Here is a 57,671-nt window from a genome sequence, read left to right on the forward strand (position 1 = left end):
AGTATCCGCTTGCGCGACCGGATCGAAATCCGGCGCGAAGGCGCACCGGTCTTTCTGGATGCGACGCAGTATTCCGGCGACCTGCACACGCATTTGGCCAAGCCGCATATTGCGGACGGCGCAGGTGCAATGGCGCTGGTCGTCTTTGTATCACAAACAGCCGAGGCCCATCTGGATCCAATTCGCCTGATACTGCCCGACACCGCCGGGGCCACTCTGATCCATGGCGACATGCTGGTAATCCGGCTGTTGGCCGAAAACAGCTTTGCCCTGCGCAAAACGCTGTTGCCGGTCCTGCGGCGGCTAAACAACGAAACGCTTCCCCGATGCTGGACGATTTAAGATGAACCTGACCCCAAGAGAAAAAGACAAATTGCTGGTCGCCGTCGCCGCCGAAGTCGCCCGCAAGCGGCTGGCCCGTGGCGTACAGTTGAACCACCCCGAAGCCATCGCGCTGATCACCGATGCGGTGGTCGAAGGTGCGCGCGACGGCCGCTCGGTCGCCGACATGATGCAGGCTGGGGCCGAGGTTATCACCCGCGATCAATGCATGCAGGGCGTGCCCGAAATGATCCACGAGGTTCAGGTCGAAGCCACCTTTCCCGACGGCACCAAGCTTGTCACCGTTCACAACCCCATTCGATAATCTGCAAAGGATAGTTCCATGACCCGTATACTGTTCCCTGCCCTGATCGTTGCTGGCCCCGCCGCCGCCCATACAGAACCCCATTTCCACGCCCACACCTCTGACTATGCGGCCCTGGGCTTGGGTCTGGCCGTACTTGCTGTGATCGCGACCGTTCTGATTTCAAAGCTGCCGAAATGATCCCCGGCGAACTTTTCGCGGCCGAGGGTGAGATCACCCTGAACGCGGGTGCCAATGCAATTACGTTGATGGTTGCCAATACGGGCGACCGCCCCGTGCAGGTCGGCTCGCATTACCATTTCGCCGAAACCAACCCGGCATTGGCGTTCGACCGGATCGCCGCCAGGGGTTTGCGCCTTAACATTGCACCAGGCACCGCCGTGCGCTTTGAACCGGGCCAAAAGCGTGAAGTTTCGCTTATCCCGATCGGTGGCGCGCGCAGTGTCTATGGGTTCAATCAAAAGGTCATGGGGGCGCTCTGATGGCGACGACTATTGCCCGAGCAGAATACGCCGCCATGTTTGGCCCGACCACGGGCGACAAGCTGCGGCTGGCCGATACCGATCTGATTATCGAGGTTGAACGTGACCTGACCACCTATGGCGAAGAGGTCAAATTCGGTGGCGGCAAGGTGATCCGCGACGGGATGGGGCAATCCCAGGTCACCCGCGCCGAGGGTGCTGTAGACACCGTCATCACCAATGCGTTGATCCTCGACCACTCGGGCATCTACAAGGCGGATGTCGGCCTGAAGGATGGGCGTATCGCCAGGATCGGCAAGGCCGGCAACCCTGACACGCAGCCCGGCGTCGACATCATCATCGGCCCGGGCACAGAAGCCATCGCGGGCGAAGGCCGCATCCTGACTGCGGGCGGGTTCGACAGCCATATCCATTTCATCTGCCCGCAACAGATCGAAGACGCATTGCATTCCGGTCTGACCACCATGCTGGGCGGCGGCACTGGCCCGGCCCATGGCACGCTGGCCACCACCTGCACGCCGGGCCCCTGGCATATTGGGCGGATGCTGCAGGCGGCCGACGCGTTCCCGATGAATCTGGCTTTTGCGGGCAAGGGCAATGCGTCACTACCCGCCGCGCTTGAGGAACAGGTCAAAGCCGGGGCCTGCGCCCTGAAACTGCATGAGGATTGGGGGACAACCCCTGCTGCAATCGATTGCTGTCTTGGTGTGGCTGATGCGTGGGATGTGCAGGTTATGATCCACACGGACACGTTGAACGAATCCGGGTTTGTAGAGGACACCGTCGGGGCCATGAAAGGCCGCACGATCCACGCCTTCCACACCGAGGGCGCAGGCGGCGGGCACGCGCCGGATATCATCAAAATCTGCGGCGAAAACCATGTTCTTCCCTCGTCAACCAACCCGACGCGTCCCTTCACCTTAAACACGGTTGAAGAACATCTCGACATGCTGATGGTCTGCCATCATCTGGACAAATCCATCCCCGAAGACGTGGCCTTTGCCGAAAGCCGCATCCGGCGTGAAACTATTGCTGCTGAAGACATCCTCCACGATATGGGCGCGTTCAGCATCATCGCGTCCGACAGTCAGGCCATGGGTCGCGTGGGCGAAGTTCTGATCCGCACTTGGCAAACCGCCGACAAGATGAAGAAACAGCGCGGGCGTCTGCCCGAAGAGACCGGTGAGAACGACAATCTACGCGTCCGCCGCTATGTCGCAAAATACACAATCAACCCGGCCATCGCTCATGGCCTCAGCCATCAAATCGGCAGTATCGAGGAAGGCAAACGCGCTGATCTGGTGCTGTGGAACCCGGTATTTTTTGGTGTGAAACCCGAGATGGTTCTGCTGGGCGGCTCCATCGCCTGTGCCCAGATGGGTGATCCCAATGCCTCGATCCCCACACCGCAGCCGGTGTATAGCCGCCCGATGTTCGGGGCCTATGGCCGCTCGGTCGAACATTCGGCGGTTACCTTTGTCTCGGGCGCAGCCCAGTCCGAAAGGATTGGTGACACTCTGGGTTTGGCCAAGCAGACGGTCGCGGTTCAGAACACGCGAAACATCGGCAAACAGGATCTGTTTCTGAACAACGCCACGCCGCAGATTGAGGTCGACCCCGAAACCTATGAAGTCCGCGCCGATGGCGAGTTGTTGATCTGCCAACCCGCCGAAGTTCTGCCAATGGCACAGCGGTACTTTTTGTTTTGACCAGAAATTACGCCACGTTGCAGCATACGCAAGCCAGCCATGACAAAACGCACACTACTCAGCAGGGTGAAGATGACACATTATGAAACCCAAGGGAGGACCAACGTTTCGTACGTTTACGAGGGTCCAAATGGCACATACCACAACAGGCGCACGCGCAGGCTTTTCGATTTCCGGACTGTTCCGCGCAATTGGCGCATCGCTTTACACAGCACTGATCCGCATGGCCGAGGCACGGTCCCGCACCCAGAGATTTCAGCACCTTCAATCGCTCAGCGACGAAGAATTGCATCAGCGCGGCCTGACGCGCGAGCGCATCGCATATCACGTCTTTGCGGATTCCATCTGGCGCTGACCACTTTTTTGGTTGAGGGGGCGTGCGCATGAACGCCCTGCTCTGCACCGCGCGGCGGTACTCTGACCACACACACAGCGACGCAGACGACCAACTGACGCTGACCTACGAAGACCGGTTCTTGCGTCGCAAGGTTCTGACCTGCGAAAGCGGCGCGCAGATTCTGGTCGATCTGTCTCAGACCACGTCGCTGGATCACGGCGGTGCGCTGATCCTTGAAGACGGGCGCGAGGTTGAGATCCTGGCCGCGCCCGAACCTCTGCTTGAGGTCACCGCCCCAGATTTGACCCGCATCGCTTGGCATATCGGCAATCGCCACACCCCCTGCCAGATCGAGAGGGAACGCCTGTTGATTCAGGTGGATCACGTCATCCGCGACATGCTGATGAAAATTGGTGCCACCCTGCGCGAAGTGCGCGAGCCGTTTACGCCCGAAGGTGGCGCTTATGGCCACGGCAGGACCCACGGCCATGCCCACTGACATCCTAACCCTGACGCAATGGCTGTCACCCGCTTATCCGGTAGGCGGGTTCGCCTATTCGCACGGGTTAGAATGGGCGGTTGAATGCGGCAGCGTCGCAAACGCGCCCGACACGGGCGACTGGATCACCGAGGTGATCGACCATGGCACGGGCCGCAATGATTGCGTGTTTCTGGCCGCAGCTTTCAGGGCCGACACCCCCATAGATCTGGCACAGGTCGACCACGCAGCCCGCGCCTTTTGCCCATCGTCCGAAAGGTTGCTGGAAACGCGACTGCTTGGAGAGGCTTTTTGCAGCGTGACGGCCAGTGTCTGGGCGCTGAAGATCGAGACGCTAACCTATCCGGTGGCCGTTGGCCACGCGGCCCGACAACAGGCTTTGCCGCTGCATCTGACCGCCCAGATGTTCCTGCAGTCCTTCATGTCCAATCTGGTCGCTTGCGCGACCCGGCTGGTACCATTGGGCCAGACCGATGCGCAGCGGTTGATCCGCGATCTGACGCCACTGTGTCAACGCGTTGCCGCGGACGCGATCAAGGCCAGTCTGGAGGATCTGGGATCAACCGCGTTCCTGTCCGATATCGGGTCGATGAAACATGAAACTCAGTATTCAAGGATGTTCCGAACATGACCAGCATGAATGGCCCTCTGCGCGTTGGCATCGGTGGCCCGGTGGGCGCTGGTAAAACCACCCTGACCGCCGCCTTGTCCGAGTCGTTGCGTGACACGGTTTCACTGGGAGTGATCACCAACGACATCTACACACGTGAAGACGCCGAGGCGCTGATGCGCATGCAAATCCTGCCGCAGGACCGGATTATTGGCGTGGAAACCGGTGGATGCCCGCATACGGCCATCCGCGAGGACGCCTCGATCAACCTTGCCGCTGTGGCTGAAATGCAGGCCCGTCATCCGGATATCGAAGTCGTGTTTATCGAAAGTGGCGGCGACAACCTGTCGGCAACCTTCAGCCCCGAACTGGCCGACGTTACGCTGTATGTAATTGATGTCGCCGCCGGTGAAGAGATCCCCCGCAAAGGCGGTCCTGCAATCACCAAGTCCGATGTGCTGATTATCAATAAGACCGATCTGGCCCCGCATGTGGGCGCCTCACTGGAGGTGATGGATCGCGACGCCAGTAGAATGCGCAATGGTCGCCCGTTTGTGTTCTCATCCCTGCGTGAGCGTGAAGGTGTCGCCGAGATCGTGACTCTGCTGGCGCAAATCGGTGGGTTGGACGTTTCGGGCATAGCCAGGGCGGGGGCCGCGTAGCCCCCGCCCCTGCTGTCATTCCGCAGGGGCCTGTTTGGCTGGGAAAGTAGCCTTTCGCCCCGGCTTAGCCCCGGTAATCACCCGCAGCATTGGGGCAAGGTCATGATGCCGGAACACAAACCCGAGCTGTAACAGACGCGCTGGCAGAACCCGCTGACCGCCCAGCATCGTCTCGCGCCCCATATCATCCAGCGCACCAGCCAGAAGCCATTCGGGAAACCGCAAGATCGCCGGTCGGTTCAAAGCGCCAGCCAGGGCCCGCGTGAAATCGGTGTTGCGCACCGGGTTGGGTGCTGTCGCGTTCACAGGTCCCTTTAGATCGGGTTGAGCCAAACCAAACGCAATCACGCGGATCAGATCATCCAGTTCAATCCAAGACATCCACTGCCGTCCATCGCCCATAACCCCACCGCCGCCGAATTCAAACGCGGTCAGCAGCTTGGCAAGCATTCCGCCGTCCACACCGAAAACAAGCCCAATGCGCAACAGGACGACACGCACTCCTTGCTGTTCAATCTTGCGGGCCGACTGCTCCCACGCGTCGCAAATATCATGGGTAAACGCAGGTGCGGGCGCATCGGCTTCGGTCAGAGGGTCGTCACCGCGCAGACCGTACCAGCCGATAGCTGAGCCGTTGATCAGGCAGTCTGGCTTGTGCGTCAGCCTTTTGACCAACCCCTCTAGCGCGCGCGTCGTCTGAACGCGGGATTGTACGATATTGGCGCGCCGCTTTGTGGTCCAAAGCCCCCCTGCCACGGGCTCACCCGCCAGATTGATAAGGGCATCAAACCGGTCTTCGCTGTGCACCTGATCAAGACTGCTGAGAACGCGGACAGGCTTGCACAGTGTATCGCCTTTCCGGGGATCACGCGTCACGACACTGACAGAGTGGCCCGCCGACGCCAGCGCCCACACCAACCGCTGACCGATGAACCCGGTTCCGCCCGTGATCAGGATGCTCTGCCGTGGCTTCAGTGCATCAACCAGTGCCGCCGGATTGCCCCGGGTCAGGCGATCGCTGCGGGCGGCGGCCAGCAGGTCACGAAGGCTGAACAGACCAACGCCGATGGCCGAAAGTGTCGCCATGACGCTCCACCAGCCATAGCTGACTGGGACCATCGCTGCGGGCTGAAACGACCACGTCCAAAGGTATGGTCCCGCCATGGCAAGGATCGCCCCATAATTCACCGCCAGCAAGGTGTGGTTGATCCGTTCACTGCCGGGCAGTTTGCGGGTCAGGTCCTCTTCGACGAAATCCCACAGGGTGATGACCAATTCGATCAGAAGAACCGCACCAAGCGCCATGGCAAACACGCCATGCGGCTCAAACCAGGCGATGCACAGAAAGATCGCCCCATAAAGCGCGTTGCGTACGCCGTGCAGGCGCAGTTCGGTCTTTTGGGATGGGCGCCAGGCAAGCCGCTCGGTCCCCTCGTGATGAAACAGCGTGTCGAATGCGCCCATGAAAACTTGCAGGGCAATCAGGCTCCAAAGGAATGAACTGTCCATAAGACTTCCTATCTGTCTTGGAAAATGGCGTCCTGACGGATCAACTCTCCGAACAGGCGACTGTGCAGGGTAAGCGAGAACAAAAACCGCGCGCGCCCCAGATCTTTATGCGCAATGGTCAGCGCACCGGGGCGCAGCCAGGGCGGAAGTCGCAGCTTCCAACGCCCAAGCTGCAAAAAATAGTGATCGCTGTGAAAATAGAGGCCCGAGACATCCGCGCTGACGCGCAGAGCCATGCCGATGCCGGATCCAACATATTCCTCAATCCCTGTGGGGCCCGCAAACCGTTTTGAGCTGTGAATGACCTGCGGAAACCCGCAGGCCCGCCCATATTGCCGCACCCAGAACTGACCACGCCCGACGCAGTCTTCGGTCACGGCCACCACTGCGGGCTGGTTCAGGCAGGTTCCGTCATAAGGCAACGGTCCGCCAACCAAACGCGCCAGTTGCGCCAGGGCCCACCCAACCCGGCTGAAGCGCATTTCCACTACCTTGCCCTGGTAAACCACGCTTGCCCCGTCGGACAGCCGGTGCCCAAACCTTTGTCGAACGGCCATGGGCAAGGCAGCCCAGGATTTTGGCCCCAAGAGCGACGAAAACCTGCTGTCTGCAAGGGCTGTGTGGTGGTCCGTCGTTGGAAGCTGTCTCATGCGGCACTCTTACTGTTATAACGGTTATTTCTGTATGAAGAGAATTAATGGGGCAAAAAAAGCTCTACTTGCTGCCAATTTTGAGCAATGACAGCACCTTGTCCCCCATTTTCATCAACATTGAGAGTTTCGATTTTGGCACGTTGAGCATCTGATCAGACCAGCGATCAGCCGTTGTCAGAAACTCGTGCATGTTTTTCATCCGGGTCAGGACTACCGGGCTGAGGTCGGATTCGGTGCTCGCCTGTCGCACACAGATGTCGATGGCCCGGATCGCCGGGTCAATCTCGCGCTCTTTGCGCCCTTTTGCGATCAGCAAGGCCATTTCCCACACGTCTGTTTCAGCGACGAAATGCTCCCGACGATCCCCCGGCACAGGAACGCGCTGAATCAACCGCCAGCCCGCCAGTTCCTTTAGGGAATTCGAGACATTCGACCGTGCGATCCTAAGCTCTTCGGATATCTGTTCGGCATTCATCGGTGCGGCGCTGAGGTACAACAACGCATGGATCTGCGCGACCGAGCGATTTACACCCCACTGGCTGCCCATATCCCCCCAATACAAGATAAACTGAGATTTAGAGGACGAATCCGACATATCTGATATTTCTGTCATGACAGAAATATCAGATAATCATTCATCAAAGTCAAGTCACTTAACTGCCAAAGCCTTTCGGCACCAAGCCCTCACCCCGATGCAAAGCTTCTGCTATCCAAAAAAAATTGGCCACTGCTGCGGTCTGCCGCATGGCTGGCAAACATGTCAGAAAGTGTCCTGCGACAAGGTTTTTATCCTTCACAGGCACAAAGCGAATTCCGGGCTCGTCCGCGCATTCCTGTTCAAAGGCCACGCCTATACCAACATCGGAATTGACCAGCGTTCGGATTGACCCCCACGACCCAAGACCCAGGATCGTTGTCAGCCTCACCCGCTGCAGCTGGGTCGCAGAATTGAATATATGCCGGGTTGCAGAGGTCGGCTCTTGTTGATTCAGCTTGAGGCTTTCCAAAACCTGCCAAGTGGTGGCGCTTGCATCGGCCAACGGGTGATTGTCCGGCACGACCAGTCCGATCCGGGTTTCAAAGATTTCGTGGCCAGCTAGATCAGGCGGCAATTCCCGGGCTGTGAATAACCCGACATCGAACGCTCCGTTTTAGAGCAGCGGCAACAGGTCTTGGGTGGCCAAGGTGCGCGCGGTCACATCAACGGCGGGAAAGGCGCGGACAAATTCCGAGATCAGAGGGATCACGATCCATTTCAATTTGCTGTCTTGTCCTGCCTGGTTCGACGAAAATCCTTAACCTGAATGCGGCGGCAGAGGGTTAACTTATCGACGGGCTAAACTATAGTCAGGGAATTGGGAAAGGGCATCGCCTTGCGTAACCGGTTTCGAATTCTAAGCTTGGCCACCGTGGTTCTTGCATTCTGCGGCACTCCACTTGCTGCTGGGATTGTGGTGGAATGGGCAGAGCTTCCCGATCCCTCAGTTCAAGTCTTCGAGGATCCCTATCGCGACCTCAGCCCTGAACAATTCGACGACGTTGTCTTTGCCCTGCGCCTGCGAAGCCGCCTGCAAGGCACAGGTGGCACGGCACAAGAACGGCAGAAATGGCAGGTGCTTCTGGTCGAAACCGAAGACGCGCTGGCCACTGACGACATTGATGTCGACTGGCTGCTGTCACAGCGAGAAGCCGTCACTGAACGGCGAAAATTAGCGGGCGCGTCGGGCAATCCACTGTTTGACGGCCGCGTTGTCACCCTTGTGGGTTTCGCGATCCCGGCGCCACCCGACCCAGATGGGCATGCCGTTGCCTATCTGGTGCCAAAGCTGGGGATGTGCAGTCACATGGCATCTCCACCGCCAAACCAAATGATCCGGGTGCGGTTGAACGACGACTGGACCCCGTCCTATTTGCACGAACAGGTTCAGCTAACCGGAACGCTGACAATTGCCCCGTCGAGCCGCCAAATGGTTGTTGTTGATGGCCTTATGCCAATGCGTGCGACCTTTTTGCTTGATGCAGACAGCATCAAAACCCAGGATACGGTGCAAGGGCAAACGTACAATAACAAAAGCCTGGTCGACAGATTGCGTGCCGCAGCCCACCGGAAGACCGGCGGGCTGACGGCGTCTAATTAACCGGGCAGAGGCAATTATCTGCGCCCCTTCTTCATGTTCATCCAAAATGGCGGCACATCACCGGCCATGATACAGCCATAGGGATCGATGTAATCCTCGATCTCGGCCAGATCGTAGGACTTGATCTGCGCCACAACGCTGTCAGCGCTTTTATAGCTGGACGGCAGCTCGGATGCGTCAACACCACCAGCGTGGAACCGGATATCCAGCCCCTCTGTCTCGGCCTGCAGCATCTGGTCTGGCGTCACCGATCCCATGCGGCGCTTGTGTTCCGAGCGTGAATTGTTCCGCCCCGCCCCGTGCGGGCTGAAGCCCAGACCATGATCGGCATCCTTGCCGCGCACCACCAGAACCGGTTCGGACATGTTCAGCGGGATCAGCGTCAGACCCGTGGCATCCGCTGCGTAATCACTCCAGGCAGGGGTCGCCCCCTTGCCGTGGTAGTACAGATCATCCCGTTTGAAGACGAAGTTATGCTCGTTCCAGAACCGCGCGCCCACGTCACCCACGCGCGCGGCTTCGACCGTCGCCTGATGGATCGCATTGTGGTTGGCCTTGGTCCATTTGCGGATCAGTTGCAGAGCATCCAAATAGTCGCGGCCTTCCTCGGTATCGGTCGGAATCCACGCATTCTGTTTGGCGGTCTCAGGCGACAGCTCTTTGCGGAACTTTTCCGCCACATACATCCCGTGTTTATACAGAACAGCCCCCGGACCGCGCGATCCATGATGGGTCACAATCGCCGTGCGCCCGGACTTGCGCGAGCGGCCCACAAACAGGAAGTGATTGCCGTCACCCTGCGTGCCCATATGTTCCTGTGCCATGCGAATGGACTTGGGGGTGTTCAGAAACGGGTTCTCGCGGAACGCATCCAGCAGTTTCAGCGACGTGGTAAACCGCTTGCCCTGCGGGCGCCCGCCCGGACCGAAATGCGTCACCGACTGCGCCGCGTCCAGCACCGCCTTGGGGTCGGCATCGCCCAGATCGGTGATCATCACCGAGCAACAGATATCGGCCGAGTGCATACCGGGGTGAATCGCGTTGCGCGCGGCAGCGATACCGCCAACCGGGATCGTACCGACGGGTCCTGCCGGGCAGGCATCCGGCATGATGGCCCCGACCTCAAGAGTCGGAGTTTGCATCAGCGCAGTCATCGTCTCGCGCACTTTTGCGACGTTGTCTTCTTCATCGGGGCGCACGGCGTCGATGTTTTCGTGAAACGTGATCTCACCGGGTGCGTGCGGTGCCATCGTGACCGGGGCCAGAGGGGTTTCGCCCTCAAGCTCCTGCCGGATGCGCACCAAACCAAACCCTTCGGCCCGCATCTCATTCGCGCGCGCCAACAGGGCCGGGAAGTGTTGCCCCGGGCGATGCCCCCAATCCTTCAGGTGGCCGCCGGTTACCGGGTCATATGTGTTATCTTCCGTAATCATCTTTTAATCATTCAAATTCAGGCCCCAGCGACAAGGGGAGAAGAAACAGGTGGGAGGCCCGCCCCGCATCTGAATGGGCAGATGCGTTTGCCATCCGGGCGCCGGCATGGAGGGGAGTTGAACCCGCTCGACCTGTCCCTGTGGTGCCAATGTAGTTCCTTCAGCATTCGCCGGGGTGTTCCTTACTGTTCCGGTCAGAAGGACAACGAGTTGCGAGACAGTTTCCGCCACCAGAGCAAGACCCTGGGCTGGACTTGAACCAACACGGAGGTTTTACACCTCCAACCCCGAAGGGTCGCGTCTACATGTAGTCCCGCAGGCATTCCTTCTGCTGTTGTTCATAGGCCTCGACGACAAGAATTGGTGAAACGCCTGCTCTACCTGACTGAGCTACCATCCCTCCCCCAAGGGGCTGGGACGAGCGGGATTCGAACCCGCGACACGGAGATTAACATTCTGTAGTTCCACCGGCATTCGCCGAGACAGTTCCTTTTCATTCGGGTCAGGCAGACAAGTGGGGGTGAGACCTACGGCCCTTATAGGGTGCGTATCGGTTCAAGCGATGTAGTCCCAACGGCATTCTGCCTGATGTTGTGTTGTGGACCGGGCGAAACATCGCCCGGAACCTGTTCATACGTCGATCTTGTCGATCTCACCGACCCAGTGATCCGGGCCGGTCTGACCGGCGGCAAAGCGCGCGATCTGGTCAAAGACCGCATCCGAGAAGCCACCGACATTCAGCACGTCTGCACGTGTCTGGGCCTGCGTGGTTCCGTAAGGCGCGATGTCGATGCAGACCAGTTTGGCCTTGGGGTTGCGACGTTTGATCACCTCCCATTCCTTCAACATCGCGGTGCCCTGCCCGCCGCCCCCGGCATCGACCCAGGATTGGTTATCGGACACGAACACCACCAGATCAGGCGCGCGACCTCGTTGGTTCAGCCAGGCCAGAGGGGCGGAACAGTTGGTTCCGCCGCCAGCCAACGCGGCCAAACGCTCAGCGTTGGTCAGGATCGTGTCGCGCAGCTGCAGACGCACATTGCGCACGTCAAAATCAAACGGCAGCACCTGACATCCGCGATTCACGCGCTGGAAAGACGCCGCCACCAGCGCCGCCACATCCACATGGCGCACGACCGAGGTTGCCCCTGGGCGATACCCGGTCACGGACCCGGCCATCGAGCCGGAAACATCCGGGCACACAACCACTTGCCCTGCGACCTTCGGGACGTTCTGCACCGCGATTTCCATTGCATCATGCAGCGCGTCCACAATCGGGTGCGGGATATCAGACGCTACGTTCTGCGCCGCGACCATCAACTGGTACGGGAACGCACGTGCGCGGGCGATCGCCTGCGGGTCGCGCAGCAAGGCGGCCACGTGATCCACGTTCCGGGTCACGTTGAAAACACCGTGACGGTGAAACGTGTTCAGGTTCTGCCGCACCATCTGCCAGGAACCCTTGCGTGCAATCCGCGCCCAATGCTCGGCCGACAGCTCCAGTTGCGTCAGCATCTGGAACGGCACATCCGGCACCGGACCCCTGCCGGTTTCGCGAAACGCAATCCAGTCCCGCAGGGCCTGTGGCAGCCGTGCCAGATTGCACGGCCGCCCGACGATCCAGGCAAACAGCGCCTCCCGCTCGGCCGTGGCCGGTTTCGGATGCACCATCTTGATCACGTCCGCCAAAGACGGGTCATTGCCGATATTGGCGTTCAACAGCGCCCGGTCGGACGCGGTGTTCAACCAGCTCTGGACCATCGCTTTTGGCGCCGAACCCAGAGATTTACGCCCCGTCTGACCCGACCGGATGACCTGCACGAAGGTGCGCAGCATCTTGCCGTTATCAACCACACGGCCAAAGGCCGCGCGAAACAGAACCGGGTCGCGCCGGGCCAGAATGGCCAGCAACACAGCAGGCATATCCTTCATGTATCCCGACTGGCGGGCATAGATCGCCGCCTGGGCCAGAAACGTCGGCTCGACCGCCTCGGCGACATCCAGAACGTATTCCAGCTCATCCTGCGGCGATTGATAGATCATGCCCCCGAAGGTGCCGGTAACAGCAACCTGGGCCAGAGCATGGGCATCGGAATACACGTTGGCCGGCGCCCCGTGGGCGTTCTGTGCGGTTGCTTTTGGCAGCAACCGGCCTTTAATCGATGCAAACACGGATTTGTTCGCCATGTCCTTTTCCTCATTTGTTGTGAGGATGTTTTTGCATGGCGGATCCAATATGCGGAGGGAAATCGTATCCTCACTTAATGTACTGTTTTTAATTGGTAAAAATCACCATTGAAAGTCAGAGTGATTGAACCTACGATATTTTTGTATCGCTAATTATACAAATGTATACGTCATGAAGAATGTGGTCATCGGATTCCTCGGAACGCAGCTGGATATGGGCAAGAAACGACGCTGGAAGCCGACGCCCAGCCTGTTTCTGCACGACCATTTCGACGTCGATCGCCTTGAACTGCTGCACGACCATAAGTTCAATCGCCTCGCCCATCAGCTCAAACGCGAGATCGAAGAGCTTTCGCCTGGAACCGAAGTACTGTTGCAGCGCATGGATCTAACCGATCCGTGGGACTTTCAGGAGGTCTACGGCAAGCTGTTCGACTTTGCCCGCGGCTATGGCTTTGACGAAGACCGCGAACAATATCATGTCCACCTGACCACCGGGACCCATGTGGCACAGATCTGCTGGTTCTTGTTGACCGAAAGCCGCCATGTCCCGGCGCGTTTGATTCAAACCGGCCCACCCGGGCCAGAGGAAAAGACACCGAAATTTGACATCATTGATCTGGACCTCAGCCGGTATAACGCGCTGCAACAGCGCTTTGATCAGCTGTCGCGCGAATACAGTGATCAGTTGAAAGGCGGGATCGAAACCCGCAATCCGCAATACAACGCCCTGATCGACCGGATTGAAATGATCGCTGGCAACTCTGACGATCCGATCCTTCTGCTGGGCGAAACAGGCACTGGCAAGACAGAGCTGGCGGAACGGATATACAACCTCAAACTGGACCGGCGTCGCATCAAAGGACGGCTGGTACACGTCAATTGCGCTACATTGAATGGACCGGACGCAATGGCCACCCTGTTCGGCCAACGGCGCAGCTATTTGGGTCAGGCAGGAACGGAACGCGGCGGGCTGCTGCGCGAGGCTGATGGTGGCGTGCTGTTCCTTGATGAGGTCGACGAATTGGGTTGGAACGAGCAATCCATCCTGCTGCATGCGATCGAGACCGGGCGGTTCTATCCGTTAGGCTCGGATCACGAGGTCTCAAGCCGGTTCCACATCATTGCAGGTGCCAACCGCGACCTGCGGGTTTTAGCCGCCGAAGGCCAGTTTCGTCAGGACCTGCTGGCCCGCCTGAACATGTGGCACTTTCACCTGCCAGCCCTGCGGGAACGTCGCGAGGATATCGAAGCCAACCTGATGTTCGAGCTGACGCGCTCTGAACGCAAACTGGGCACACAGGTCGGGTTCAATGCGGACGCGCGCGAGGCTTATCTGCGGTTTGCAACCAACCCGGCAACGTTTTGGCCCGGAAATTTTCGGGATTTTAGCGGATCGGTCAAACGGCTCTGTACCCTGGCCCCGCGAGGACGGATCACCTGTGCCATGGTAGAAGACGAGGTTCAAAGCCTGCAAACGGACTGGCGGACATCCACGTCTGATACGGACTTCACCCTGGTCAAAGACGTGCTGGGTAGCGCTGCCAGTGATGTTGACCCGTTCGATATGGTGCAATTGGCCAAGGTCATCCACACTTGCCAACACGCACCCAGTATCAGCGCGGCGGGGCGCATGCTGTTTGCCGTTTCAAGACAAAAACGGAAGACACAGAATGATGCGGACAGGTTGCGGAAATACCTGCAGAAATTTGGACTGGACTGGGACGCGGTGTCAGCCGGGCATCGGTAAGTGCGCAACGCGTTTTCAGAGGTTTGCGATCTGCGCGCAGGGCTTCAGCCGTACGGTCCGCAATAACCCGGCAGTTAAGGTCGGCCCATCGAACGGTAAGATCATGGCCCTGTAGGTACGCCTGTGAAGAATAAAGTTTGGTGATGGTGCCGCCGCCGATATCAGCGCGCAGACCGTCGCCCAAGACAGATTTGCCCATGGAACAGATTCCAATTGGTTAGTGCAAATATTCGACAGAGCTGCCGGAACACATGATCAGGGCTGGCCGGGAATTGCACCGTTAGTTCAGCAGCTCTTCTTCAAACGGGAAATCCGCGATGATCTCGCAGCCCTTGTCAGTGACACGCACCATTTGCTCGAGCTTCACACCGTGGGATCGCCCGACCTCACCGATATAGCTTTCGATGGACAGGGTCATGTTCTCTTCAAACACGCCGTCATAACCGGTGCGCTCCCAGAAGGCGAGCGGCGGGACTTGCGGGTATTCGTTACACATCCCTGTCCCGTGCACCAAAACACGGCAGTCAAGATCCTGAAACCTTTCCGGCATCTTCCAGGCCTTTTCGGCAAATTCACGCAGTGAGACGCCCGCCTTGATCAGTCCCATATTGGTGTGAACCTGATCATAAGATGTCTGGTACAGGGTCTTTTGCTCGGGCGTTGGTTGTGCGGGTTGGCACAGCCAGGTGCGCGAGATGTCGGTGTTATAGCCGAACGGGCCGATCATGTCGGTGTCGATGGCCAGAAACTCTCCGGGTTGCAGGACTTTGTTGCTGGCCTCGGTATACCAAGGGTTGGTGTTGCTGCCGGCGACAACCAGTTTTGTTTCGATATAGTCGCCCCCCAGGGTCGAGTTCATCGAGGCCAGAACCGCCCAAAGGTCATTCTCGGTCGCGCCGGGGACGGTCATGTCGCGCATCGCGCGCAGCGCCGTCATGCACACCAGCGCTGAATGCTGCTGAGCCTTCAGCTCTTCGGGGGTTTTGATGCAACGGGCCCGTTCGATGATGTCCTGACCGAAGACAGTAGTGATCTGCCGCTCGGTCAGTGCCGAGCGTCCACCTGGTTCAAGTTTGTCGATGGCGATGCGCGTGTTGCCGCAACGCTCGGCAATGACGTCAGCCAGTTCATCGGCCCAGGCATCGATCAAACCCGGGCGTTTATCACCTGACGTGTGGTGATACCACAAGGTCCCGGGGCGTGATTCCGCGATCGTATCCAGACCTTTCGACAGATGGCCGCAATTGACAAAGTCAAACATGATGGCCTTGCCCTCGGTCGGAACAAGACAATACCGGGCGGCGTTATGCATCGTCCAGATTTGCATGTTCCGGCAATCGGTCGCATAGCGGATGTTGATCGGATCATAGAGCAGGATGCCACCCAGGTCATTCTCTGCCAGTTGGCTCTGCAACCGGTTCAGCCGCTCAATGCGCATCTTGGCTTCATCCACCTGCGGCAACTCAATCAAGCCACGGCGTGCATCGTTGATGTAACTTGTCAGATCCATGAGGTTTCCTTTGTTGGCCCATTGCGATCAACGGGATGAGCGGTTCAGGCCTTGCAAAATAAGGAAACCCCCAGGCTGAAAACACGGTGAAAATTGTCTGGAAAACTCATAACTACAAGTAATGATACCGCGCTTGCCATTGGCGTCCTTTTCGGGAGGCAAATCGCAGTGAGCGAACGCTTTTTCGATCTGAAAACTCCGCCGCTTCACCGTCAAAGCTGGGTCAGGCAAGCCCGTCACCACCCCCAAGACCAAGGGGTTCGGGTTTTTTTGCCACACAAGGGGTTGAGGATAAGCCAAAGGTTGAATGCCCCGGTTGACCCGACCTATCAACTCGATATTTCTGACCTCGATTTACTGCTCTAGGACGTTGATTTTACATGGACGACTTTTCAAGTTCACTGGGCTCACACCTGGTGGCTGATTTGTTTGATGCAAACGCTTTGTTTGATCCGATACCCGCAAAAGATGTGCTGAGACGCGCGGCACTGGCTGCCGGCGCCCATGTTCTTGAGGTCAAAACACACGATTTTGGCGCGCGTGACGGGTTCACCGGCGTGGCGCTTTTGGCCGAATCCCATATCTCGATTCACACGTGGCCAGAACATGGCTATGCCGCGGTAGATATCTTCATGTGTGGCGACGCCAATCCACGCCTCAGTCTGAACGTTCTGAAAGCCTATTTCAAACCTGCGCGGGCCGAAGTGCAGATGATTTCGCGCGGGTTTATCGGCAAAACGCAGCGCGGGCTTGCCGCGGCAGGTTTCTGAAGGGCGGATGAAGGAACTCTCCAGATGCCCTGTCACCATATCACTCATCCTACTTGGGGCAGCGGGTTACGCGATCTGGGGGCCGGTTCGGTATTCAGGCAATCTGATATCCTTTCCCGACCACCTGATCGGGGCCTTTCGACATGGCGATCTAAGTCATCTGGCGCTCAATTTCTTACTGATCCTGATCGGCGGCACTTTGACGGAACCGCGTGTCGGGTCGTGGCAGACAGCCGCAATTGCGATGACGTGTCTTTTGTTTGGGACCGGCGCAGAGCTGGCCGTTGCTGGGCCGGGCTTTGTCGGGCTGTCCGCCGCCGCCTATGGTCTGGTCGCGCATGGTGTGCTGATCACGGCTCCGCCGGAACGGCGCATCGTCACGATTGCCCTGATCGCTTTGGCACTGAGCGCCGAATACCTCTTTCTTCGGCCTCAGATTGCCGTGTTCACCCATATTACAGCCGCTGTTATCGGCGCAGGATTTGCCATGTTTAATTCTCTGTTTGGCTCCAAGGGTCCCGTGCTCAAACCCATGGAATTACACCACGTCTCGCCTGTGATTGCGATCATTGCGCAGACCGATGAAGACGACGCGCATGAGGCCGAAGGCACATTTCTGGATGATGGCGTCGAAAACATGTTTGTCCTGCAGGACCGAGGCAGAGTTTTGGGTGTGATTGGCTTTGACCTGGATGAACAGGCGCCGGATCTTGCCTGGCTGTCCTGGACCTATCTGGATCAGGCGCAGACCGGCAAGGGTTTGGGCAGCCAAATGCTCAACGATCTGTTGGGTAAACTGGCGCAACAGGGTGTCCGGAAGATCTTTGTCGAAACCAGTGACTACGAAGAGTTCGGCAAAAAGATATACGCTTCGGCCCATCGACTGTACGAAGAATTTGGCGCGGCGGTCGAACTGACCGTTCCTGCCTATCACAGCCCGACCGAGGCCAAGATCATCTATGGGCTGGAAAACCCCGAAGCGCCAGAAATGGCCACGCCCGAGCCCACTGCATCAACTGGCCTTGCCATCACCGAAATCCACAAGGCCGCTGAAACCGATGACGTGGCTGGGCTGCGTTGGACCGAAACCACTGAGGGTCTCAGCGGTTTGGACCAGCAACTGGCTCTGGCGCAGCAGCAACACTACCGCATGGCGGTTCTGGCCATACCCTCGGATTTATCGGACGCCAATGCCGCAGCCCTGAAAGATCACGGCCTGCATCTGTGCGGTACGCTCAAGGACTTTTACGGCGCAGGTCTTCACCAATGTTGGTGGACCCGCGACCTGACAGAAGCATGACATCAAGCCAAAGAAATAGGAGTAAAAGATGTTTGGAAAACTAAAGGGGATCGTCATTATCGGCGTGTTGGGATTTGTGGCCTACTCGGTCTTTCTGTCCCCTAAATCAGAGCAGACGGCCGATCTGGGTCAGGTTTTGGATCGGACAGAGTTCACGATTGCCAAATATCAGGAATACCTGGATGCAAACAGCATCACCGAAGCCTCGAACGAGCAAGTAGACGAGTTTGCCGGATATCTGGCGCAAGTGATGAATTCCGATCCAAAATTCTATGACAAGCCGCTGGGGATCGAAATCGAAAGCGACGCCAAGTTCCTGGGCTTTGCAGATGCCAACGCCAACAACGTCCGGGATACGGATGAGGGCGAAGTTTTCACGATCGAGATTGATGAGGCCAACAACCGCCTGATCGCAACCGACACAACCGGCGAATCTGCGGGCCTGCGTTTTTCCGGTGCTGGTTTTCTGGCGGGTGCCTTGTTGGGCAATTTGCTTAGCCGTCAGCGCTCAGCCGGTATCAAGGCTTCCAGCTTTAACAACCGCTCGGTCACGCCGCGCACCAGCTATGCGGCCCCGCGCAGCTCACGTTCCGGCGGTCTGCGTGCAGGCAAGTAACCAGCAACCCTGTCAAATCCAATCAAAACCCGGTGCGCTGGCCGTGCCGGGTTTTCCTGTCATTCGGACCTTAGAATGAGCGACACAACTACACTTCGTTACACCGACTTGCCGCGCCGACAGGCGATGGTCCTGCTGGGCGCTATCCTTGTGGTCGCCCTGTGCGGCATCGTTTACGAGCTAATCATCGGCACAGTATCCAGCTATTTGTTGGGAAATTCTGTCTATCAGTTTTCACTGACCATCGGCTTTTTCATGTTCGCCATGGGCGTCGGATCTTATGTTTCGCGCTTTTTCCACGGGAACCTGATCCAGATCTTTGTCTGGGTTGAGCTGATCCTAGCACTGGTCGGCGGCCTGTGCAGTGTGTCGCTGTTCATGCTGTTTCCCTTTGCCCCCTGGTTCTACACCGTCGGCATGTTCTCTTTTATCTCGGCCATCGGATTTCTGGTCGGGTTGGAGATTCCCCTGTTGATGCGGGTGTTGTCCGAGCGCAGCACCACTCGGGAATCCATCGCTGATGTGTTGTCTCTGGACTACATCGGCGCGCTTGTCGGCTCGGTCATGTTTCCGATCCTGTTGCTGCCATCGCTGGGTTTGATTTCATCGTCCTTTGCCATAGGGCTGACCAACGCCGCCGTCGCCTTCCTGAGCGTCCTGTACCTGCGTGACTACCTGGATGCACCCAAGCGGATGCTGGCCTGTTCCATTGCCACGATCGTGTTGCTGTTTGCCCTGACCTTGCTGGCAGGTCGCATTACCGCTTTTGCACAGGATCACCTGTATTTCGACCGGATCGTCTGGCGCAAACAATCGCAGTATCAGTCGCTGGTCGTCACCAATACCTGGCAGAAAAACGAGGTGCGCCTGTTTATCGACGGCCACCTTCAATTCGCCGAGGCGGATGAATACCGCTATCACGAAGCACTGGTTCACCCAGCCCTGTCCTGGGGCGATGCCGCACCGAAATCTGTGCTGGTTCTGGGCGGGGGTGATGGGTTGGCGGTGCGCGAAATCCTCAGACACCCAAGCGTTACGCAGATCGATCTGGTGGACCTCGACCCCGAGATGACAAAGCTGGGGCGTGATTTTGCCCCTGTGGTTCGCCTCAACGGCAACAGTATGGCGGCGTCGGCGCTGACGGTGCACAACACCGATGCGTTCAACTTTGTCAAATCGGCAGATCAATCTTATGACCGGATTATCGTCGATTTTCCTGATCCGCATAACGAGGCGCTGTCCAAACTGTACGCGATTGAATTCTACGCCATGCTTCAGGCCATTCTAGCTGAGGATGGAGTGATCGTGACGCAAAGCAGCTCACCCTTTTTTACGCCGCACACCTATTGGACGATATCGGACACGATGTCCGAGATTTTTCCGCAAGTGGTGAATTATCAGATGTCGATCCCGTCCTTCGGCGTCTGGGGATTCAACCTGGCCAGCAATCAACCAGACGCTCGGTTGGGTGACTTTCCGGCCAATCTGAGGTTTCTGACACCAGATGTGTTCACCGCAGGGCGGGTTTTTCCAGCCGATCTTTTGCCCAGCCGAGAGTTGGCGACGAACTCGATCTTTGATCCCAACATCTACCATCAATATTCGCGCGACATCTCTGGGTATTGAGGGGTTGGCACCTAGAGGCGCCGAAAACCGAAGGGTTGGATTATTTGGGTTTAGGAACCAACTCGGCGTATCAGTTCCGCGCGATCCACTTTGGACCGATGGCGTTGGTCCATCGGAATGGTGTTTACGTGGTTTACGTCTGAGACGCCGAACCCATGCGCATGTTTGCGCCACGTCGACAAGTGACCGACGTCCCCCTGAACACAAAGCACAGCGCGTCCACCAATGCTCACCAGAGCGCTGCACGTCACGCCGGGCCATTGCCGAGCAGCGACTTCGATGGCAAACGGGAATATGCGCCCCATTGGAGTTTTCACGTCACTGCCTAATCGGCCCCACAGCCACAGGCGCCCCTGCTCATCCAGCCTGCCCGCATCACCTGTGCGGTGCCAGATGATCGCGCCCTCGTGGATCTTGTTTTCTTTCGAGTGCGCCGGATCAAGGTATCCCTCATTCACATGGGCACCCGCGACCTGAATCTCGTCATCGCGAACACGCAGTTTGATCCGTTCGACCGGATACCCGACAAGAAGCCCCTGGCCTTCAGTCATCAGCTGCTGGTCGCTGTCAGAGATGTCCCTTGCATCAAGATGTGCGATCGGCTCGGCCTCGGTTGATCCATAGACGCAGGTTACGTTCAGATTAGCAGTATCGCGCAGCCGTTGGGTCAGGTCTGGAAACACAGGGCCACCGCCAGTGAACACCGTGTGCAACGCCCCGACCTCTGTGCACTGCGCGAGTTTTTCGCACAAAGACGGAGGAAGCAGAGCCCGCGTGACCTGTTGATCACATATCCAGACTGACAATTGCTTTGGGTCCAGGCGATCCAGCTTGCTCATTTTCCAGTTGGGCAAAACAGTCGTGCGCCCGGCCGCAAGGTTGATCAATGTGAACACAGGAAACGCCACCAGATCCCGCTCGACTGTGTCGCTGTCCAGAAGCGGTGCGATGGCATCATGCTGAGCCATCAGAAACGCATGGCTGCGCGGGATTGCCTTAGGTTGGCCCGTCGTCCCGGACGTAAAGGAAATGAGGGCCACGTCACTGTCTTGAACAGCCGCTGCTGGCAGATCGCCCCGCCCGTCACCCGGCACCAAAAGACGTAGCCCCCAAAGCTCTGGCACCATGACCCTGAGCAAGGCGAAGTAACCCGATGCGCAAAAGGCTTTGGGCCGCGTCGACCGGGCAGCATGACGCAACCCGGCTAGACCCATGGCAGGTTCTGGCAAGACCACAGTTGCGCCTAACGACCACAGGGCAGCAAGGCTGGCATAAAGATCAGCATTGACCGGCATCGCAAGCAGGACACGGTCCCCATGACCAATTCCCTTGTGGTGCCATTTCCGGGCCAGCTGGTGGGCACGGGTTTGCAGCTGCTGAAAGGTGATCGTGCGATCGGTGCCTTCGATGATGGCCATCCTGTCAGGGTGTCGGTCGACCGCCGCTGCAAAGTGATCCAGCAGGTTAGCCATCCAACCGCAGCCCCATCAAGCTGTAGCGCCGGAAGACAGTGGCCCCTTCAGCGACGCTGCGATCGGCGGATTGGTTGTCATCGTGGATCAGCGCGTGGATAGCCGTGTCACATCCAAGTTTCAGGGCCGATTTGTGGAAACGACTGGCCAAATGCCGCCCCGCACCACGTTCCAGGCTTGCATAGGTCTTTAAGATAGCAGCCTTTGGGTTGGGGCCTTCAGCATAGTTCGGAATACCAAACAGAAAACCCGCCAACGAGCCATCGGGACGGCGGGCAAAAAAGATCAACTCGGGTTTCAGCATCGGAACCACGGGCATGTACATGGCAAGAAAATCAGGTTCGGAAATGGGTTTGTAAAAGGCATTCTGGGAAAAGGCTTCAACAGACAGTTCATATACTTGCCGGAACAACTCTTCCGGGTTGGTTCCATCCCAAGGTACGACCTCAAACGCATCGGTTGCAGTTGGCGACGATGTGGCCGCATGGGCCAGCGGCACGCGCGCCGAGAAATACTTGCTGATCGTGGCAAACCCCGCCGACCGGAACACGTCGGGGTCATGTGATTTATTTGTCGGCTCCATCAAAAATGGTGCAGAGCCGTCACTTTCGGACACAAACCGATAGCTGTGCCAGGTATCACCGGACATCGGCCCAACGACCCGGTTGATCCCGGCCTTTTGGATCAACGCAATCCCTGCGCGCAGGGCCTGCAACCCGGAATCAGGCGTCTTGCACGAGAAATCGCCGATAGCCGCGGTCGGGGCGCCATCCCAATCAGGCCCCTGCAGATAGACAGACAGCTTGGCGCCATCAGTATGAATGGTTTCTTTCATCATGATGACACCCCGACAGAAATTCCTTCACCCAAAGGCCCGACGATAGACCAGATGTAATACAAGAGCGGTGGCAACAGCGCCAATACCGTCAATCTGGACACACGGTTCTTTTGAGGAAAAAGTGGCGACACAAAGGGCATAACCGCCATAACGGCTAGGGAAAAAAGCGATAGCCAGGTCAGTGGTTCCGCCCAGTTCGACTGGTCCGAATTCTGTGAAACAGACCAGATCCGGGTCAGGAACAGGAACGCGGCAACAAAGGGTATCGCTATTGGAATAGTCCGCAGAGCCACAGCGCTGAGGCCCATCACCAAGCCCATTGCGGTCAGCCCGAAAAAGGAAATCGCATCCCATCCCGTTGCGGTTCCCAATGCAAGCCATCCAAATCCTACAAGTCCCAGGGCGGCGACGATATCCAGATCGGGATATTTACTGTCGCATGGGCTTACGGTTCGGGCCCAGCCGTGCGCGACAAGAACCAAAATGGGCAGAACAGTATTCTGGAGCTCTGCAGCCGCCAGAATCAAGAAAACCGCGACGACATAGACACGGGTCGCATGTTTGGTCAGGCCCAGCTTTGCACCGACCATGCCGAAACTGACGAGGGCTGCAAAGAACATTGCAGCCAACAGGGCCAGCTCAGCCAAAGAACTGTGATTGTGACCGTTCAGAAAAACCAGCAAGCCCAGCGGCAAGAACAAGTTGTCGAAGCCCCGCCAGCTTTGCGCCTCGACTAGGGTGCCAAAAGCCGCAACCATCACGCACAGCATCAGGATGTTTGAGGGCGGCAATTTCGACAGGAACAAAAAACAGATGATGGCGACCAGCAGCGTAACAACAAAAAACACCACCGACCCTTCGATGCTTTTTTCGCCGTCTTCGACCACGTAACGCTTTGTTCCATAGGTGGTTCCAGCCAGGGCGGCGGCGGCATCGGCCAATGTCAGAACGGCAATCGGCAGCACGTAGAACAAGGTGTTTTCACGGGCTAGCAAAAAGCAAAATCCAACGGACAGCGCCAAAAGGAAATCCCCGTACGAGGTGCGCTCGACACTGTGCAAAGCTGCGCCCAGACCGCTTGAGAACCGTGGCAGGCGCAAGACCAACATGACAATCATCGTCGCCCCGATCAGCAGGTAAACCGGCCAGCGATCCGGGAACAGCCACGGCAAAACCAGTGCAAAAAGTCCGGTCCCGACATGCATCAGTTTCCGTTGCACTTCTGGGTTCAAATCAACCTTTTTCGCCACCCGCCGAACGATCATCATCAACCCTAGCAGGGTCAAAACCGAGGCGATGGCCAGTAGGACTTGAAACAGAATGCTCACTCCAGCACCTCTTCCACAACAAAGTCCGAGTAGAAAAAGGCCATGTCGCGCGCTTTCAGGCGGTCCTCAGTGGTGTGCCGCGTCTCAACAGCCGCGCGGAACTGTGGGGGCACGCGACGGGGTGCCATCATGTTCCAATACACAAGCCGGGCCTTGGGTGCGGCGGCTGACAGAATTGATCCATAGACCTGGGCAAATACGTCCGGCGACATGTATTCAAAAATATCCGACAGATTGAATCCATTGGCTTTTTCACCGGTCGAGACAAAGGCCTCCAACGATCCTGGGCGGATATCCAGGCGGTCCAGACGGGCGCGGATCGTATCATAATGCTCGGGTCGCCAGGCCATGGGCAGCGCGTCGCCATGCGTGCCCTTCAGTATCCAATGCAAATAGGGATTTTGCGAAGGGTCGGTATCAACACCCGCGTGGCGAATGCGGCGGGCTACATGCTGGGCAGGGCTGCCCTCGACGTGATCAAAAAACGCTTTGTCGCGGCCCATACGCCCCATGACAAAGCGGGAAAAGAACACATTCAGCAACAGCCGCCATCTGAAAGTATCAAAACGCGCGTCAAAGAATACCTTGCGCGCGTCGGGGGTTCGGGGGGAAAAGACGTCATCAATCGTGCGCCGGGGATGCACAAACGGCAAAAGCCGGGTGCGAAAGATACGGAAATACCGCTCGAACTTTCCGACCCCACCGATCCCGTAACGATCCACGTCAGGCGCAAGCGCGGTCCAGAAGGCGTGTGTTTCAGGGTCGGTGTCCTGTAATGCCCGCGCCAGCAACGCAGACCGCCTTGTGCTGGCACGCGATCCGGTCAGTTCAAGGAATTCGGAATGTGTCAGCGACCGGAAGGCACCGATCCTTAGCTTTAGGCAGGCGATTTGCGCCGGCGACAGATCAACAACCACAACTTTGGCCGGATCGAGTGTCAGCATAGCCAGTGCATTATCCCCGGCAGAGCAGATGGAAACCAGGGTGCCCCCTGCGCAATTGCCCAGCGCGTCGGTCAAAACGTCCGCATCTTCCCACAACTGCGCGTATCGGATGTGATCGAAATCGGCTTTGCCTTCGATTTCACTATGCCCCATCGCATCGTTCCACTTTGCCACTTGCCCCGTCGACGGACAGTGTTTCACCATCTTTAATCCATTGCGTGGCCCCTTTCAGGCCCACGACACATGGAATACCCAACTCGCGCGCCACGATCGCGGAATGCGAAAGTAGGGACCCCCGTTCCACAACAATGGCTGCAGCATTCGAAAACACCGCGATCCAACCGGGATCGGTGTGACGCGCCACAAGGATGTCGCCGGGTTGCAGTGCCTCGGTTCGCGGGTCGCGGATCACGCGGGCTTGTGCGGTCACATGCCCAGCCGAACAGCCGGTACCGGTTTTTGCGCGCTCCGGATCATTGTCGGCCTCAGCGTTTTGTGCCCAGATCGGGGCGATGGCAGGCCCTCGGATTTCGATGCGTTCCGGTGGATCGAGGCTCTGGGATGCGGCTACGTCTTCGCTTTGGCGCTGCGCCACAATGGCTTTCAGGTTCGGCGACAGGCTGAACCCTTCGACTGCGCCCAAGACCTCATGCGTGGTCAGGTGAAACACGTCGCGGGGTTCAGACAGCAGCCCCCGGGCTGAAAACTCCCGACCGATCCCCAGAAAGACACGCCGGGCATGGCCAAAGATCCGCGTGCGTTCAAAGCGCAGGTTTTCGCGGTCGCGCACGCGGGCCTTTGCCCAGCCCACAATCCATTTGGACAGCTGCCGTTTCAGGGGATTGGCGGGAAACTGGGTTTTCCAGTCCAGTTCATTTCCGATGTGTCGCTTACCCTCTGGACGGGCGGCACTGGCTGCGACGGCCATCAACAGGCTTGAGGGGTCGTCGCGCAGCGGAATACTCTCCAGCTTTAACTCCTCAGTGCATCGATCCCCGAATTTGTCCAGATAGGATTGAACCTCGGCCTCGATATTTGGATAGGCAGCAAGGGTTTCGATCCGGCATTCCGCGCCAAGCTGGTCAGCGATCCCGGCGTCGCGAACCAATCGGCCCATGCGGGCAATACGCTGTGCCGGTTCCGCCGAGACGATATCACCCTGCCCGATCATGACATCGTTATGCAGCAACAGACCATCTTCACCCAACCACTTGTGCAGCAGGTTACGTGATGCACCAAACGCGATCATGCACAGGAAATCGTTGATAAGCGGGGCGTCCCAGCGATCCAGCAATGTGCTTTCGATATGACGATACTCTGCCGCCAGATCGGTCGCATTCGCGGCGTTGATATCCAGGTTCCGGCCCAGCACATCGTTCAGCCGCGCATAGAAATTCCGCCGGGTGCGTGGCAGACGCACGGCTTGCCAGACAAGCCCACCCGCAACTGTGGCCAGTTTGGCGTATTCCACCATCTTGCGCGCACCTTTGGCCGGGGCAGGACCAATCGCATCCGTGATCTCGCGCGGCATGGGTTCGGAAACACCCATCATCGTTTCCATGTAATCGCGGTTCAGCGAGAACCCCGGCAGCAGGGCCAACGCCCTGTACCAGTTGACCAGGTTGTAATAGACGCGCCCATCAATGCGCCCAAGCAGGTTATCGAATATGGTCGCGTTTTGCGCGACGGCGCTGTCAGACACTCCCAAAAGCTGCACAAAGGCGCGATAGACGCGAGAATAGACATGCAGGGCAAAGGAATAGGTCAATGGGCTGACCATGCCCGGATAGCTTTCGACGATGTTTGAGTTGTCAAAGATGGTCAGCCTGTCGTCCTTCAGCGCCACTGGCCGCAATTCGGTTGTGATCGGCCGCGCCTGCAGAATGTGCAACCCATCCGCATCAAACGCCCATTCGATGTCCTGCGGGACGCCAAAGGTCTGTTCCGCTTTGCGCGCCAGTGCTGCGATCTTGTGGGCCTGATCGGGTGTCAAAACCTCAGGCGATGCTTGCGCGCACTCCGCCTGCCCGGCCGGATCAATGGTCCAATCCTCGCCATCCACCTCACCTGACACCAGCGCATCGCCCAAGCCTTTGACGGCAGACACAACAACCGTGTTTCGTTGCCCGGTGACGGGATCGGCCGAGAATGCAACACCAGCAGCTGACGCATTAATCATGCGCTGTACGATGATTGAGGGGGCCTCGGCCCCACCCCCGGACTTTACAGAGCGATAGGTGGCAACCGTTTCCGAAAACCCCGATTGCCAAACCTGTTTTGCGGCCTGCAGCACCCTGCCGCCAGCGACATTCAAGACTGTATCGAACTGACCTGCGTGGCTGTGTTCGGCACCATCTTCGGCCCGACCGGAACTGCGCACCGCATATGGCCCAGGACCCAGCGCATCCAACGCAGCGCCCAGCGCAACGTTCAGCCCGCGCACCGCGACGGGCCCGGTTTTGCCCGGGCGAAATGCGTCCTCGGTGATGACAAAGAACACCGGTGGATTGAAACCGAAATGGGCAAGATTTGACAGCGCAGCCGCTTTACCACCAACCACTGTCGGGTCAGTTGCATCGGATTGACGGACGATAAGGGTCAAGTGAGGCCTCCGATCAGGAACGGCAGAAAGCCCGCTGTGGCATAGCAGAAAAACACCCACAGCCCAGCGATAGTGTCCATTCGGTCCTGTGCCTTTGGTGTTGGCGCGTGCACATAGCTGCGCACCGCAAAGCCACAAGGCACAAACGCGACTGCCCCGACCAGAACGGTGACCCAACCGACGCCTGTTGCAAATCCCGTGCCCACCAGAAACCCAAAGGACAGAACAACACAGCACAACCAGACATAGGCGGCGCGGCGATGCCCCCAAAGGGCAGAATAGGTGTCTACCCCGTCAATTTCATTCTCTGGTGACCAAAGCTTGCGCCCGATCTCCAGAACGCACCCATTGATGAAGGACAGGGCCAGAAACAACCACAGCTTCGATGCGGCACCGCCGGCTGGAAGCCATTCGATACTGGTCAGCAGCAGGTCGATCAGCGGCATGATCGCCATGTGGCTGACCAGATAAAACACCGGTCGCGCCTTTAGCCATGTCGGCACCCCAAACTCGGCAGTCATTGCCGCGAGCCACACCCAGACCGCAAGAAGACCCCACAAAACGGGTGTATACCAAAGCCATGCAGCGGTGGCCGCCATAGGCAAGGTCAGCAGACCCAGCACCAGAACCTCAGCCGGAGATACCAGCCCGCGTGGAATAGGCCGTTCTGGTCGATAGCGGCGGTCGTCTTCGGCATCCTTGAATTCGTCGCAAACCCGCATCTGGAAGAACAACGCCATCGCCAGCACAAACCCCACTAGAAAGGCAGGCCATTCGGGCAATGGGCGATCCGCAAGTCGGGCCGAGACGCAAATACTTGCAGCCGAAAAAACCAGCAAAAGTGGTATGGTCTTCTTGAGCGGGAAGCGTTCGGACTGATAGGTCCACAATCGGGCGAGCAAAGTCATCTTTGGCGGGCCAGACTTTCATGAGCCCGCGTGAAATGCCCCGCGGCGATTGCAGCGACGATCGAAATCTCTCCGCACAAGCAAATGGCAGCTGCAACTTCTGCCAGGGCGGTGCCATGGCCTGGGCCCTTCAGCCCCAATATGTTCAGCGCCGCCGTCTGGCTGGGTAATCCGGTGCCGCCTCCCACAGAACCAACCAGGATATTCGGCAGCGTCACCGAGCAGAAAAGATCCCCTCCTCTGGGCTCCATCCGCGTCACCCCCATCGCGCTTTCGGCGACACAGGCCGCATCCTGTCCGGTGGCGATATAAAAGGCCGCAAGCCCGTTGGCATAATGGGCCTGCGCCCCCAGCTGGCCCGACAAATGCGAGCCAAGATTGGCGACACGGCCATAACCCAACATGGCATCTACAGTGGTGCCAAGCGTCTTTTCTACGATATCCCCAGGCAAGGTGACCGACGCACTGACTTTGCGCCCGCGACCAGTCACCAAACCCAGCGCCGAAGCCTTTTTGTCGCCCGAAAAATTCCCTTCGATATACCAATTCTCAATAGGAACTGTGCAATCGCTGTTAATGGCGCGACACAAGGCATCCGTGGCAATGGTAACCATGTTCTGACCGGCTGCGTCCCCCGTGGTGTATCGGCAGATTAGAAAGACAATATTCGTGTCGATAAAAGGCTCCAATGAGACAAGCCTGCCGTGCCGGGTTGTGGCTTCTGCTGCTGCTTTGAGAGCATCGATGTTCTCGACCACCCAGTCGACGAACTGCCCTGCTTGCAACAGGCTTTCGAACACAAACGCAGGCGTGCGCAGAACACCTTCGTACAGAACAGCCGTACTTACGCCGCCAGACCGACCCGCCGCAAAAGCCCCGCGCGCGTATGAAGCGACAAGCGCGGCCTCGGTCGTGGCCAGAGGCACATAGAAATCCCCGTTTGCATTCATACCATTCAGGCGCAACGGCCCAACAATGCCAACCGGCATCTTAACGGTGCCAATGAAATTCTCGATATTGGCGCCGTAAGTTTCAGAGGCTTCGACCGTTGCGGGATCCGCTATCTGAGCCTGATCCGCGTCGCTGGCCTTGGGCTTCAGCTGATCCCAGAACCGCGCAACCGTCTTTGGATCTGCCTTGCGAGAGGGGCGCAAGGGTGAAAACTCTTCATCGCTTGGGGCCATTTGTTTCGGCGTGCTGTCCACATCATATCGTGCTTTGATACGTCGCAGCATTTCCCGCACATGAAATGGAATGATCAAAAGGCAGCTCCGATACATGCTCTGCATAACGATTGCAGATGGTCCTCAATATGGCTGCACATTAGCAAAAAGATAAGTAGTTTCCAGAGAATACCTCTGCTGCTGGGTCGAGGTCATTCCTGTTGGCGTTGCGTAGCGGCGCTAGGGTTTTGCTTGTGGGCTGCCTTAACATTGCGGAACCGAGACCCGCGTCTCCGACATGGTCCATGCAAGCGCCGGTGCTGCAGGCAGACCCAGCGATGACTGAGGCAAAACCCGCGTTAAGTTTGGGCAGCATCAGAACCGATCCCGACGAAAGCACAAGCTGGGACAGGGTACTCCGGTCAGCCCGATTGAACGCCCGCGATGTAGCCAAACAGCAGATCCATGGGTTTGCTTTTCGATGGCAAGCCGGATGTTGCCCTTGAGAATGCGAAGACTATAATCAATAAAGTTGACTATATGAGCATTGCTCCAGTTAGTCAATATAATTGACTTTATTGTTTTGGGGACAAATGACACAAAACACACTCGACCAGCGACGCTCTAACTCCTTTGGGCGTGTTATCACGCGCATTGTTTTGGGCCTTGAGGCCGATATGGCAAATCAAACCTCAACAGGCATCAGCACAACACGGGCGCAAAAGGCGGTGCTTGTTCAACTGGAATCGCAGGGCAACCGGATTACGACCTTGGCGCTGCGGCTTGGAATTTCAAAACAGGCAACCAGCAAACTGGTGCAGGACCTTGAGGGAAAGAAGCTTGTTACACGTGTCCCCGACCCTGATGACAGCCGCGCATCCCTTATCCAGTTCACCGACGCGGGCAAAGCTGTGGTCGAGACAACGGTGCTGTATTTTGAGGACTTGGAACTGAAACTGGGCGCGCAGATTGGCCGCGAAGACCTTAATCTTGTGAAAGCCAAGCTGAAACAGGTGGCAAACATCATGGATCCCCACGGGTTTTAGGTCGAAAGGCGGGGGGGCTATACCTCGCGCGAACCTGCTCAGGTCAATCAACACAGCCTGTAAGTTTACAGTCAATTTAGTTGACTATTTTTCTGTACACTGATAGTCAGCTTAACTGACCATATACAGCGATGAGTGGCCAGTCGAATGTCCTTGATCGAAACACGTAACGCTTATGATGTAACTGCGGACACCTATTCGGTGTCTCATGCGCGGTGGCTTCGCTTCGCCGGGGGCGAGGCCCAATGCGCGTTTGAGGGCGCAGTGAGCGCCCTGCTCCGCCCTGGCATGCGCATGCTGGACGCCGCCTGCGGTACGGGCGCGGTTGCCAGGCGCCTGCTCATGGGGGTGAACGGCCAGGTCGATCTTGTGCTGTTGGATACCTCGCAAAGGATGCTGAACAGGTGTAGTGAAATCCCTGCCGAGCGTGTGCTGGGCTGTATGAAATGCCTTCCTTTTGACGATGATCAGTTCGATTTGCTCACCTGCGCATGGGGCATCGAGACCCTGGCAGACCCTTGGCCCGCATTGACAGAATTTGTTCGAGTGACGCGGCCGGGCGGCCATGTTTGTCTGGTTTTTTGCGCCGAACGTCCGACGCCTTCTTTGGTGGGGCGAGTGTTGCGACACTCTATTGTAAATTCAGGGCGTGGCACATTCCTGAACTGTCAGAACCTGCGCCAATTGGCAGAAACGGCGGGCGCAGAGCGTGTTCAAATGCTGCATTGCACCGGCCCGGCCGCGGCAATGATACTTCACATCTAGCCTGGGAATAGGGCAAGACGCGCTGTAGCTTGCGAACTTTGGTCGCCTCAACAAACCCAAGAACGCCCGACGTATCGCCACCCACCATGCAATACTGCCCTGGATTCCTTGGCTTCGTTGGCATCACCCCCAATTCGGTTTTGGCTGCGCCATTTGTCACCATGATCTGATCCAAGACCGGTCAAAAGCAAAATGAATGCATGAGATCAACAAAAACAGCCCCGTTAGGGGCCGAACAACAACCAGCGCAATCGAAAAAAGTTGGGTAATGGCGGAGACGAAGGGATTCGAACCCTCGAGACCCTTCCGGGCCTACTCCCTTAGCAGGGGAGCGCCTTCGACCACTCGGCCACGTCTCCGCTGGCCGGTATATCCTTGCCTGTTAACCGGATACAAGACGATTTTCGCTGCCTCGGGCATTTTTCTCAAATTGGGCGCAACAGTGGCTGGGTCGCGTCAACGCAAAGCTCTCCAGCCCGATGTTTGGCTTGCGATCACGGGTCATCTTCCGCGTTCAAACGACCCCGCCCGAAGTGATTGCAGTGACAAATCCACAGGAAACTTGCCAAACACATAAGGTTTAAGGCATATTTGCCTAGAGTTATTTTAAAAATTCAAGCAAATGAATTTATAGGGGCAAAAACCGGGCAGCAGGCGTATCGCGCCTGAAGTGTACCTCTTGGGGAAGGGATTTAAGAGTTGGCCTGGTTTAGATTGTTCGTTGTTGTGTGTTGCGTATTGAGTCTTCCTTCGCAGCTTTTTGCCAATATCGGTAAAGTCATAGGTGTCAAACAAGGCGCCGAAATCACACGCGGGGGCAAGTCGCAGCCGTTGCGCGTGGGCATGGATGTTCAGTCGGGGGATTCCATCTCGACCAACAGAAGTGGCGTAGTGCAGTTGGTTTTCGTTGATGAGACGAAAATCGCCGTCGGTCCCAACGCGAAAATGACGCTGGACGTAACCATGTTGCGCGGTAACAGGAAAGCCAAGAACTTTGCGGTTCAGGCCCTGGGCGGAAGTTTCCGTTTTATCTCGGGCAAAAGCAAAAAGCGGGCCTATTCCATCCAGACCCCCACGGCGACCATGGCCGTTCGGGGCACAACTTTTGACATGTGGGTCGTGCCCGGTACGCAAAGCGCCATGGTGGTTCTTGAAGGCCGGGTCGAGATGTGTGGCCTGAATGGCAGCTGCCAGGCAACCGGCCGGCAGTGCAGCCTGTTTGCCACAACTCAGAAGGGCGGTGTCGGCAGACCTGCAGATCAGGCGCAATATGAAAAGGCCCTGCAGGAAGGTTTCCCCTTCATTCAGTCGCAGGACAGTTTGCTAGCGCCGTTGCAGGTCGATTACGGCGGATGCGGGACAGATGCCTTGCCCCTGCCACCACAGCAATCAGACGCCCCCGAACCCAGCCGCGCGCAGTCAGGGGTCCAGAGCGCTCAAAAGTCTGCGCCAAGCACCAGATCTCCTTCGCCCGAGCCTCCATCGCCTGGGCCGTCAACGCCCGGACCGTCATCAGTTGGCAGTGGCAACGGCGGAAACGTCGGCGGTAGCAGCGGCAGCGGAAGCGGCAACGGCGGCAATATCGGGAGCGACGGCGGCAGCGGTAGCGGTCAGGGTGGCAGCATCGGTGGTGTCAGTGGCGGTTCTTCAGATGGCAGCGGTGGAACGATTGGTGGCGGTGGCAGCGGCAGTGGCGGCAATGCCGGCAGCGGCAGCGCTGGCGGAAATGGGGGTAATAGCGGCGGCTAGCACAGACAGCGTACCTATGCACCCCTGCCAAAACAGCTTCACGCGCTCGGGCCGCGGAGACCACGGCGTTTGGAGACTAACGTGACCGGAAAGCCGAAAGAACGAACTGGTCGACGGCGCGGCTTTCAGATTGTGGGATTATGCCTGATCCTGCTGGGCTGTTTTATCCGCGTGCTGGACCCCTATCCGGTGCGGATGTCGCGGCTGATCTATTTCGACATTCTGCAACGTATCTCGCCGCGGGACTACAACCCGGACCTTCCGGTGCGCGTTGTGGATATTGATGAAAGGTCGCTGGCCGCCTGGGGGCAATGGCCATGGCCGCGGACTCTGCTGACCGAAATGGTCGAGAATCTGGGCGATTATGGCGCAGCGGCCATCGCATTTGACATGTTGTTGGTAGAACCTGACAGGTACTCTCCGGCGCGGATATTAAATGACCCTGCGTTGGCGGGGGTGTTGACCGTGGATCCGGGCGCGGAAAACCTGGACAACGACCAGACCTTCGCTTCTGAAATTGCCAATTGGCCTGTCGTTCTGGGAACCGCCGCCCGGTTGACGCAGGAAGGTGGCGTGGTCTTCCCCATGGCCGGGATCATTGAAATAGGCGAAGTACCGACGGCCGGATTGGTTACGGTGCCGCATTGGACACCGCTGGCTCCTCCGCTTGATCAAAATGCAGCTGGGATCGGAGGGGTCAATGTCTCGCCCCTTGGCGGCACGGGCGTTGTACGCCGGGTGCCGGTTTTGTGGGCCGGCCCCGATGGTGCAATGCCCAGCCTTGGGGTCGAGGCCCTAAGAGTGGCGCTGGGTGAATCCATCATTATTGCCGAGGGGGCACAAGACGAGGCTGGCATCATGCTGGCCGTCGAGATCGGAGGGTTTCGCTTGCCCACCACCGAAAACGGTGAAGTGTGGGTCAGGTACAGGCGCGACAATCCTGATCTCTACCTGTCGGCCGACGATGTTATGCAGCCCGAAGAGAACCCTGACCTGCGCGCCGAAATCGAAGGCAGGATTATTCTGGTCGGCACTTCGGCTGCGGGCTTGTTCGACATGCATCAGACCGCCCTGGGTGAATCCGTGCCGGGCGTATCGATCCATGCGCAGGTCTTGGAACAGATCATGACAGGCGAAATGCTCAGCCGGTCGGACGTCACTTCGGCGCTTGAATTGTTATCTTTTGTCATCCTCGGTCTGGTGGTGACCGCTGTGATGGCCAGATTTGGCGCAGTGGCGTCGTTTGTCGCGGGTGGCGTGTCGGCCTCGGTTGTTTTGGGGATCAGTTGGCTGGCCTTTGACAACCAACTCGTTTTGTTCGACGTCACCTTTCCGATGCTGGGCGGCATGGCCAATTTCGGTCTGCTGGCAGGCTATCTCTTCATCTCGACCGAGCGCGAGAAACGCGTGATCCGTCAGATTTTTTCACACTATGTCGCACCAGAGATTCTGGACGAAATGGAAGTGTCGGGCCATCAGCTGCAACTGGGGGGGAAACTCAGGAAATCACGGTGATGTTCTCGGACATCCGGGGATTTACGCCCTTGTCCGAGTCGATTTCGGCAACCGATCTTGTGGCCCTGCTGAATGAGCTGTTTTCGCAGGTCGGCGATCAGATCCTTTTGGAACGCGGGACAATCGACAAATTCATCGGCGATGCGGTCATGGCGTTTTGGAACGCGCCCCTGCCGGTCGAAAACCACCCTTGTCGTGCCGCGCAGGCCGCGCTGTTGATGCGGCAGGCATTGATTGACTTCAATACCTCTGACGTGATGCAGGACCGACCGCCAATTGCACTGGCAACCGGGTGCGCCACCGGTCAGGCTTGTGTTGGCAATATCGGGTCACGACGTAGGTTTAACTATACTGTCATCGGAGATGTGGTGAATGTTGCCGCGCGGATCGAGCAAAGCTGTCGCCATGTGGATTACGACATTCTCGTTTCCAATTCAGTATACGAAAAAACAAAACACGAAATGGCGATGCTTGAGGCGGGGTTTGTTGACCTCAAGGGAAAATCCGATCTGGAACCCGTTTTTGTGCTGGTCGGAAATCAGGACCTGCTTGCAACCTCTGAGTTCCAAAACCTTGAAGCGACGCATAATGCACTTGTGTCAGCAATCAGGCAGCGAAAGCCGCAAAATCAGATCGAAAGAATATGTGAGGACTGCGTTGCACTGGCCGAAAACATGGAGCCTGGTCTGCGCCGCTTCTATTTTGCCTTGTCAGGCCGGGCCGCAGATTTCCGTTCTGATGTTCAGGCGAGCGAAGTGTTTTTTAGTCACCAAAGCCACGAAAGAAAGACCTCCGCATAAATCGAGCGTAAGGGAGGGTTTGCGAAACGGCACGATCTTGCAGAACTCCGCATTTTCCTCAAGAAAGGTACGGACAGTAAAAAACACAGCGATCGGCACTGGGGTTAACCCGGGTCAGTAATCACTGGGGCATAAAAGGACACGAGGCGCGCCACATGGTATTTAAGTTGGTTTCCTGCGATGGCGGAGGAATTCGAGGGTATCTGACATGTTTGATCCTGCAGGGCCTTCATGAAGAGACCGGTTGCCTGGACACCGCAGATGGCTTTGCTGGAACGTCCACCGGCGGCCTGATGGCTGTTGCATTGGCGGATGGCCGCACGCAGGGCAAGGATATGGCAAAGCTGATCGCCGATCTGGCCGCGCATTACCGCGATGACGCCGACACGATATTCCGCGAGAACGAGCGCAACTTTCTGGACAAGGCGCTGGATGATTTGCTCAGACGTTTTCACCTGGGGGGTGGCCCCGGCATAACAGCGTCGCAATACAATGCCACAGGGCTTGCAGAGATCGGGCTTTCCCTCGTCGAGGACCGAACCATCGGGTCACTGTCCACGGATATGGTTTTGGCCGTCAACACAACCTGTCTGCACCGCAGCGACAAGATTGGTTGGGCTCCGTTCACGATAACCAACCAGAATCTGGAACACGAATCCTGGCTGGACATGAGCGCGGTCCGCTTGCTGGATGTTGCGCTGGCCAGCTCGGCCGCGCCGTCCTATTTCCCGCCACACCAGATCAAGGCTGGCGGCAAGGACTATGGGTACTTTGCAGATGGCGGAACCTTTGCCAACAATCCGGTGATGAACGGGATCAATGTCGCCATCGCCACAAACCGCGCACACGGGCTTGAGGATGTCGAGGCTCTGTCCATCGGCACCGGCCAACAACCTACAGACATTTCCGAAGAGATGGTCAAGAACCCCGACGACTGGGGTCTGCTCAAATGGTTCGGGATCACCTCAAATGCGCCACGTGGCGCCCTGATCGAATTGCTGCTGAACACATCAGCAGAGAACCAGTATTGGATGGCGCGTCTGGTGCTGAAGGACAGGCTGGTACGCATCAACCCTCCGCTTCCGAAAGTGGTGGGATTGGCGACGCATAAACCTGAATCCTATACGCTGATGGACAAGGCATATCAGGCAAGCAAGCAAAGCACCTATTGGGCAAACGCTGTCAAGATGATGCGCGGATGGGCTCGCAACTGACTGACCTGTTACCATAAATTGGCTTTTCACCCTTCCGTCCCAGTCGTTTTTGTTGCCTTTGAAACAGGACCGCGTATGGTTAACGCGCAGTTCTTAACGCATTATTAATGTCTGCATTTTGGGGGAAGAAGTATGAGCGATCCCGGCATGGCCGAGAAGCTGGTTAAGGCATTGCAACGCCCGGATGGTGACTTGGCCCTGCGTCCCGTGCACTCCATTGGCATCGGCGCGACCGGGTATTTCATGCCCTCTCCGATCGCCCGCAACTTTTGCGTCGCCGAGCATTTTAACACCGACAAGACGGACGTATCCGTCAGGTTTTCGAACGGATCGGGTTGCGCCGTAGTGCATGACGGCTGGTCGGATGTGCGCGGCATGGCAGTTCGGTTTCACTTGCCCGATGGCACCGATACCGACCTGATCGCTATGACCCTGCCCGAGTTTTTTGCGCCAACTCCGGAAACCTTTTTGGAGTTCGCCGAAAAGGCCGCGCCAAAACCCTATGAAGGCGAGACGCCCTGGCAGAAAATCTGGAACTACCTTCAGCTAATCCTGCCCAAACGCGATCCCTATCCCGGTGAAACCATCAGCCCCGACGACGGTGCCATCGCCTATGCGGACAAATACGCTTTTTCCCAATTGGGTGTGATGCAGGCGGCGCAGATCGGCGCGCCAACCAGTTATGTGCGTGCGGCTTATCACGCGGTGCATACCTTCATCGTCACTGGTTCGGACGGTGTGCGCCGCTGGGTTCGGTTTTCCTGGCAACCGATCGCGGGGGTTTTGAACACCAACCCTGAAAAAACGCCTGACGATGACTTTCTACGGGCCGAACTGAAAGAGCGTTTATCCAAGGACTCGGCCCGGTTTTCCCTGATGATGATGGTGGGTGAGGTCGGTGACGATTTCAACAATTCGTCGCGCCCCTGGCCGCCGCATCGCAAACGCATCATGATGGGCACACTGACCGTCAATACGGTGCCCGAAGATCAGATTGCGCAATCAGAAAAGCTTAGTTTCAATCCAGGTCTTCTAACCCCCGGCATCGAGGCCTCAGACGACCCGGTTCTGAAGATACGGATCGACACGTACAAAACCTCAAGTGCATGGCGTGGCGGATCACCCTGCCCGTTCTCGGAGGGCTAAAGAATGTCACAACAAAACAGTTGGATTAACAGCTACGTCAACAGCCTGCCGGAACGGGGCTGGTTTAAATTCCTGTCCCGCTACATCGTCGTGCCCTATTGGAACTGGCGCGATCCAAAGCCAAAATTGCCCGGCGGACCGCGCCCCTCGCCCCAGCCGAGTGAAAACGTTCAGCGCATGATGAACCTGATCATGCCGTTGAAAGACCCCTCACCTGCCGGACGCGCGCGGGCGACGCTTGCCATCGCCGAAAACGTGGAAGAAATCTTTGCCGGGCTGGACAATGTTGGTACGGTGCATTTTGCCCGCTTCCTGCTGATCGACGATAATATCTGCATGATTTCGGTCTATGATGGCGACTTCAGCAACTACATCCGGGATTTCATCACCACGATCGGCAGTGTGTTTGACGACGTCATCTCGCTGGTCGACGGGGCCGAACACCTGATCCCAACCGAGCGCAATGTCGAAGAATTCATTGATTGGGTTCAAGAGCATGACCTGTTTCAGGCAGCCGATTTCCCGACCGATCTGTTTGGTCTGCAGGATGCGGCCAAAGGGCTGCCGCCCAACGAACCGCCCCATATGCTGGCGACGCTACCGCGCGAGTTTGTCCTGCAGCTGCACGCCAACCGCAACATCTCATTGGGAGGCGGCTACCGCGCCTATCCCGGAATTTCAGCCGCGCAAGTGCGCCAAAAATTCGGACAGGGCTGGTGAATACAAAACTCGATCTCGCCGACATTCAGGGCAATATTCTACGTGGCTATCGCCGCGAATATGTGCGCCATCTGATCCTTGAGGTCACGGACCGCACAGCAGCAAGACAGTTCCTTGGGGCCGCAGTCGACGGTGGCAGCGACGCTGTTCCCGAAATCACACGCGGTGTTCTGTGGGAGGTCAAGCCACCCTTCTGCTTTAACATCGGCATCACCTATGAGGGGCTTCGCGCCCTCGGCACATCATCCGACAGCCTAAAGACCTTCCCGTCAGAATTTGTACAGGGCATGACCAAACGCGCGATGAAACTGGGAGATTTCGGAGCAAGCGGGCCGGAAAAATGGCCTGCCCCGTTTGATCAGCCGGACCGAGTGCATCTGATTGCGTCAGTGCATTCAGATGTGCCCGAACATCTGGATATTGTCGAAAAGCAGGCCGCCCAGGCCTTCACCGTTCTGGGCGTCCGCAACGGGCGCAACTTGCCCGAAGGCAAGGTGTTTTTTGGCTACGTCGACGGCATCTCGCAGCCTCGCTTTGAACAGGTCTATGACCCGGAACAAAAGGGTGTCGAAGAACCCATCGACCCGCTGGGCACCGCTCTGTTGGGTTATCCCACCAAGCAGGAGGGCGTTTGGTTCCGTGTTCCGTCACCCCGCTCGCTTGGGTTCAACGGGTCATTCAATGCCTTCCGCATTCTGGCGCAGGACGCCGCCGGGTTCGAAGCCTATCTGGATCAGGCCGCAGATGAGCTGATGGACCACCCGGATCGCGATCAGCTGGTCGATCCCAACAATCTGGATCGCATCGGCAAGGGGCTCGACTTGCGGGGCGCGCTGCGCGAGGTCGTGGCTGCACAAATGTGTGGACGCTGGCGCAATGGGGTGCCGTACGAGCTGTCACCGAATGCCCAATGGCCCGATGATGCCGTCTCGCCCACCAATTTCGACTATACCCATACATCACGCTGCCCAGCGGGATCTCATTTGCGGCGTGGTAACCCCCGCGGCGGACCAATCGTTCAGCGTATCGCCAACTATACACGGCGTCTGGTACGGCGCGGGATGTCCTACGGACCTGATTTCGATCCGCAAAACCCAGATACCGAGGAACGCGGCCTGCTGGGCAGTTTCATCGGGGCCAATATCGGTGCGCAGTTCGAAGCGGTAATGTGCGACTGGATCAACCTGGGCCTGCAGGACCCGCGTATTACCGGTGCCAATGACCCGTTGCTTGGGGCCAATACACCCGAAACCAGCTGGTTTGACATGACCTTGCCGGACGGAGGCACAATTCGTTTGCACGGGTTTCCACGCCTGATCTACACGCGCGGTGGGGCCTATACCTTTCTGCCCAGCCTGACCGCGATCAAGTATCTGTCCGAGCTGACGACCTAAGCCAAATCCGCCAGCGCCGCGTCGATGCGTTTCAGCATCGGCGACTGTCCGGCAGTTTCGACAATCACCCGGGCTTTGGTCAGGTGGTCTTTGGCCTGTGCTTTCTTTTTCTTCGCTTTGTACAGCAGGCCTATGATCATGTCACAGCGGGCGATGTAATGCCCCTTTTCATCGAATTGAGGGTTTGCGCGCACCTGTTCAATCATCGCCTTCAGACGCTTTTCGCCAAACAGCATGACCATTAGGATGGACCAGAAATTTAAGACCAGGACCTTAAAGGACCCACCACCTTCGCCGGTCAGAATAGCCAGATACATCTCGCACAGGAACAGGCGCGCCCAGTCGGCTGACACCATGGTGCCTTCATCCGTGCGTTTCTGAATCGCGTCTTCAATCTGGCGCAGCCCCTCTGCCACCTGACCCTTCAGGGCGTAGGCCACACCCAGCATTGTCGCCGGGCCAAAGGTGAACAGAGTCCAGCCCTTTTCCTCGCAATCTTTGATATGCTCCTGAACCACTTCCATCGCGCCCGGTTTTTCCAGCGGCACCATGGCGCCCACACGGGCGGCCTCAGCGATGGCTAGTTCGAACTCGACCTGCAATTCCTTACGCGCCTCTTCTGCCATCTTCAGCGCCAGCTCATGGTCGTCAGACACCATCGCAATCAGCGCCTTCATCGCCTTGCCATAGCCCAGCGCGCGGGGGTCGTTCTTGGATTTACCCAGGGCGATCATCTGGTCCGAGGTCGCATGAGCCCGGGCCACGCGCCCGCGGGTCAGCTCATTCCACCCAACCGTCGCCAAAAAGAAATTCTGGATATAGGCATCGTCGATCTGCTCCAGCGCCGCTTCGATCTCTTTTTTTCGGGCCTCAAACCGCGCGTTGTCGATGGGTGAATGATAGATCGACACGGATAGCTCGTTGACCATGGCATAGGCCCGGGACGCAGGATCCCTTAGGCGTTTGGCCATATCGGTCAGTTCTTGCTGCACCCAGTGGGCTTCGTGGTATTTGCCGTTGCATACCAGACAGGACACGTAATGGTGCAGGAAAAGGGCATGATGCCGGTTGTCCCCGACCTGTTGCAAGATCGGCCGCACTGTACCTGCCAGATCAATAACCGTTTTGACTCGCAAAGAGATGTTTGAACACAGCGCGAAACTGGCGAGAAACTCGGCAAATTGTTCATTCGTGGCGCAGTCCGGGTCGGCCTGATACATCTCTAGTGCAGTGACAAAATACCTATTGGCTTCGTCCAGTGAATAAACACCCAGGCTTTTGTCGCCAGCCATCGCGCTGTAGCGGAATGCCTGATCCCGACGGTCAGTTTGTCCGTAATGAAAGGCCAACATCTCGGCCGCTTCTTGCAGGCGGTTCGCATTGCGCTGAACCAAGGCTTCGGCGATGGCCAGGTGCAATTCGGACCGACGCGACATAACCATACTTTGATAGACCGAATCCCGCAGCAGGACATGTTTGAAGATGTAATCAGAGGAGTTCGCCTCGCGAAACAGCACATCCTGCGCCTGAAGCCTTTGCAGGGTGGTACCGGTCTCGTCAGCATTCTCGACCAGTTGCGACAACAATCCGGGGTCGAACCGGCGGCCGATGACGGCGGCGGCCTGAAGCAATTCGCGATCCTCGGGCGACAGGCGGTCTATTCTGGCCGCAAGCAGGCTGCGCATGGTGACAGGCAGTCCGCTGTCCCCGATATCTGCGTCAATATGGGCTTTGCCATCTTCGACCCGCAAAGACCCCTGATCCAGCAAAAAACTCAGGATCTCTTCACCAAATAGCGGGTTGCCACCGGCGCGCTCTGTCAGTTGCTGCGCCAACCCGTCAGGCAGGTCTGTCACATCAAGACGGTTCTGCGCCAGACTGGCGAAGTCCGAGGCATCCAGAGGTTTCAGGGCGACGGTCGTCACACCACTTTGCTCCAGCCAAGGTGGCGCATATTCCGGCCGCCGGGTTTGAATGATCAGTAGGTTCGAAAGATCAGTATCCGCAATCAGAATGCCCAGCAGGTCCTCTGAGGCGCTGTCGATCCAATGGCTGTCTTCGATCAGCATCACGACCTGATCGCGGGCGCACTTAGACTTCAGCATCTCGCGCAGCAACTCGCGAATGCGCAGACCGATCAAGACACCGTCCAGACCCTCCAGCGACCCCGCGGGCGGTTTGATCCCTAGAAGGCTCATCATCAGCCCAAGGTTCTGCAGCGTAAACAACCCGGATTTCTCAAGCCCGACTTCCAGCTTCTTCTGAACCCGTAGAGGGTTGTCGGTGTCGTGGATCTGAAAGGAATTCCGAATAATTTCGAGGAAGGGCAGAAACGGGATTTGCTGACCGTCCGCAAAGCAGTATCCAGTAAGTATCGCGGTTTCTTCGGCCTGCAGCTGCTGAAGAAACTCAAACACAAGGCGGGTTTTGCCCAGCCCCGGTTCAGCCACCAAATCAACAACGGAACGCGCCGCCTTTGACCGCTCCAGCGCCGCTGACATCGCGCGCTGTTCTTGGTTGCGGCCAACATAGCTGCTGAGCCCCTGCGCCACCGAGGCGTCAAAACGGGCCGCATCTTCATGAATGGAATGCAGTTGCCACAGCTTTTGCGGCGTGGAGAGGCCTTTGATTTGGTGCTCGCCGAAAAAGCTTAGCTCGGTGACCCATTCGACCAAGCCGCGCGTTGTATTGCACAGCAGGGTTCCACCCGAGGGAGCAAGGTTTTCCAGACGCGCCGCCAAATTCACAGTGCTGCCAACGGCAGTGGTCGGGCCGCCCTCGCCCTGCACAGCGGCCATCAGAACTGTGCCCGAACTGATCCCCACCCGCATTTGCGGGCGTACGCCGAAACGGGCGTCAAACTCCCCAGCGGCAGCCAGGAACGCTGCATGGATGGACTGAGCTGCACGGCAGGCCCGCAAGGCCGGGTCTTCCAACGCGTCGGGAATCCCAAACAGCGCCATGATGCTGTCGCCGGCAAAATCCCGGACTGTGCCCCCATGACCTTCCGCTGCCCTAACAAGCGTGTCATAGACCATGCGCACAAAACCCAAGGCTTTTTCTTCCTCTAGCCCGGCAACGATACCCGTGAAACCAACCATATCGGCGAACAGTACCGACACCTGGCGCCTTTGCCCCAGATCCGTTGTCTGCTGTGCAGGTTTTTCTGTTCCATCCGCCATGTCAGAGAATGGTTTACAGCACCGCGCCGCGCGCCGCTAGTATCTGCCGCTATGGAAACCGAAAAACTCGTTTACATGGCAACGAAAATGTCACGCATAGCCCTGTATAATAAAGACATTGCTACGCGATCTGCCGAGCCACCCGTCAGGCTGAGAACTCCAGCTTGAGCCCCGGACGTGGCCATCGCCCCTTGTAGATTTTTCCGGTGCTCGACGCGGTGATCCAGATATCGCGCATATCGCTGCCACCAAAGCACATATTGGTGGTGAACATATCCGGAATTTCTACGTGTTCGGTGGTGCCATTCAGGCTGAACACCGTGATGCCACCCGTAAACAGCGTGCCGACGCAGACGCGCCCGTCTTCCTCGACCTTGAGGCTGTCCAGCCACTGATATCCGGGCAATGTCTGAACCACATTCCCCGGCATTCCGGGAATCGGCCCGGGTTTGACCTGGCCCGGCCCCGTAATCTCCATCGCCCAGAGCCGCCCATACACCGTGTCCGAGACGTAAACAGTTTTGCCGTCCGGGGACAGACCCACCCCGTTTGGCATCGGAATCGTGGCTGCCTTGATCAGGGTTTTGCCATCAATAGAGGCGTAATACAGCCCGCCGTAACGGGTCGATTCCTCGTCTTGCATACCGGTGTCGGTAAACCAGAACCCGCCAGACTTGTCGAACACCAGATCATCAGGCGCGATCAGCCGCTTGCCTTGGTAGTCCTCAAACAGGGTGGTTACGACGCCCGTCTTCAGATCGACACGATGCACGGACCCACCTTGGTAATCCGGCCGGATGGGGGCAGGCACGGTGATATGGTCAGGGCCAAAAGGCACAAAGCTATAGACGGCCCCGTTGTTGCAGACATACGCCGCCCCATCCGGGCCGATGGCAACACCGTTGGGTCCGCCTTCGATCTTCGCCACGGTGCTGACGGTCCCATCCGGCGACAGGCGCGCCAGAATCTGGTCTTTGATATCGACAAACAGCACCGAGCCGTCATCCATTGCGACCGGGCCTTCCGGAAACCCCAGCCCGCTGCACATCTCTTTCAGTTCTAATGACATTCTCTTGCTCCCTGCTCGCATTGGGGCATCCAATGCTCCACCCTATTGTGGGAAACTCTGGCGGCATCGCCTTTGTATTACAAGTCCTTGGCGCAGGCATCGCACTGTCTGCGAGTTACTGAGAATACCCTGCCCGGCTTAGTGCTTCACAGTTCGAAACAGCAGCAAGAATACAAACAGCGATCCTATTGAGGTGGTCACGATCCCCACGGGCAGCTCTTGTGGGGCCAGCAAAAGCCGGCTGAGGATATCTGAGCCCGTCAACAAGGCCGCGCCAACAATGGCTGCTGTCGGCAACAGTTGGGTATGCAACGGCCCGGCGATCCCGCGGGCGATATGCGGTACCATCAGGCCGACAAAACCAATCACGCCTGCCACAGACACAAACATCGCCGTCGCAAGGGCGGCCGCAAAGAACATGCTGAATCGCAACCCCTGCACCGGCACGCCCAGGGTCGAGGCCGTCAGGTCCCCAGTCAGCAGCGCATCGAGCCAGCGGCTGCGATACAGCGAATAGATCAGGATCAGCAGCAACCCGGCGCACACAAGGGGGAATGTCTCCCACCGGGCCAGGCCCAGACCGCCCAGCATCCAGAAAATGACCGAATGCGCCGCGCGATTGTCGCCTGCGAAGATCAGATAGTTGGTGATCGCAGAGAACAGGAAAGAAACCGCAAGACCGGCAAGGATCAGCTTTTCCGGCGCGCTGGTGCGCAATCCGTGAACCAGCGCCAGCACGATAGCCGATGCGACCAAGCCGCCGCAGAATGCAGCCAGTGGCAGTGTCCAAAATCCCAGAATGTCTCCGGTTACCGTGATGACAAACACGGCCCCCGCCGCCGCGCCCGAGGACAGACCAAACAGAAACGGATCAGCTAGATCGTTGCGGGTTGTGGTTTGCAGGACAACACCGACAATGCCTAGACCAGCCCCGATGATCGCGGCAAACAGCGCGCGCGGCAGGCGCAGATCGAACACGATCCGATGCAGGGGCGACATGTCCCCCTCGATCAGCCCTGTTCCCAGCAGGATGGCGGTGACTGTGTCGGATACAGGGATCGATGTGGTTCCGTAGACGATCGAAACCAGCAAAAGGGCGGCGATGACAGCCGCCCCCAGCAAGAATGTCAGGCCCAATCGGCCCATATCAGTTCAGGTCCGGGTGCATGGCATTCGCCATTTTCGCGATTGCCTTGATATTTGCAGGTCCGGGGGTCAGCTCTTCGTAGCGCAGACCGATCCAACGCTCGTTTTTCACGGCATCCGTTTGTGACATCACCGGATGCTCTTGCAAGAACTTAAAGGTATCCGCTGCCCCATTTCCGGTCTGGTAGTCCAGCAACACAAGGAATTCCGGGTTCGCCGCCGCGATGGCCTCCCAGGACGAACGGCCCCAGCTTGTGTCCATGTCATGGGTGACATTCTCACCACCAGCCGCGGCAATCATCGCGTCGGGAATGGCAAACTTGCCTGCCGTAAAAGGCGCGTCAGCCGGACCATCCAGCAAGAACACCCGTGGCTTGAACAGGTCGGCGGTCTGCGCCTGAATTGCGGACAGTTCTTGTTTCCAGCCGTCTACAAGCGCCTCTGCCTTGTCCTCGACATGCATGACTTTACCTAGGCGCAGGACATCGCCGAACAACAAATCCATGCTGGCCTCGGGGCGGGTTTTATCCAGGTGAACGCAGCTTTCCGTCAGGATCATCGTCTTAATGCCAAACGGTTCCAGCGTATCAGGGGTCACATCGCCACCCGGCTTCATGCCATAATACCAGCCAGCAAAGAACAGATCCGCTTCAACCGCCACAAGGTTTTCGACCGTCGGGTACTTCGGCGCAAGCTCGGGAATATCACCACGCAGAGTGTCGAATTCCGGGCTGGTCTTGTACCAGCCGGTGATGCCGGTAAGACCGACGATTTTGTCCTGCAGGCCCAAAGCAAAGGCCATGTCGGTCATGTTCATGTCATGCACGACCAGCCGCTCGGGCTGAGTTTCGAACACCAGCGGCTCGCCGCAATTGTCAACTGTGACCTCATGCGCGGCAGCACCGGTCGCCATGGCTGCGACCAGCGCCACGGACCAGATGTGTTTCATTTGGGAAATCTCCTTCAGTTAATGTGAAACAGGGGTTCTTCGGATATCAAGCGCCGGGACAACCCGCCCGTCGTGCTGAAAGCACAGGTAGTCGACGCCAAATGTGTCGCGGACCCGCTCGGGGGTCAGCACTTCGGACACGGGACCAAATCCGGTCAGCCGTGTGGATTTCATCAACGCCACATGGGTGGCGAATTCGGGGATCATCACCAGATCGTGGACGATCATTACAACAGTGATGCCCAGATCGGCGACCAAGGACAGCATTCGCCCCTTGGCGTCCGGGTCGAGGTGGTTGGTCGGCTCGTCCAGAAACAAAAGCGACGGGTTCTGCGCCAAAGCCCGGGCGATATGCGCGCGCTGCCGTTCGCCCCCCGAAAGCACCGCCATCCGTTTGTCGGCCAGGGCGCTAAGATTAGTAAGTTTTAGAATTCGACCCAAGTCCCGCGCGTGATCCTCGGCGGCGCGGTCAGCGCGGATGGGGATCTGTCCCAGCGCGACGTAATCGCGCAATCGAAGACGGCCATCCGGAAGCTCTTGTTGGCTGACAACGGCAATCATCCGGGCACGCTCTTTCGCGGTCATCTGGCGAAGGCTGCGGCCCTTGATCAAAACATCGCCCAGCGCCAGTTCATTCGCCCCACACAGAAGGTTCAATAGCGTTGTTTTTCCGGCCCCGTTCGGCCCGGCAATCGCCAATATCGCCCCGTCCTCCAACCCGAAGGATACCCCCTGCAGCAGGACATCACCGTTCAACGCATAATACTCCAAATTACGCGCTGTCAAAAACGCCGAACCCGTCATGACGGCACCTCTGAGCCCAGGCATGGCATTCGGGACAGAGTTTTCGTCATCAGCCCGCGCGGTCGGTCCGTGGCATTGGTCCATCCATCGGCGCTGTTGCTATATTGGAGCGCAAATGCGGCCAACGCATCCATGTCCTGCGTGGTCTGTATGTCGCCGAACAAGTACTGGGCTTTGCCAACAGCCTGGAAACCCACGGTTGTTGGCCGATCACAGCCGGCCATGCAGGCGACAGTCCGGATGGCGAACCCACCGGGCAGCTTGCCTGTCAGCGCACCGCGCAGATCGTCATTGGTCAACGCGCCTGTGCAGGTCGAACAGATCAGAAGGAAATGGTCAGATGTGTCTGGCATTGCCCGCCCCGATCAGGTTCAAGAGCAGACAGTCGGTGCCAGTCGTGCAAACACGCGTCAGACGTGCCATCAATGCCTCCTTCCAGGACGCCCCGCCCCGGGTTGGTTAAACAAATGATGGCAGGTCTCCTGACTTGCGGGTCGTCGCTTGGCCATCCTTCCCGGCACTGGGGCCAGTGGCTGTTTGGCGTCGCTTGCCGCTTACAGTTGCGGGGGCAGTCACGGATTTGGCGCCAATTGGCGAACCGCACCGTATTCCCTTTTCATCCCTTGGGCGCACCATCGGGAACCATCTGAAGATTGAGTGCCCGAGAAAGACGAATGCGTCAATACAGAAACGAAGTATGAGGAAATACCGTTCCTGATCGGCGCGGGTTGATGGCATGGAAAAACGCGACCGGCGGTAACAGATAGGCCCCTTCATCCCGATCCGTCTGGTCGCATCAATCCGAAGCGGCCAGGCCCATCTGACCTTCAACCTCTTGCAATTTCACGATCGCCTTTTCTGACCCTGGTCTCTTTATAGCCGACCCAAATCCTCCGCATTCCTGACAACAAAGGCGGGCTACTTCACCAAAGGGGCGTTCAGACTTTTTAAGCTGGGTCGGTCCGCATGATCACCTGATCCCCCCGATGCAGAGGTATTTCAGCTCGAGGTAATCATCCATTCCGAACTTTGATCCTTCGCGGCCAAGCCCGGATTGCTTGACGCCACCAAATGGTGCGACCTCGGTTGAAATCATGCCGGTATTGATTCCGACCATGCCGGTCTCGATTGCCTCGGCGACACGCCAGACCCGGGACAGGTCATTGGCATAGAAGTACCCCGCCAGACCGAACTCAGTGTCATTGGCCAGCGCGATCACCTCGTCTTCGGTCTCGAACCGGATCAGAGGGGCGATAGGGCCAAAGGTTTCTTCGCGCGAAACTTTGGCGCTGGCGGGCACATCGGCCAGCAAAGTAGGCTCAAAGAATGTACCTTCAAGCCTGTTTCCGCCGGTAATAACGCGCGCGCCCTTGCTCAGAGCGTCTGACAGATGCTCCTGCACTTTGGAAACAGCAGCCTCGTTGATCAGCGGGCCGCTGGTCACGCCTTTGTCCATGCCATTGCCCGACTTCAAACCCTTGATGGCGGCGGATAATTTGTCGGTAAAGGCGTCATAGACACCGTCCTGCACATAGATGCGGTTGGCGCATACGCAGGTCTGGCCATTGTTCCGAAATTTGGCGATCATGGCGCCTTCGACTGCCGCATCCAGATCAGCGTCGTCAAAGACGATGAAAGGAGCATTACCTCCAAGCTCCAGCGACATTTTTTTGATCGTGTCAGCCCCCTGTCGCATCAGAATCTGCCCTACGCGGGTGGAACCGGTAAAAGTGATCTTGGCGACTTTCGGGTTGGCACACATCTCTTGACCGATTTCGGCAGCGCGCGAATTGGGCACCACGTTGAAAACGCCAGCGGGCATGCCAGCACGCTCGGCCAACACTGCCATGGCGAGGGCAGACAGCGGCGTCAGCTCGGCCGGGCGCGCCACAAAGGAACAACCAGCCGCCAGCGCCGGTGCGACCTTGCGCGCAATCATCGCATTGGGAAAATTCCAGGGCGTGATTGCACCGACCACGCCGACAGGCTGTTTCAGCACAACGATACGCTTGTCAGGCTGATGGCCCGGAATGGTGTCGCCGTAGACGCGCTTGGCCTCTTCTGCAAACCATTCGATGAAGGACGCGCCATAGACAATCTCGCCCTTGGCTTCGGCCAGCGGCTTGCCCATTTCTGCGCAAAGGATCATACCCAGATCATCCTGTGCCGCCATCATCAGATCAAACCACCTGCGTAGGATGGCGGCGCGCTCTTTGCCGGTTTTCGCAGCCCAGGCCTTTTGCGCCGCATGGGCTGCATCAATGGCCCGTTTGACATCTTCCACCGCGCAATCGGCCACCTGTGCGATCACCTCACCGGTGGCCGGATTGGTGACATCAAATGTAGTGGCGGCCCCGCGCCAAGCGCCGTTGATAAAGGCGCGGGATTCCAGCAGGGACTTATCCTTCAGGTTCATGCCTTTGCCCCTTTCACTGCATTGATTGAGGCTTCGAGGATATCCAGGGCTTCGGCAAAGATTGCGTCCTGAACGGTGATCGGCGCCAGAAAGCGGACCACATTGCCATAGGTGCCACAAGTCAGCAGGATCAGGTTGCGCGTCAACGCTTCGGCCCGCACCGCATTTGCAAAATCCGCGTTGGGCGCAGAGCCATCAGCCGTGTTGAATTCGCAAGCAATCATAAAACCGGGGCCACGGATATCTGCGATTTCCGGCACATCGGCGCGGATCGCCTGCAAGCGCTGTTTGAGACGTGAACCCAACTCATTTGCCCGTGCGCAAAGGTCTTCCTCTTCGATCACATCCAGCACCGCGTGTGCCGCTGCAACGCCCAGTGGGTTTCCACCATAAGTGCCGCCAAGGCCGCCGGGATTAGCCGCATCCATGATCTCTGCCTTACCGGTCACCGCCGCCAGTGGCAGGCCGCCAGCCAGACCTTTGGCCATAGTGGTCAGATCCGCGGCAACGTCATACCGGGACATAGCAAACATGCTGCCCGTGCGGGCAAAACCGGTTTGAACTTCGTCCGCGATCATCACGATGCCATGCTGGTCACACAATGCGCGGATATTCTGCACCAGCTCTGCAGGCGCGGGGTAGAAGCCGCCCTCGCCCTGCACCGGTTCAAAGATGATCGCTGCAACGCGGGCGGGATCCAGATCGGATTTGAACAAGCCGTTGATCGCCGTCATAGCGTCCGTGGTGGACACATCATGCAAATCGACCGGGAAGGGCACATGATAGACATCGGGCATCATCGTTCCAAAGCCCGCCTTGTAGGGTTGGACCTTTCCGGTCAGGGCCATGCCCATGAAGGTGCGGCCGTGAAACCCGCCACCAAAGGCAATCACAGCCTGGCGACCGGTTGCCGCGCGTGCAACTTTGATCGCGTTTTCTACAGCTTCCGCGCCGGTTGTGACAAAAACGGTTTTCTTGTCGAAATCACCGGGCACAGCTTCGTTCAGGCGCTCTCCCAGGCGGATGTAATTCTCGTAGGGCACAACCTGATGGCAGGTATGGGTGAAACGCCCCAGTTGCTCGTGAACAGCCGCTATCACCTTGGGATGGCGGTGACCGGTATTGACCACGGCGATCCCGGCGGCAAAGTCGATATAGCGGTTGCCCTCGACATCCCATATCTCGGCATTTTCCGCACGATCAGCATAAATTTGCGTCATCATTCCGACACCACGGGCGATTGTGTTGTCGCGGCGAATTGCGATATCTGCGTTGTTCATTTTGTGCATCCTGTTGTCCAGCTCTGTCGGCCAATATGAATTCGGGCGGAATCTGTATGATTTTGGATGCTGCAAAAAGTCTGTTTGTGACGATCCATAACTTATTGAAAAATATAAGGCCGCTCGTAGAATGTTCACTATGATGAACACCATGAACACAGCTGACACGACGCCTTCTGACGAGATCGAATTGGGGCCGCGCCTGCGCTATCTGCGTGAAATGGCTGGATTATCCCAGCGCGCGCTTGCCAAAAGGGTCGGCGTGCAGAACTCCACAATATCATTGATCGAATCGGGTCGGATGAACCCGTCAGTCGGGGCGCTGAAGCGCGTGCTGGATGGTATTCCTATCGGATTGTCAGAGTTTTTTGCGTTTGAGCCCGACCTGGATCGTAAAGTGTTCTTTGCTGCCGAAGAATTGCAAGAGATCGGCAAGGGCAAGCTGTCGCTCAAGCAGGTCGGGGGCAATCTGTTGGGGCGTTCCCTGCAAATTCTGCATGAGACCTACGGCCTCAATGCCGATACCGGAGCACAGAAGTACGAACATGATGGCGAGGAAGGCGGAGTGGTGGTGTCCGGGCGGATCGAGATCAGCGTTGGCAACGAACGCAAAATCCTGGGGGCGGGTGATGCCTACCTGTTCGATAGCCGCAAGCCGCACCGGTTTCGTCAGGTCGGTCCTGTACCCTGCGTGATCGTCAGCGCCTGCACTCCGCCCACATTTTAAGGTCACGGGCCGTCAAAGCGGATCGGGCGCGGCATATTCATGGAACTTCCGGGTCAACCACTCAGCCGCTATGCGGGTGACACCCCGTTCCAGCCGGTCTTTCTCGGCGACCAGATAATACGCCTGCTGCGCGGGTACCTCGGTTTCGAACAGGCGGATCAACTTGCCGTCGTCCAGCGCCTGCTCCGCCAATAAGGAATCGCTGATGGCCACACCGCTGCCCGCCATGGTGGCCGATATCAGCTGGGTCATATCCGAAAAGGTTGTGCCTCGCTGCACTTCAATAGTGTTTTGGGTTGCGGCCGCCAGCCAAATCACCCAATCGCTGGTGGTGTTGTGATGCAGCAGAGGGGCATTTTTCAGGTCATCGGGGCTGCGTATCTGGCCCAGACGCTCGATCAGTTTCGGACTGCAGACCGGGAAGGTTCGCGGCGTTGACAGGTGCTGAACCGCTAGCCCGGGCCATGCGCCATCCCCATATTGGATAGCCAAATCCGCTTGTTTCGTAAGCACATCAACCTGTCCGCTGTCACTGGTGATCTCAAGTGTGATGTTGGGATACAGGGCCGAGAATTCACCAATCTCGCGGGCCAACCAGTAGGTTCCAAACCCCGAAGGGCAATTGATGCGCAGGTTCCCACGCGGCTCGGCATCCGGCGGATGCGCTGCAGCCTCAATCAATTCAAGCGCTTTGCGCACCTCATGCAGATATCGATTGCCCGCCGAGGTCAGTTCGGTCCGCCGCCCAGCCCGGTGGACCAGCTTGACGCCAAGCATCTCTTCCAGGTGACGCAGTTGATGCGAGACCGCACTGGGCGTGACATTCAGCGCGCCCGAAGCCGCCTGCATGTTGCCCAGTTTTGCAATCGCATCCAACATCCGCAATGCGGTCATAGACGGGTAGCGTTTCCATTGGCTATCAGCTGCTTTGCGGCCCATTGTGCTTTCCCGTGTTCGGCCCGGTTCCTACCCTTAAAACCAGTTAGTTGAATTTATTTTGCGGATATAGCCGAAAACCTTTCATTTGACGATTAAAAAACTCTAGCTCAGTTTGTGCGCCAACTTGCCAGAACTGTGAGCAGGAGCAAACATGCCGCGCCTTTCCCAAAACCGTTTGGACCGCTATGTCGCTTTGGCGAACCGCGATCTCTTTGACCTGAAGGATCCGGATTTCGGCCCCTTCCTGCGGCGCGCAGTGGCCGAAGGGGTTGAGATGATCTCGAACAACTTCAACACGCTGGGCATGTTCCGCGCGCCCCACAGCAAGGATCTGGATGCGCTGGATCTGGCCATGATCGGCTTGCCGCTGGATCTGGGTGTGCCCAACCCGCGCCCCGGCACACGCAAGGGGCCCGAGGCCGTTCGGTATTGGTCGCTCGACCGCAATATGGTCAACCATTTCACCCGCACATGCCCTTTTGACCTGTGTCGCATTGCCGATTGGGGGGATTTGGAGTTTTCGACCAATCCCTACAGTCTGGATGCCTGTCTGGATGACATCACCGCGCTGTACGACCAGTTGATGGCAAAGGATGTGACCCCTCTCAGCATTGGCGGCGAACACACCTGTACCTATGGCATTCTGCGGGCGCTCAGCAACAATGGCGAGGACCCGCTGGCGCTGGTGCATATCGACGCCCATGCGGACACGGCCACCAACTTTCAGGGCGTGCGCGTGTCGGATGCAACCCTGTTCCAGGTCGCTACGGTCGAAGGGTTTATCGACCCGGAGAAGACCATTCAGATCGGCCTGCGCGGGCGTGGAGTGCCTCGCGCCGAGTTTGGCGCACAAGCCGGCATGCGGGTGATGCTGGCCGAAGAGATGCAATCAAAGGGCGTGGAATACGCGCTGGAGGAAGCCCGCCGCGTGGTTGGCAGCGACCGGGTGTACCTGTCGATTGATACCGATGCGTTCGACTGTTCCATCATGCCCGGCACCACATTGCCCGAGCCGTTTGGCCTGACCGGCGAACAGATGCGCGATATCATTCGCGGTCTTTACGATGTGAACGTCGTGGGTGCCGATCTGGTTGAACTCAGCCCGGTTTACGACCCGACGGGCATGTCCGCCTGCCTGGCTGCGGGCACCGCCTTCGAGATGCTTTGCCTGTTGGCCGAAGCGCGGGCGCGTCGGCAGGGCGAACGTCGCCAGACCCGCTGGTCCAACAGCGAGTCCGACGGGCAGGCCAAGTGACGCGGTCCGCCCAATATATCTCAACCAACAGTCCCCGGCGTGATCTGGGGGCGGATCTGGTATTCACCAACGGCCGGATTTACACCGTTGACGTCGATCAGCCCTGGGCCGAGGCGGTCGCGGTCAAGGACGGCCGGTTCCTGGCGGTTGGCTCTAAGGAAGACGTCCAGCCGCTGATCGGGCCAGAGACCTATGTCAGGGATCTGGGCGGCGCTTTTGCCATGCCCGGCCTCTACGACATGCACACCCATCCCGATCTGGCGCTGGGGCCGCGATACTCGGACTATCTGGATGTCGGGTGGGAAACGCCGGAGCCTGAGCAGGTCAAACAAGCGATCCTTTCCTATGCGGATGCGCATCCAGCGGATGTCGCAAATGGCGGCTGGATCTTTGGCAAGCATTTTGTCCACTACACGTTCCGTAAGGCCGGGATTGAGCCATGCCGCGACTGGCTGGACAGCTTTATCCCCGGCCGTCCGGTTGCGATCATGGATCGGATGTGGGGCAGTTGCATGGCCAACTCCAGGGCGCTGGAACTGGCCGGTGTCACCGCCGAGACGCATGATCCCAACAATGGCTATATCGTCCGCGATCCACTGACCCGAGAGCCCAACGGCATTCTGGTCGATGGTGCCTATGCCATGATCATGGCCGCGATGCCGCCCCCGCCGCAGCATGCGCTGCTGCGCGCCTATCGCGAAGGGGCGCGGTTCCAATCCGCCCGTGGCGTGGTGGCGACCAAATACCTACATGTCTGCGAAAATCGCCTCGATGCGCTGCGGGCAATTGACATCAGCGGCGAGCTGCCCCTGCGGGTTGAAGCCGCGATCAGCTGGCAAGATGACATCTTTCCGGTTGCACGCCGTTGGGAGTTGCTGTCGGGCGAGCGTCACTATTACCGGTCTAAAAGGCTGAACGCCAATGCGGTCAAGTTCCACTTTGACGGCACCGCCGAGCCCAAAACCTCGTATTTCCTGTCTCCCTGGCCAAATGAGAAAGAGTGGCGCGGCTCTCTCAACCTGACGCCCGAGCATATCTGTGATATGGTGGCCGAGTTGGACCGCAAGCGCATCCGCGTGGTGGCCCATTGCACTGGCGACGGCGCGTCGGACATCTTTCTGGATGCAGTCGAAGAATGCCGCCGCCGCAACGGGCCGGGCATGCGTCACCAATGTGCCCACAGCACCATTCTGCACGACGCCAACCTGCAGCGGTTCAAAGAGCTAGACGTGATCGCCGAATTCTCACCGGTGGGGTGGTATCCGTCGAACTTTACCATCGGGGCCCGTTCGGCCTATGGCGACAAGCTGCACAAGGCTTACAACGTGCGCGGCGTGCTGGATCATAGCGGCGTGGCGGTCATGGGCACAGATTGGCCCGTCAGCAGCATCGACCCCTGGATCGGGTTCGAGGCGTTGGTAACCCGCCAGAATCCCTGGGGCGAGATGGACGGCCAGTTGGGCGATCCGGTTACCATCGTTGAAGCGATCGAGATGCTCACCATCAACGGGGCCTATTCCATGGGGATCGAGGATCAATCCGGTTCGATCACTGCAGGAAAAACGGCAGATTTGATCGTGCTGGATCAGAACCTGCTGGAAATTGATCCCAAAGGCCAGCTTCACAAAACCCAAGTGCAAATGACCATGCTGGATGGCGCGGTGGTGCATGATCCCAACGGCTGGGCCAAAGACAGTCTACAGGCGTGCCGGGTCACCTCGGACGTTCCGGATTTCTACCCGGTGGTGATCTGAGATGGACAACCGGACTCCAGTCACCATCATTTCGGGCTTTCTGGGGGCCGGCAAAACCACTCTGATCAACCAGCTGCTGCAGTCTGATCGGGCGCGCAACATTACCGTCTTGGTGAATGACTTTGGCGCGGTGAATATCGACACCGATCTGATCATCAAGCGTGAACGCGAGGTGATGGAGCTGTCGAATGGCTGTGTCTGCTGTTCGATCCAAAGCGATATGGTCGCCCAGTTGCACGCCATGTTCACCTCGGACAATCCGCCGGAATACCTGTTGATCGAAACCAGCGGCGTTGCGCAACCGCGCCGCATTGCATCGGTTTTCGGCTATCCACAGCTTAGCCGTTTTGCGCGGTTGGACAGCGTGGTCACATTGATCGACGTGGCCAATATCGACGGCCTGTCGGACGAGGCGCATCATCTGGTGCGCAGCCAGATCGAGGCCGCCGACCTGATCATCGCCACCAAGGCAGATCTGGTCGACAAAAAGACCCGGAGTGCAATTTACGACCGCTGGCTGTTTGCCGACCTGCCGGTGCTTGAAGCGATCCATGGCGCGGTTCCGGTTTCGGTCCTGCTGGATCAGCGCCGTGGCCGCTTGGAGCAGATCAGCGCGCCCGAGGCTGCGCTGCCCAATCAGTTTGCATCGGCGCATTGGTCCAGCGACAAACCCGTGTCCTACAAAAGGCTGCAAGCCAGTCTGAAACGCATGTCAGGCGCGCTGTACCGGGCCAAGGGCATTGTCTACTGCGACGAATTCCCGACAGAGCGTATCGTCTTTAACAAGGTCGGCGCCCGGATTGATTTCGCAAAATCAGGCACTTGGGACGGAGTGCCCCGAACAGACATCGTTGGCATCGGATATGCCAACGCCATCACCGCCGAACAGATCAGACACGAATTGGAGGTCGCCCAAGGCCCCGGTTGAACTGGCGGCCTGCGCCCTACGCACAAACGACAAGACGAAGTTTCGATAAGGAGGATATCATGAACTTCACGCTTATCTCACGCAGAACAGTCTTTGGAACAATGGCAGGCGCGGTTGTGGTCGCATCCCTGGGGGCGGCGGCATCGGCCGACACGGTGCGCCTGCGCTTCCATACCTATTTCGGCACAGAAATCGACGATATCGCGAAGGATTTCCGCGATGCCGTGAAAGACCGCACCGATGGCGAAGTGCGCATTCAGTACTTCCGCGGCGGCGAACTGGTGCCGTCGGACCAGCTGGTGGATGCGGTGGCCAAAGGCACCATCGATATGGCCCATGGCGTCGGCAGCTACTGGTCCGGCCAGGTGGACATCGGCAATATCGAAACTGGGCTTCCGGGCGCCTGGACCACAATCGAGGAGGCCAAGGAAGTTCTGGGCACGCCCGAGGCACAGGCGCTGCTGACAGAAGCTTATGCCGAAGCTGGCACTGTGTTTCTGGGTAAATCCTATGGCTCGGACTATGATCTGCTGACCAAAGAGCCGATCACCAGCCTGGACGACCTGAAGAACTTCAAGATCCGCGCGACATCGAATGTGGCCAAAGTTCTGCAGCAATTCGACATCCCGACCGTGTCCCTGCCCGGGCAGGAACTATATGTTGGCCTGTCGACTGGCGTTATTGATGGCGTCATCTATGGCAGCGCCGTGGATTACCATCACCTGAAGCTGAACGAGAGCGCGAAGCATTACACCCGCCTCAACATGCTGACCCCGGGTTGGACTGAAACATATCTGGCCAACCCTGATACCTGGGCCAAGCTTAGCGATGAGCAGCGGACCATTGTGGAAGAAGAGCTTGCCAACTTTGCTGCCAATGTCGAAGCGTGGCTGAACGACGGCAACAAGTCTTTCCCCGATGACATCTTTGAGTTCAGCACCCTGCCAGCCGAAGACACCAAGGCGTTGACCGAAGCGGCGCAAAGCGTCTGGGCAGAAGAGGCCGGGCGTTCCGAGCGAAATCAGAAGCTGATCGACCTGATCGTGGCAAACGCCAAGGCTCAGGGACGGCTTTAATGCAGATTGTGACAAGATATCTTGTCATTCAGGATGGCCTGTCCGAGTTTCTCGGTCAGGTCATTTCATGGCTGACGTTGGCGATGATCGGCGTGCTGATGTTCG

52 protein-coding genes, 1 tRNA gene, 1 pseudogene and 1 riboswitch (2 of these 55 only partly in view) are annotated in these 57,671 nt (G+C 57.9%); of the genes and pseudogenes, 30 read left to right on the forward strand and 24 right to left on the reverse strand.

The genetic code is table 11. The features are described from left to right. From SJY13_RS10870 to ureG, 9 genes are all read left to right on the forward strand, one after another. Nucleotides 1–342: the 3' portion of an urease accessory protein UreD gene (locus SJY13_RS10870; RefSeq protein ID WP_377190858.1), read on the forward strand. Its footprint begins 321 nt before the window's first position; only the last 342 of its 663 coding nucleotides appear in the window; its start codon lies off the left edge, out of view; the stop codon is at nucleotides 340–342. Nucleotide 343: 1 nt separating this feature from the next. After that, nucleotides 344–646 (forward strand): urease subunit gamma, encoded by a 303-nt coding sequence (locus tag SJY13_RS10875; RefSeq protein ID WP_377190860.1) that lies wholly within the window; start codon nucleotides 344–346, stop codon nucleotides 644–646. An 18-nt stretch (nucleotides 647–664) separates the two neighbouring features. Beyond that, nucleotides 665–826, forward strand: a complete 162-nt coding sequence (locus SJY13_RS10880) for a hypothetical protein (protein ID WP_377190862.1) — start codon at nucleotides 665–667, stop codon at nucleotides 824–826. Further along, entirely contained in the window at nucleotides 823–1,128 is a 306-nt protein-coding gene (locus SJY13_RS10885) for an urease subunit beta (RefSeq protein WP_377190864.1), read from the forward strand. The genes SJY13_RS10880 and SJY13_RS10885 overlap by 4 nt, the downstream gene beginning before the upstream one ends. Next, a complete protein-coding gene (gene ureC, locus SJY13_RS10890; RefSeq protein WP_377190866.1) occupies nucleotides 1,128–2,837 on the forward strand; it encodes an urease subunit alpha in 1,710 nt (569 codons plus the stop codon). Before SJY13_RS10885 ends, ureC begins: the two co-directional genes overlap by 1 nt. A gap of 130 nt (nucleotides 2,838–2,967) precedes the next feature. After that, entirely contained in the window at nucleotides 2,968–3,192 is a 225-nt protein-coding gene (locus tag SJY13_RS10895) for a DUF1127 domain-containing protein (protein ID WP_377190868.1), read from the forward strand. 28 nt (nucleotides 3,193–3,220) lie between these two features. Further along, the gene (locus SJY13_RS10900; protein ID WP_377190870.1) at nucleotides 3,221–3,673 is read left to right on the forward strand and encodes an urease accessory protein UreE; all 453 of its coding nucleotides are present in this window, start codon (nucleotides 3,221–3,223) and stop codon (nucleotides 3,671–3,673) included. Next, nucleotides 3,663–4,304, forward strand: a complete 642-nt coding sequence (locus SJY13_RS10905) for an urease accessory protein UreF (RefSeq protein WP_377190872.1) — start codon at nucleotides 3,663–3,665, stop codon at nucleotides 4,302–4,304. The genes SJY13_RS10900 and SJY13_RS10905 overlap by 11 nt, the downstream gene beginning before the upstream one ends. Continuing rightward, nucleotides 4,301–4,945: an urease accessory protein UreG gene (ureG, locus tag SJY13_RS10910; protein ID WP_377190874.1), complete on the forward strand. Its 645-nt coding sequence runs from the start codon at nucleotides 4,301–4,303 to the stop codon at nucleotides 4,943–4,945. The genes SJY13_RS10905 and ureG overlap by 4 nt, the downstream gene beginning before the upstream one ends. Before the next feature lie 15 nt (nucleotides 4,946–4,960). Here ureG and SJY13_RS10915 read toward each other — a convergent pair whose 3' ends face one another. The 4 genes and pseudogenes from SJY13_RS10915 to SJY13_RS10930 all read right to left on the reverse strand — a co-directional run. Then, the gene (locus SJY13_RS10915) at nucleotides 4,961–6,454 is read right to left on the reverse strand and encodes a TIGR01777 family oxidoreductase (RefSeq protein ID WP_377190876.1); all 1,494 of its coding nucleotides are present in this window, start codon (nucleotides 6,452–6,454) and stop codon (nucleotides 4,961–4,963) included. Between the two features lie 8 nt (nucleotides 6,455–6,462). After that, nucleotides 6,463–7,104, reverse strand: coding sequence for a DUF4166 domain-containing protein (locus tag SJY13_RS10920; RefSeq protein WP_377190878.1), 642 nt, complete (start codon nucleotides 7,102–7,104; stop codon nucleotides 6,463–6,465). 64 nt (nucleotides 7,105–7,168) lie between these two features. Further along, nucleotides 7,169–7,720: a GbsR/MarR family transcriptional regulator gene (locus SJY13_RS10925; protein ID WP_377190880.1), complete on the reverse strand. Its 552-nt coding sequence runs from the start codon at nucleotides 7,718–7,720 to the stop codon at nucleotides 7,169–7,171. Nucleotides 7,721–7,760: 40 nt separating this feature from the next. After that, nucleotides 7,761–8,246 (reverse strand): annotated as a pseudogene (locus SJY13_RS10930) (substrate-binding domain-containing protein); the annotation flags it as partial. A gap of 234 nt (nucleotides 8,247–8,480) precedes the next feature. On the opposite strand from SJY13_RS10930, the gene SJY13_RS10935 reads away from it, so the two are divergent. Next, entirely contained in the window at nucleotides 8,481–9,245 is a 765-nt protein-coding gene (locus SJY13_RS10935) for a DUF3299 domain-containing protein (RefSeq protein ID WP_377190882.1), read from the forward strand. Nucleotides 9,246–9,259: 14 nt separating this feature from the next. Here SJY13_RS10935 and SJY13_RS10940 read toward each other — a convergent pair whose 3' ends face one another. After that, nucleotides 9,260–10,678 carry an RtcB family protein gene (locus tag SJY13_RS10940; RefSeq protein WP_377190884.1) on the reverse strand — a complete coding sequence of 473 codons (1,419 nt, stop codon included), beginning with the start codon at nucleotides 10,676–10,678 and terminating at the stop codon, nucleotides 9,260–9,262. A gap of 630 nt (nucleotides 10,679–11,308) precedes the next feature. Further along, nucleotides 11,309–12,865 (reverse strand): RNA-binding protein, encoded by a 1,557-nt coding sequence (locus SJY13_RS10945; RefSeq protein ID WP_377190886.1) that lies wholly within the window; start codon nucleotides 12,863–12,865, stop codon nucleotides 11,309–11,311. 172 nt (nucleotides 12,866–13,037) lie between these two features. On the opposite strand from SJY13_RS10945, the gene rtcR reads away from it, so the two are divergent. After that, entirely contained in the window at nucleotides 13,038–14,615 is a 1,578-nt protein-coding gene (gene rtcR / locus SJY13_RS10950; protein ID WP_377190888.1) for an RNA repair transcriptional activator RtcR, read from the forward strand. A 280-nt stretch (nucleotides 14,616–14,895) separates the two neighbouring features. Here the strand turns inward: rtcR and SJY13_RS10955 are convergent, their stop codons facing one another. Next, a complete protein-coding gene (locus SJY13_RS10955; protein WP_377190890.1) occupies nucleotides 14,896–16,125 on the reverse strand; it encodes a M24 family metallopeptidase in 1,230 nt (409 codons plus the stop codon). Between the two features lie 380 nt (nucleotides 16,126–16,505). Between SJY13_RS10955 and speD the strand changes: the two genes are divergently transcribed. From speD to SJY13_RS10975, 4 genes are all read left to right on the forward strand, one after another. Continuing rightward, the gene (speD, locus tag SJY13_RS10960; protein WP_377190892.1) at nucleotides 16,506–16,895 is read left to right on the forward strand and encodes an adenosylmethionine decarboxylase; all 390 of its coding nucleotides are present in this window, start codon (nucleotides 16,506–16,508) and stop codon (nucleotides 16,893–16,895) included. Between the two features lie 7 nt (nucleotides 16,896–16,902). After that, nucleotides 16,903–18,195, forward strand: a complete 1,293-nt coding sequence (locus SJY13_RS10965) for a rhomboid family intramembrane serine protease (RefSeq protein WP_377190894.1) — start codon at nucleotides 16,903–16,905, stop codon at nucleotides 18,193–18,195. Nucleotides 18,196–18,223: 28 nt separating this feature from the next. Then, entirely contained in the window at nucleotides 18,224–18,811 is a 588-nt protein-coding gene (locus SJY13_RS10970) for a hypothetical protein (RefSeq protein ID WP_085823791.1), read from the forward strand. A 75-nt stretch (nucleotides 18,812–18,886) separates the two neighbouring features. Further along, on the forward strand, nucleotides 18,887–20,437 hold the full coding sequence (locus SJY13_RS10975) for a polyamine aminopropyltransferase (protein WP_377190896.1): 1,551 nt from the start codon (nucleotides 18,887–18,889) through the stop codon (nucleotides 20,435–20,437). A 50-nt stretch (nucleotides 20,438–20,487) separates the two neighbouring features. On the opposite strand, the gene SJY13_RS10980 is transcribed toward SJY13_RS10975, so the two are convergent. The 7 genes from SJY13_RS10980 to SJY13_RS11010 are packed head-to-tail and all read right to left on the reverse strand — an operon-like array spanning nucleotide 20,488 to nucleotide 29,791. Continuing rightward, complete coding sequence (locus SJY13_RS10980) at nucleotides 20,488–21,909, reverse strand: AMP-binding protein (protein WP_377190898.1); 1,422 nt, start codon at nucleotides 21,907–21,909, stop codon at nucleotides 20,488–20,490. Continuing rightward, complete coding sequence (locus SJY13_RS10985; RefSeq protein ID WP_377190900.1) at nucleotides 21,902–22,747, reverse strand: hypothetical protein; 846 nt, start codon at nucleotides 22,745–22,747, stop codon at nucleotides 21,902–21,904. The genes SJY13_RS10980 and SJY13_RS10985 overlap by 8 nt, the downstream gene beginning before the upstream one ends. Beyond that, a complete protein-coding gene (locus tag SJY13_RS10990; protein ID WP_377190902.1) occupies nucleotides 22,744–24,075 on the reverse strand; it encodes a hypothetical protein in 1,332 nt (443 codons plus the stop codon). The genes SJY13_RS10985 and SJY13_RS10990 overlap by 4 nt, the downstream gene beginning before the upstream one ends. Continuing rightward, nucleotides 24,072–25,172 (reverse strand): DUF3419 family protein, encoded by a 1,101-nt coding sequence (locus SJY13_RS10995; protein ID WP_377190904.1) that lies wholly within the window; start codon nucleotides 25,170–25,172, stop codon nucleotides 24,072–24,074. The genes SJY13_RS10990 and SJY13_RS10995 overlap by 4 nt, the downstream gene beginning before the upstream one ends. Further along, nucleotides 25,162–27,621, reverse strand: a complete 2,460-nt coding sequence (locus SJY13_RS11000) for a PEP/pyruvate-binding domain-containing protein (RefSeq protein ID WP_377190906.1) — start codon at nucleotides 27,619–27,621, stop codon at nucleotides 25,162–25,164. Before SJY13_RS11000 ends, SJY13_RS10995 begins: the two co-directional genes overlap by 11 nt. After that, nucleotides 27,618–28,529, reverse strand: a complete 912-nt coding sequence (locus SJY13_RS11005) for a UbiA family prenyltransferase (RefSeq protein WP_377190908.1) — start codon at nucleotides 28,527–28,529, stop codon at nucleotides 27,618–27,620. The genes SJY13_RS11000 and SJY13_RS11005 overlap by 4 nt, the downstream gene beginning before the upstream one ends. Then, nucleotides 28,526–29,791, reverse strand: coding sequence for a hydroxymethylglutaryl-CoA reductase (locus SJY13_RS11010; RefSeq protein WP_377190910.1), 1,266 nt, complete (start codon nucleotides 29,789–29,791; stop codon nucleotides 28,526–28,528). Before SJY13_RS11010 ends, SJY13_RS11005 begins: the two co-directional genes overlap by 4 nt. Before the next feature lie 578 nt (nucleotides 29,792–30,369). Here SJY13_RS11010 and SJY13_RS11015 point away from each other — a divergent pair. Further along, a complete protein-coding gene (locus SJY13_RS11015; RefSeq protein WP_377190912.1) occupies nucleotides 30,370–30,738 on the forward strand; it encodes a MarR family winged helix-turn-helix transcriptional regulator in 369 nt (122 codons plus the stop codon). Between the two features lie 147 nt (nucleotides 30,739–30,885). Further along, nucleotides 30,886–31,503 (forward strand): class I SAM-dependent methyltransferase, encoded by a 618-nt coding sequence (locus SJY13_RS11020; RefSeq protein WP_377190914.1) that lies wholly within the window; start codon nucleotides 30,886–30,888, stop codon nucleotides 31,501–31,503. Nucleotides 31,504–31,772: 269 nt separating this feature from the next. On the opposite strand, the gene SJY13_RS11025 is transcribed toward SJY13_RS11020, so the two are convergent. After that, nucleotides 31,773–31,862 (reverse strand) — tRNA-Ser (locus SJY13_RS11025). Between the two features lie 379 nt (nucleotides 31,863–32,241). Here SJY13_RS11025 and SJY13_RS11030 point away from each other — a divergent pair. The 7 genes from SJY13_RS11030 to SJY13_RS11060 all read left to right on the forward strand — a co-directional run bounded on the left by SJY13_RS11030 (nucleotide 32,242) and on the right by SJY13_RS11060 (nucleotide 40,041). Then, nucleotides 32,242–33,252 carry a FecR family protein gene (locus SJY13_RS11030; protein ID WP_377190916.1) on the forward strand — a complete coding sequence of 337 codons (1,011 nt, stop codon included), beginning with the start codon at nucleotides 32,242–32,244 and terminating at the stop codon, nucleotides 33,250–33,252. Between the two features lie 81 nt (nucleotides 33,253–33,333). Then, nucleotides 33,334–34,767, forward strand: a complete 1,434-nt coding sequence (locus SJY13_RS11035) for a CHASE2 domain-containing protein (RefSeq protein WP_377190918.1) — start codon at nucleotides 33,334–33,336, stop codon at nucleotides 34,765–34,767. Then, nucleotides 34,767–35,567: an adenylate/guanylate cyclase domain-containing protein gene (locus SJY13_RS11040; protein WP_377190920.1), complete on the forward strand. Its 801-nt coding sequence runs from the start codon at nucleotides 34,767–34,769 to the stop codon at nucleotides 35,565–35,567. Before SJY13_RS11035 ends, SJY13_RS11040 begins: the two co-directional genes overlap by 1 nt. Before the next feature lie 155 nt (nucleotides 35,568–35,722). After that, complete coding sequence (locus tag SJY13_RS11045; protein ID WP_377190922.1) at nucleotides 35,723–36,781, forward strand: patatin-like phospholipase family protein; 1,059 nt, start codon at nucleotides 35,723–35,725, stop codon at nucleotides 36,779–36,781. Nucleotides 36,782–36,913: 132 nt separating this feature from the next. Continuing rightward, nucleotides 36,914–37,927 (forward strand): catalase, encoded by a 1,014-nt coding sequence (locus SJY13_RS11050; RefSeq protein ID WP_377190924.1) that lies wholly within the window; start codon nucleotides 36,914–36,916, stop codon nucleotides 37,925–37,927. Nucleotides 37,928–37,930: 3 nt separating this feature from the next. After that, nucleotides 37,931–38,647, forward strand: a complete 717-nt coding sequence (locus SJY13_RS11055) for a hypothetical protein (RefSeq protein WP_377190926.1) — start codon at nucleotides 37,931–37,933, stop codon at nucleotides 38,645–38,647. Further along, nucleotides 38,644–40,041 carry a Dyp-type peroxidase gene (locus tag SJY13_RS11060; RefSeq protein WP_377190928.1) on the forward strand — a complete coding sequence of 466 codons (1,398 nt, stop codon included), beginning with the start codon at nucleotides 38,644–38,646 and terminating at the stop codon, nucleotides 40,039–40,041. Before SJY13_RS11055 ends, SJY13_RS11060 begins: the two co-directional genes overlap by 4 nt. On the opposite strand, the gene SJY13_RS11065 is transcribed toward SJY13_RS11060, so the two are convergent. The 8 genes from SJY13_RS11065 to SJY13_RS11100 form a co-directional block, all read right to left on the reverse strand. Next, nucleotides 40,038–43,223 carry an ATP-binding protein gene (locus SJY13_RS11065; RefSeq protein ID WP_377190930.1) on the reverse strand — a complete coding sequence of 1,062 codons (3,186 nt, stop codon included), beginning with the start codon at nucleotides 43,221–43,223 and terminating at the stop codon, nucleotides 40,038–40,040. The genes SJY13_RS11060 and SJY13_RS11065 overlap by 4 nt on opposite strands. Before the next feature lie 145 nt (nucleotides 43,224–43,368). After that, nucleotides 43,369–44,292, reverse strand: coding sequence for an SMP-30/gluconolactonase/LRE family protein (locus SJY13_RS11070; protein WP_143534927.1), 924 nt, complete (start codon nucleotides 44,290–44,292; stop codon nucleotides 43,369–43,371). A 138-nt stretch (nucleotides 44,293–44,430) separates the two neighbouring features. Next, nucleotides 44,431–45,438 (reverse strand): FecCD family ABC transporter permease, encoded by a 1,008-nt coding sequence (locus SJY13_RS11075; RefSeq protein ID WP_085823850.1) that lies wholly within the window; start codon nucleotides 45,436–45,438, stop codon nucleotides 44,431–44,433. Between the two features lies 1 nt (nucleotide 45,439). Next, nucleotides 45,440–46,387 carry an ABC transporter substrate-binding protein gene (locus SJY13_RS11080; protein WP_377190932.1) on the reverse strand — a complete coding sequence of 316 codons (948 nt, stop codon included), beginning with the start codon at nucleotides 46,385–46,387 and terminating at the stop codon, nucleotides 45,440–45,442. A gap of 18 nt (nucleotides 46,388–46,405) precedes the next feature. Next, nucleotides 46,406–47,215: an ABC transporter ATP-binding protein gene (locus tag SJY13_RS11085; RefSeq protein ID WP_377190934.1), complete on the reverse strand. Its 810-nt coding sequence runs from the start codon at nucleotides 47,213–47,215 to the stop codon at nucleotides 46,406–46,408. Further along, nucleotides 47,188–47,544: a DUF1636 family protein gene (locus SJY13_RS11090; RefSeq protein ID WP_377190936.1), complete on the reverse strand. Its 357-nt coding sequence runs from the start codon at nucleotides 47,542–47,544 to the stop codon at nucleotides 47,188–47,190. The genes SJY13_RS11085 and SJY13_RS11090 overlap by 28 nt, the downstream gene beginning before the upstream one ends. A 102-nt stretch (nucleotides 47,545–47,646) precedes the next feature. Beyond that, a riboswitch (cobalamin riboswitch) is annotated at nucleotides 47,647–47,853 on the reverse strand. A 308-nt stretch (nucleotides 47,854–48,161) separates the two neighbouring features. Further along, complete coding sequence (locus SJY13_RS11095; protein ID WP_377190938.1) at nucleotides 48,162–49,607, reverse strand: NAD-dependent succinate-semialdehyde dehydrogenase; 1,446 nt, start codon at nucleotides 49,605–49,607, stop codon at nucleotides 48,162–48,164. Continuing rightward, nucleotides 49,604–50,887, reverse strand: coding sequence for a 4-aminobutyrate--2-oxoglutarate transaminase (locus SJY13_RS11100; protein WP_377190940.1), 1,284 nt, complete (start codon nucleotides 50,885–50,887; stop codon nucleotides 49,604–49,606). The genes SJY13_RS11095 and SJY13_RS11100 overlap by 4 nt, the downstream gene beginning before the upstream one ends. A gap of 142 nt (nucleotides 50,888–51,029) precedes the next feature. Between SJY13_RS11100 and SJY13_RS11105 the strand changes: the two genes are divergently transcribed. Then, nucleotides 51,030–51,614 (forward strand): cupin domain-containing protein, encoded by a 585-nt coding sequence (locus SJY13_RS11105; RefSeq protein WP_377190942.1) that lies wholly within the window; start codon nucleotides 51,030–51,032, stop codon nucleotides 51,612–51,614. A gap of 12 nt (nucleotides 51,615–51,626) precedes the next feature. On the opposite strand, the gene SJY13_RS11110 is transcribed toward SJY13_RS11105, so the two are convergent. Further along, nucleotides 51,627–52,553 carry a LysR substrate-binding domain-containing protein gene (locus SJY13_RS11110; protein WP_085823855.1) on the reverse strand — a complete coding sequence of 309 codons (927 nt, stop codon included), beginning with the start codon at nucleotides 52,551–52,553 and terminating at the stop codon, nucleotides 51,627–51,629. Between the two features lie 151 nt (nucleotides 52,554–52,704). Between SJY13_RS11110 and SJY13_RS11115 the strand changes: the two genes are divergently transcribed. The 5 genes in view from SJY13_RS11115 to SJY13_RS11135 are tightly spaced (at most 59 nt apart) and all read left to right on the forward strand, a layout consistent with a single transcriptional unit that may run on beyond the window. After that, nucleotides 52,705–53,808 carry an arginase family protein gene (locus tag SJY13_RS11115; RefSeq protein ID WP_377190944.1) on the forward strand — a complete coding sequence of 368 codons (1,104 nt, stop codon included), beginning with the start codon at nucleotides 52,705–52,707 and terminating at the stop codon, nucleotides 53,806–53,808. Then, on the forward strand, nucleotides 53,805–55,562 hold the full coding sequence (locus tag SJY13_RS11120) for an amidohydrolase (RefSeq protein ID WP_377190946.1): 1,758 nt from the start codon (nucleotides 53,805–53,807) through the stop codon (nucleotides 55,560–55,562). The genes SJY13_RS11115 and SJY13_RS11120 overlap by 4 nt, the downstream gene beginning before the upstream one ends. Nucleotide 55,563: 1 nt before the next feature. Beyond that, nucleotides 55,564–56,490 (forward strand): CobW family GTP-binding protein, encoded by a 927-nt coding sequence (locus SJY13_RS11125; protein WP_377190948.1) that lies wholly within the window; start codon nucleotides 55,564–55,566, stop codon nucleotides 56,488–56,490. 59 nt (nucleotides 56,491–56,549) lie between these two features. Further along, entirely contained in the window at nucleotides 56,550–57,566 is a 1,017-nt protein-coding gene (gene dctP / locus SJY13_RS11130) for a TRAP transporter substrate-binding protein DctP (protein WP_377190950.1), read from the forward strand. Continuing rightward, nucleotides 57,566–57,671 carry the start of a TRAP transporter small permease subunit gene (locus tag SJY13_RS11135; protein ID WP_377190952.1) on the forward strand. It continues 512 nt past the right edge of the window, so only the first 106 of its 618 coding nucleotides appear in the window; its start codon is at nucleotides 57,566–57,568; the stop codon falls past the right edge of the window. The genes dctP and SJY13_RS11135 overlap by 1 nt, the downstream gene beginning before the upstream one ends.

It is taken from the genome of Ruegeria meonggei (genome assembly GCF_042768335.1).
GTDB lineage: Bacteria > Pseudomonadota > Alphaproteobacteria > Rhodobacterales > Rhodobacteraceae > Ruegeria > Ruegeria meonggei.

Coding starts and splice junctions, on each gene's coding strand:
- SJY13_RS10875 (WP_377190860.1), top strand. CDS start 344: ATGAACCTGACCCCAAGAGAAAAAGACAAATTGCTGGTCGCCGTCGCC.
- SJY13_RS10880 (WP_377190862.1), top strand. CDS start 665: ATGACCCGTATACTGTTCCCTGCCCTGATCGTTGCTGGCCCCGCCGCC.
- SJY13_RS10885 (WP_377190864.1), top strand. CDS start 823: ATGATCCCCGGCGAACTTTTCGCGGCCGAGGGTGAGATCACCCTGAAC.
- ureC (WP_377190866.1), top strand. CDS start 1,128: ATGGCGACGACTATTGCCCGAGCAGAATACGCCGCCATGTTTGGCCCG.
- SJY13_RS10895 (WP_377190868.1), top strand. CDS start 2,968: ATGGCACATACCACAACAGGCGCACGCGCAGGCTTTTCGATTTCCGGA.
- SJY13_RS10900 (WP_377190870.1), top strand. CDS start 3,221: ATGAACGCCCTGCTCTGCACCGCGCGGCGGTACTCTGACCACACACAC.
- SJY13_RS10905 (WP_377190872.1), top strand. CDS start 3,663: ATGCCCACTGACATCCTAACCCTGACGCAATGGCTGTCACCCGCTTAT.
- ureG (WP_377190874.1), top strand. CDS start 4,301: ATGACCAGCATGAATGGCCCTCTGCGCGTTGGCATCGGTGGCCCGGTG.
- SJY13_RS10915 (WP_377190876.1), bottom strand. CDS start 6,454: ATGGACAGTTCATTCCTTTGGAGCCTGATTGCCCTGCAAGTTTTCATG.
- SJY13_RS10920 (WP_377190878.1), bottom strand. CDS start 7,104: ATGAGACAGCTTCCAACGACGGACCACCACACAGCCCTTGCAGACAGC.
- SJY13_RS10925 (WP_377190880.1), bottom strand. CDS start 7,720: ATGACAGAAATATCAGATATGTCGGATTCGTCCTCTAAATCTCAGTTT.
- SJY13_RS10940 (WP_377190884.1), bottom strand. CDS start 10,678: ATGATTACGGAAGATAACACATATGACCCGGTAACCGGCGGCCACCTG.
- SJY13_RS10945 (WP_377190886.1), bottom strand. CDS start 12,865: ATGGCGAACAAATCCGTGTTTGCATCGATTAAAGGCCGGTTGCTGCCA.
- rtcR (WP_377190888.1), top strand. CDS start 13,038: ATGAAGAATGTGGTCATCGGATTCCTCGGAACGCAGCTGGATATGGGC.
- SJY13_RS10955 (WP_377190890.1), bottom strand. CDS start 16,125: ATGGATCTGACAAGTTACATCAACGATGCACGCCGTGGCTTGATTGAG.
- speD (WP_377190892.1), top strand. CDS start 16,506: ATGGACGACTTTTCAAGTTCACTGGGCTCACACCTGGTGGCTGATTTG.
- SJY13_RS10965 (WP_377190894.1), top strand. CDS start 16,903: ATGAAGGAACTCTCCAGATGCCCTGTCACCATATCACTCATCCTACTT.
- SJY13_RS10970 (WP_085823791.1), top strand. CDS start 18,224: ATGTTTGGAAAACTAAAGGGGATCGTCATTATCGGCGTGTTGGGATTT.
- SJY13_RS10975 (WP_377190896.1), top strand. CDS start 18,887: ATGAGCGACACAACTACACTTCGTTACACCGACTTGCCGCGCCGACAG.
- SJY13_RS10980 (WP_377190898.1), bottom strand. CDS start 21,909: ATGGCTAACCTGCTGGATCACTTTGCAGCGGCGGTCGACCGACACCCT.
- SJY13_RS10985 (WP_377190900.1), bottom strand. CDS start 22,747: ATGATGAAAGAAACCATTCATACTGATGGCGCCAAGCTGTCTGTCTAT.
- SJY13_RS10995 (WP_377190904.1), bottom strand. CDS start 25,172: ATGGGGCATAGTGAAATCGAAGGCAAAGCCGATTTCGATCACATCCGA.
- SJY13_RS11005 (WP_377190908.1), bottom strand. CDS start 28,529: ATGACTTTGCTCGCCCGATTGTGGACCTATCAGTCCGAACGCTTCCCG.
- SJY13_RS11015 (WP_377190912.1), top strand. CDS start 30,370: ATGGCAAATCAAACCTCAACAGGCATCAGCACAACACGGGCGCAAAAG.
- SJY13_RS11020 (WP_377190914.1), top strand. CDS start 30,886: ATGTCCTTGATCGAAACACGTAACGCTTATGATGTAACTGCGGACACC.
- SJY13_RS11040 (WP_377190920.1), top strand. CDS start 34,767: ATGTTCTCGGACATCCGGGGATTTACGCCCTTGTCCGAGTCGATTTCG.
- SJY13_RS11045 (WP_377190922.1), top strand. CDS start 35,723: ATGGTATTTAAGTTGGTTTCCTGCGATGGCGGAGGAATTCGAGGGTAT.
- SJY13_RS11050 (WP_377190924.1), top strand. CDS start 36,914: ATGAGCGATCCCGGCATGGCCGAGAAGCTGGTTAAGGCATTGCAACGC.
- SJY13_RS11055 (WP_377190926.1), top strand. CDS start 37,931: ATGTCACAACAAAACAGTTGGATTAACAGCTACGTCAACAGCCTGCCG.
- SJY13_RS11065 (WP_377190930.1), bottom strand. CDS start 43,223: ATGGCGGATGGAACAGAAAAACCTGCACAGCAGACAACGGATCTGGGG.
- SJY13_RS11070 (WP_143534927.1), bottom strand. CDS start 44,292: ATGTCATTAGAACTGAAAGAGATGTGCAGCGGGCTGGGGTTTCCGGAA.
- SJY13_RS11075 (WP_085823850.1), bottom strand. CDS start 45,438: ATGGGCCGATTGGGCCTGACATTCTTGCTGGGGGCGGCTGTCATCGCC.
- SJY13_RS11080 (WP_377190932.1), bottom strand. CDS start 46,387: ATGAAACACATCTGGTCCGTGGCGCTGGTCGCAGCCATGGCGACCGGT.
- SJY13_RS11085 (WP_377190934.1), bottom strand. CDS start 47,215: ATGCCTGGGCTCAGAGGTGCCGTCATGACGGGTTCGGCGTTTTTGACA.
- SJY13_RS11090 (WP_377190936.1), bottom strand. CDS start 47,544: ATGCCAGACACATCTGACCATTTCCTTCTGATCTGTTCGACCTGCACA.
- SJY13_RS11095 (WP_377190938.1), bottom strand. CDS start 49,607: ATGAACCTGAAGGATAAGTCCCTGCTGGAATCCCGCGCCTTTATCAAC.
- SJY13_RS11100 (WP_377190940.1), bottom strand. CDS start 50,887: ATGAACAACGCAGATATCGCAATTCGCCGCGACAACACAATCGCCCGT.
- SJY13_RS11105 (WP_377190942.1), top strand. CDS start 51,030: ATGAACACCATGAACACAGCTGACACGACGCCTTCTGACGAGATCGAA.
- SJY13_RS11110 (WP_085823855.1), bottom strand. CDS start 52,553: ATGGGCCGCAAAGCAGCTGATAGCCAATGGAAACGCTACCCGTCTATG.
- SJY13_RS11115 (WP_377190944.1), top strand. CDS start 52,705: ATGCCGCGCCTTTCCCAAAACCGTTTGGACCGCTATGTCGCTTTGGCG.
- SJY13_RS11125 (WP_377190948.1), top strand. CDS start 55,564: ATGGACAACCGGACTCCAGTCACCATCATTTCGGGCTTTCTGGGGGCC.
- dctP (WP_377190950.1), top strand. CDS start 56,550: ATGAACTTCACGCTTATCTCACGCAGAACAGTCTTTGGAACAATGGCA.